We start from the raw sequence: 56,664 nt of genomic DNA, 5'->3' as shown, positions 1-56,664 counted from the left end.
CCGGCACGCCGCCGAGGACGAGGCCCTGCAGGGCGCGGATGACGAGCAGCAGGTGCCAATTCGAGGCGAAAGCCGTGGCAATTGTCAGTACTGCCGCGCCAACCAGCGATATCGACATCAGGCTGCGGCGGCCCAGCCCCTCCGCAACGGCGGCGGCACAGACAATGGCAAGCGCGAGAAAGCCGGTGGAAAGCGACAGCGACAGCGAGCTTTCGACCGGGCTGACGGAAAACTCCTGCGAGAAGACCGGCAGCAGCGGCTGCACACAGTAGAGCAGCGAGAAGGTGGAAAAACCGGAGAGAAAGAGCGCCAGGCTGGCGCGGCGATAAGCGCCTGTGCCGCGCGTCAGGTAATGCTTTTCTCGTGCGATCACGGTCTTCACGCTTTGCGCTGCCGGCGGCATATCTTCATCCTGGCGGGTCTTCGAACTCATGTGTTAACCCGCCGGATCCCAATAGGGCGGATCGCCGAAGCTCTTCCTCAAGTGATCGGCGATGGCGCGAAGCTTGGCGGATGGATTTCGACCTTCCGGATGGGCCATATAGATGAATTCGGCCTCCGGCCTGTGACCGACATCGATTTCGGCAAGCCGGCCCTCGCGGATGGCCGGGCCGGCGATGAAGGCCGGCAGCAGCGCGATGCCGAGACCGGCAATCGCGGCATCGCGCATCATGTCGCCATTGTTGATGCCGAGCGCCAGTTTGGCGCGGACGGCGACCGCCCCCTCCGGCGTCTGGAAGCGCCAATCGGCGACGCCGCGGTTGGTGTAGAAGACGCCGCGATGGCGGTTCAGGTCGGCAAGCGACGATGGCGTTCCCTCGCGGGCGAGATAATCCGGCGAAGCGCAGAGAAGACGGCGGCTGCGGGTGAGCTTCCAGGCGATCAGCCTGCTGTCGGCGATCGGGCCATTGCGGATGATGGCGTCGTAGCCGTCCGAGGCCGCATCGACGCGGCGGTCATCGATGTCGAGCGTCAACTCGATATCGGGATGATCGGCAAGAAAGGGGTAGAGCGCCGGGCCGAGATGCATGCGGCCGAACGTGACCGGGGCGGCGATGCGGATCGGGCCGGACAGCGTGCCGCGCCGCTCGGCCATATCGGCGGCGGCCTCGTCAATTTCACGCACGATGCGCGCGGCGCGCCGCAGAAATGCAGCTCCGTCCTCCGTCAAGGTGAGCTTGCGTGTCGTTCGGTGCAGCAGGACGCCGCCCAAGGACTTCTCCAATTCCGCCAATCTTTCGCTGACGACGGATTTGGAGAGCCGCAGCCGCCTGGCCGCCTCGCTGACCGAGCCTGCCTCCGTCACGGCGACGAAAGCCGCGATGCCTTCTATCCTGATCATCGTTCGGTATTTCCGAATTCCAGTTCCTCAATCTGGAGACTAATCCGAACGAAAAGAAAATGCCACCTTCTGATCAACGAAACGGACGGCAAGGGCCGCCTCGGATCAACCACAGGAGATGCAACCATGAACCGCTTGAATAACAAGGTCGCAATCGTTACCGGCGCAAGCTCCGGCATCGGCCGCGTCACGGCAAAGCTCTTTGCCGCCGAAGGTGCCAAGGTCGTCGTCGGCGCGCGCCGCGAGCGCGAACTCGACAGCCTCGTCGCAGAGATCGAGGCCGAGGGCGGCAAGGCTATTGCCGTTGCCGGCGACGTCCGCTCGGAAGATTATCATAAAGCGCTGGTGGCCGCCGCGATGACGAATTACGGCAAGCTCGACATCGCCTTCAACAACGCGGGCATCATCGGCGAAGCCGGTCCGAGCACCGGTGTCTCGGAAGCAGGCTTCAGCGAGGCGCTGGCCGTCAATCTCACAGCATCCTTTCTCGCTGCCAAACATCAGATCGGCGCGATGGCAGAAAATGGCGGCGGCTCGGTGATCTTCACCTCGACCTTCGTCGGCTACAGCTTCGCCTTTCCCGGCGTTGCCGCCTATGCCGCCAGCAAATCCGGCCTGATCGGGCTGATGCTGGCTCTCGCCGCCGAGTTCGGACCGCAGGGCGTGCGCGTCAACGCCATTCTGCCGGGCGCCGTCGATACCGACATGTACCGCGATGTGAACGATACAGCAGACAAGCAGGCTGCCATCACCGCTATGCATGCGCTGAAGCGCGTCGCGACACCTGATGAAGTCGCACGCTCGGTTCTCTACCTCGCCTCCGATGATGCGAGCTTCGTCACCGGCACGGCCTCGCTGGTCGACGGCGGCATTTCGATCACTCGCACCTGAGATGGTGGGGCGATTATTCGCTGCGGCTACACAGCGTTTGATTGCCGAGACCAGCCCCTCATCCGGCTGCCGCCACCTTCTCCCCGCTCGCGGGGCGAAGGGACATGCCGCACCCTCCCCGTTCCCACCTCGCTCTCACAGGGCACGTCCCCTCGCCCCGTTTACGGGGAGAGGGTTAGGGTGAGGGGCATCGGCGCAACCGGTCAGCGATGCGCAACCCGCGCGATTGCATGTTCTGCGCCAAAGGCTTAGGGTCAAGATCAATCAGAAAAAGGCGACGGGTAGAAGGCCATGGCTCTCAGCGGCAAACGCATCCTCCTCATCATCTCGGGCGGCATCGCCGCCTATAAGAGCCTGGATCTGATCCGCCGGCTGCGGGAGCGCGGCGCAAGCGTGCGTCCGATCATGACCAAAGGCGCGCAGGAATTCGTCACGCCGCTGGCCGTCGGGGCACTAGCGGCTGACCATGTCTTTGTCGATCTGTTTTCGCGCCAGGACGAACAGGATGTCGGCCATATCAGGCTGGCGCGCGACTGCGATCTCGTGCTGATTGCCCCCGCCAGCGCCGATCTTATGGCGAAAATGGCGAACGGTCTTGCCGACGATCTCGCCTCGACCGTGCTACTGGCGACGGACAGGCCGGTGCTGGCCGCGCCGGCGATGAACCCTCGCATGTGGGCGCATCCCGCGACGCGGCGCAATGCGGCGACGCTGAGAGCCGACGGCGTGCGTTTCATCGGGCCAATGGCCGGCGAGATGGCGGAGAGCCGCGAGGCCGGGCTCGGCCGGATGGCGGAGCCGCTGGAGATCGTCGCGGCCGCCGAAACCCTGCTCGACGACGGAGAAAAGCCGCTGAAAGGACACAAGGCGATCGTCACATCAGGACCGACCCATGAGCCGATCGACCCGGTGCGCTACATCGCCAACCGTTCCTCCGGCCGGCAGGGACACTCGATCGCCGCAGCGCTGGCGAGGCTCGGGGCCGACGTGACGCTCGTCTCCGGGCCGGTGACGATCGCCGATCCGGTCGGCGTCAATGTCGTCCATGTCGAGCGGGCGGAGGAAATGCGCGATGCGGTGCTGGCGGCGCTGCCGGCCGATATCGCCGTGATGGTGGCGGCGGTGGCGGACTGGCGCGTGGCGTCCGCCGCCGACCAGAAACTGAAGAAACATCCGGGCGAATCCATTCCGACGCTGGCGCTGACCGAGAACCCCGACATATTGAAAACGCTGGGACATCACACGATGCGGCCGAGGCTGGTGATCGGCTTTGCCGCCGAGACCCAGGACGTGGAAAGCAATGCCAAGGCGAAGCTCGAGCGAAAGGGCGCCGACCTGATCGTCGCCAATGACGTTTCTGCTGCGACGGGCATCATGGGCGGCAGCCGCAACAGGGTCAAACTCATTCGCCACGACGGTGTCGAGCAATGGCCAGACCTGACGAAGGAAGAGGTCGCCGAAAGGCTGGCGGCGCTGATCGCCCAACGCTTCCACGCATAGTCCCCTCGAAAATCGATCCCGTTTTTCGGAAGGGATTATGCCGAGATAGCCATGCGTTGCGATTTGGTCTTGCTCGGCTTTTCCGGCCGAAATTCCGCGACATTGATACCGTCTCTGCCGACGATGACGGCGCTGCCGTCGGGAATCTCCGCCCAGGCGTCGACGTCGTCGTTCAAGGGTTCCGAGACGAGGCAGTAGCCGGCACCGACGGGCGAGGCGTAGAGCGTCGGCGCCTTGCGATCCGTGGCATAGCGGATCGCATAGAGCGACTTGCCGTCGGAGAAGGCGGCGGTAAAGCGCAGCAGGATCGAGCCGGTGATGCTTTCGGCGAGATCTTCGACGAAGCCGATCATATCAGCCATCGCGGCGACCGGCGCCTCGCGCAGGCCGAACTGCAGCGCCAGCAGGAACATCAGCTCGGAATCGGTCGTGCCGCTGCGGGCATTGAACAGTTCGTCATCAAGCATCGCCTCCATCGGCCGACGCAGACGCTCGAAGCCCGATATCTGGCCGTTGTGCATGAATGACCAGGTCTCATGCGTGAAGGGATGGCAATTGTCGCGGCGGGTGCCGCCGCCGGTGGCGGCACGGACATGGGCGAGGAAGAGCGGCGAGCGGATCTGCCGCGCCAGGCTCTTCAGATTGCAATCCGACCAAGCCGGCAGGATGTCGCGGTAGCGGCCGGGCTCCGGCCTGTCGCCATACCAGGCGATGCCAAAGCCGTCGCCATTGGTCGCGGTCTTGGCACGAGTGGCGCAATGGGACTGCTCGATCAGCGAATGGGCCGGCGAGGATACCAGCTCCTCGAGGTAGAGAGGGTCTCCGCGATAGGCTGCCCAGCGACACATGGCTCTTTTGCTCCGGAACCCGCGGCATCGGCGGGCATGCTCTAAATTGTCGAACGCCACGGCTAATAACAGCTTAACGCGCGACTGATTTGCAGGCCGATCATGACGGTTTGGTGACCGAGTGGAACTTCAAATTCGGCGAAAACCTGTGTTCTTTTGTGAACGCGGGTCCGCCCCGAGTGGATGTCTCGAGTGCAATTTCTTCTTGCATCTGGCGCGAATCGTCCTACCTTTTCCCTATCAGCAACAGAAAGAAAGGAAGGTGATCCAATGTCTAATGAGATTTCGGACCTCGTATCGGGCATGGAAGAGGTGATGAAAGCGAGGCAGCCCTCGCTCTAAGACCCGCCTTCCTGGGGCTGCTTTGACAGTCCAGGCCAGTTCGAGGCCAAACTCATGGAAAGGGTCGCCGAGGCGGCCCTTTTTTATTGCCCGCCTCCCAACATTGACAAAAGACGGCAATTCTTCTACTCATAAAGTCATCTGATGACTTTATGAGTAGAAGATGCAGGCGCTCAGCAAGACCAATCTCGCCGATGGAGCGATCGAGGCAATTCGCAGCGACATTGTCGGCAAGCGCTGGGCGGTCGGCGACAAGCTGCCGAACGAGGCATCGCTGTCGGCCACGCTCTCCGTCAGCCGCGGCACGGTGCGCGAGGCGGTGCGGGTGCTTGTCTCCCAAGGTTATCTCGAAACGCGGCAGGGATCAGGCACCTATGTGCGCTCGACCAGCGACGCCGGCCGGCCGCTGACCATGGCGCGGCGCGCCAGCCTGCGCGATCAGTTCGAAGCGCGCTGCGCCCTCGATGTCGAGGCGGCACGACTGACGGCGATGCGCAAGACGCCGCAGGTGATAGCCGAGCTGCGCCGGCTGCTGAACGAACGCGGCAGTTACGCCGGCGGCGATGAAACCGCCTTCATCGAACGGGACCTCGCCTTTCACAAGGCGGTCATCGCTGCTTCCGGCAATTGGGCGATGATCGAAATCTACGATTTCTTCTCGGCCTCGATCGCCGACACCATTGCGGCGACGCTCGGCAAGGATATTCCCGAACCCGACATGCAGGCGCATGTCGATATTGTCGATGCGATCGAAACCGGCGATCCCGATCAGGCGGATGCGGCGGTGCGCCGCTTCATGGCCCCCGTTCTTGCCGCACTCGATCGAATGATCCTGTCATGAGCACGCCTGCTAACAATGCCGCCGTCACGCTTGACGTGGCCGACGAATTGCTGATCGATGCCGAGGCTGCCAGCCTTCCCGCCCTAGAGGCGACGCCGGTGCGGGATGGAGCAGCCAGTTTGCTGCTCGGCGCGAGCCTCGTGCTCATCGCTTTCAACCTGCGCCCAGTCTTTTCGAGCGCCTCGGCACTCCTGCCTGAGATCCGTACCGAGCTCGGCTTGAGCGCGCTCGGCGCCAGCCTGCTGACGACGCTGCCGGTCGTCTGCCTCGGCGTCTTCTCGCCGCTTGCGCCGCGTCTTGCCCAGCGCATCGGTTCGGAGCGCACACTGCTCGGCGTTCTCCTATTGCTCGCCCTCGGCACCGCCTTACGTGGGCTTTCCTCCTTGCCGCTGCTCTTCATCGGCACGGCCCTTGCCGGTGCCTGCATCGCCGTCGGCAACGTGCTGCTGCCGGGACTGGTGAAGCGGGACTTCCCCACGCGCGCCGCGCTGATGACCGGCTTTTATACGATGGCGCTCTGCGCAGGTGCTGCCAGTGCGGCGGGGCTGACGCTGCCGATCGAGCATGCGCTCGGCGGCTCTCTGAACGGCGCGCTCGCTGCCTGGGCGCTGCCGGCGCTCGCCGTCGGCCTGATCTGGCTGCCGCAGGTCCTTCGCGGCGGCGCCGGAGGAAGGCGAAACGGCTTTCGCGTCAAAGGCCTCTGGCGGGACCGGCTCGCCTGGCAGGTCACGCTGTTCATGGGGCTGCAATCGGCTCTGGCCTATTGCGTCTTCGGCTGGCTCGTTCCGATCCTGCGCGAACGCGGCCTCGACGGCGTCACGGCCGGAGCGATCGTTTCGCTCTCGGTCATGGTGCAGGCGGCGTCCTGCCTTGTCGTGCCGCATGTCGCCGTGCGCGGCCGGGATCAGCGATGGATCAATGCCGGCCTCTGCGGCGTCGCCGTCATCGCCCTGCTCGGGCTGCTCTTTGCCCCGCTTTCGAGCGTCTGGCTGTGGGCGGTGCTGCAAGGCATCGGCCAGGGCGGGCTGATCGCGGCCGCCATGACTACGATCGTGTTGCGCTCGCGCGATCCCGATGTTGCCGCCCATCTCTCCGGCATGGCGCAATGCGTCGGCTATCTCCTCGCCGCCATCGGGCCGCTGATCGTCGGCCTGATCCGCAGCTGGACCGGCAGCTTTTCCTGGTGTGCGGCTCTCTTCATCGCACTCGGGCTCGGGGCCTCGATCAACGGCTGGAAGGCCGGCCGGGCGCTGGAAGTGAATGTGCACGCGGTCGAGAAACTCTGAGCGGCCCTGCACCTCACCGGCCCATCACCATCTCTTGATGCCGGTCGTCAGACGCGGATGCTGCGCTATCTCAGCCTGCATTCGCGGGAGGACAAAACGTTGCGCCTACGAACCCTGATTCTGCTGACCGCCCTCGTGCCATCGCTCTGGCCTGCCCTTTCCCCGGCGCAGGAAAGCGGCGGGCGCCAGGCCAATGTCGAGCGCAGCGCGCGCGACGGCGTGCTGAAGCTGCTGCCGGCCGACTCCGTCACCGAGCACGAGCTGACGGTCGACGGCCGGAAGATCGCCTATACGGCGACCGCCGGCACGCTCGATCTGTTCGGTCAGGACGGAGCACAGACCGGCGCGATCTTCTACACCGCCTATGTTGCCAGGGGCGGCGGGCCGGATCGGCCGCTGACCTTTGTCTTCAACGGCGGGCCGGGCGCGGCCTCCGCCTTTCTGCATCTCGGGCTGGTCGGGCCCAAAGTGCTCGATTTCGGGCTTCAGGCACGCGACGGCGCCCATGCGAAACTCGTCGATAACGAGCATAGCTGGCTCGACTTTACCGATCTCGTGCTGATCGATCCGATCGGCACCGGCTGGAGCCGGACGGCGAAGGCCGACGATGCCGCCAACTATTACAACGTCAACTCGGATGCCCAGAGCATCGCCAAGGCGATCGCGCTCTATGTCGCGCATAACAACCGTTCCAACTCGCCGAAATATCTGCTCGGCGAAAGCTACGGCGGCTTTCGCGCCGCCAAGGTCGCCTCCACCCTGCAGGAAAGCCAGGGCATTGTCGTTGCCGGCGCCGTGATGCTCTCGCCGCTGCTGGAAGGGCAGCTGATGTTCGATGCCGACCAGTTCGCGCTCGGTGCGGCACTCGAGCTGCCGTCGTTGGCTGCGGCCGAACTCGACCGGCAAAATGGCTTTACCGAGGAGAAGCAGAGGGAAGCGGAGCGTTTCGCGCTTGGCGATTATTTGACGACGCTCGCCGGCCCGCCGCCGACCGGCGCCGATGCTGCAGCCTTCTATGGCAGGATCGCCGGGCTAACCGGCATTCCGCAGGATATCATCGCCCGCAACCGCGGCTTCCCAGGCAATTCCTTCGTCAAGCACTCGGACGACGGTGGTCAGGTGACAAGCCCCTACGATGCGTCCTTCGCGGCGCCCGATCCCTATCCGGAATCGGATTACGATCGCGGCGACGACGCCATCCTGGACGGCTTCACCCGCGCCTATGGCGGCGCCTTCGCCGATTATGCCCGCAACGAGCTCGGCTTCAAAACCGAAATGACCTATTCGCTGCTTGACAGCGACATCAGCCGGCGCTGGGAATGGGGCGGCGGCCGCGGCGGATCACGCTTCCAGGCAAGCGCCACCGACGACATCAGGCAACTGCTCGCCTCGAACGCGGCCTTCCATCTGCTGATCGCGCATGGCTACAGCGATCTGGTGACACCGTACAGCGTCAGCCGCTATGTGGTCGACCACCTGCCGCCGTCGCTCGCAGGTGGCCGCGTCGGGCTGAAGCTCTATCATGGCGGCCATATGTTCTACACGCAAGCCGATCAACGGGCCGCCTTCACGGCCGATGCCAAGGCCTTCTATGCCGCACGCCCGGCCGCACAGCCGGCGGATTGAGGAGTTGCCGATGCATATAACGGGAGGATGTCATTGCGGCGCAATCCGCTATCAGGCGGAGATCGATCCGGAACGCATCTCGATCTGCCACTGCACCGATTGCCAGCGATTGACGGGCTCGGCCTATCGCGTCACCGCGCCGGCGCAACCGGAAAGCTTCACGCTCATTTCCGGCGAGCCGCACATGTATACGAAACATGGCGACAGCGGCGCCCTCAGCCGGCAATTCTTCTGTCCGAATTGCGGATCGCCACTCTACCGCACGGATGGCGAAGGCCGCGCGATCGGCATCCGCGTCGGTAGCATCGACCAGCGGCGAGACCTGACGCCGAAGAAACAGATATGGTGCCGGTCGGCTCTGCCGTGGGTGGCGAATATCGAGCCGCTGCCGCGGTTCGACAGCGAGGCTAACGGAGCCAAGATCCTTAGGACCTGACTAATGGAGGGGGTTAGGCCGCATTCGGTCATCGGCCGCTTTGTCAGCGCGTTGAGTTGCCGGGCCGCCATGTTGATGGGCCGCCTGTGGCGACGGCGCAAGCCAAAGACCACCCCGGTCGAGCGCCGTCAATTGACTTCCACTGGGCATCCCAGAACTGGGTGGCGTCAATTCCAGTGTTGCGCGAACACCCAAAAAGAGAACCCGTCAATATTGCTGTGATCTTAGCTCGAACTGGCTAAGTGCATCTAAGATCAATTTATAGTATATGGAAGATGAGGGGATAATCGCGCATACGGCGCGGAAGGTTGCCACAGTACTCAGTGGATTTCCTCTGAATTTTACATCCTCGTATTGCATTTTTTTGGACGTAGGCTTCAGAGAAGCTATCATAGCAGCCTTAGATGCGGACTTTAGTCGTAACGCGTATAGGGACTTTAGTCTTAATACCCTCCAACTGTGAATGAGCTAGTTCTCTCGATCGACCACAATCGCAGTCGATCGAGAGCTCTAGGTTCAATACGCAAGAGGGTGGGTCCGGGGATGCAGTTCGGCATCCGGGCTCTGTGACCCTCTGCGAGCTAGAGCGGCTCATTGCTTATCGGAATCGGTTCTGGATTCCCAAATCAGCAGATTTGTGATTCATGATGGATGCTGGAATGGAGGCCAGCATCCATGACGCGACCCTATTCGAATGATCTTCGCGAGCGAGTCGTTGCAGCGGTTGTGGACGGTCAGAGCTGCCGGGTGGTGGCGGAGCGGTTCGACATAGCTGTCTCATCCGTGGTGAAGTGGTCACAGCGTTATCGGGCCACCGGCAGTGTGTCACCGGGCAAGATGGGCGGCCATCGCCGACGTGTGCTGGAGCCGCACCGCGCCTTCATCGTCGAGCAGATCGAGCAGACATCGCATCTGACGCTACATCGGCTGAAGGATGAGTTGGCCGCCCGTGGCGTGAGCGTCTCCCACAATGCCATCTGGCAGTTCATGCGCCGCGAGGGCTTGAGCTTTAAAAAAAACGCTGTTCGCCCTTGAGCAGGGCCGCGCCGACATTGCCCGGCGCAGAGCCCGCTGGAAAGCCTGGCAAGACCGCTTCGATCCGAAGCGGCTCGTCTTTATCGACGAGACCTGGATCCGCACCAACATGGCGCCGTTACGCGGGTGGGGGCCGAGGGGCAAAAGATTGCGCGGCTTTGCCCCGCATGGCCGCTGGCGCACCCTGACCTTCCTCGGCGCCCTACGCTGCGACAAGCTCACTGCGCCCTGCGTCTTTGACGGTCCCATCAATGGCGAATGCTTTCACGCCTATGTCCGCCAGCAGTTGATCCCGACCCTCAAACCTGGCGACATCGTCATCCTCGATAATCTCGGCTCTCACAAAGCCAAAGCCATCCGCGACGCCATCAGGGCCGTCGGCGCCAGGCTCTGGTTCCTGCCAAAATATTCCCCCGACCTTAATCCGATCGAACAAGCCTTCGCCAAGATCAAGCACTGGATGCGCCAGGCCCAAAAGCGAACCATCGAGGAAACCTGGCGCCATCTGGGCTTACTCGCCGACACCATCAAGCCAGAGGAATGCGCCAACTACTTCTCAAATGCGGGCTATGCTTCCGTCAAAACATGAAAGGCTCTAGCCGAGGGAGAAGCTCCATGGCACTCGATATCACAACTCAAGATCTCATCATCGACGAAACCGCTGGTTTGCAGGACGACGACGTCAACCCGGCACTTCCGCCACACGACAATGCGACGGTGCAATATCTATTGAGCCGCGACGCTGCCGGCGGGCTGACCACGCCGGAGGTCGCCTACCAGAGCAATTTCGTCGTGGCCTCGGCGAACGCCGGGGAAACCATCAGCGCGGTCGTTCTCACCCAGAACTCTTCCGGGACCCCATACTCCACCACGGTCGGGGTCAACAGCAACATTCGCACCGTCGATGGCAATTATGTCTGGCTGTTCCAGGATCCGAACCATGCAAACGTCGTAATCGGCGTCATCGGCACCACCAACCCCCTCACTGCGCCCGCCGCAACCGGGCCGCTCGCCTTCTCGCTGGCGCTCCTCAGCACCAGCGCCACCAATGCCGACCTCTACACGGTCCAGTACGTGCCGTTGCTCCATCCCGATGCGACCAATGCCGACGACCGCATCGATCTGACCAACAAGGTGTTTGCGTCGGTTACGGCAACCTCGGTGGTCAATTTCAGCCAGCTTGGCGACGCTCCGTCCGGGCATAACAACTGGTATATTCTCGACGCCGACGCAGCCAGCCCGCAGAAGATCCTCGTCACCGCTCACGACGGTGGCGTGCAGGCGGAAGTCAACGTCAGCACGCAGGGCCTCGGTGTCGCATCGCAGGACGTGCGGTTCGGCCGCGAGCTCCAGATCGACCTGATCACCGGCGGCACCCAGAGCGCGGGCAAGGATTTCACCAACACGCCAACCGCGCCCGACTACGGCTCTCACATCGAGAACGTCTTCAGCGCCGGCTTCTCGGTCTCGCAGTCGACGCCAACCGGCACCGTCGCCGACATCGAGATCCACGCTTATAACAATGACGACAATGTCGAAGGCGCTGCCTTCCCCACAGACGATAACGATACCGAGATCAACATCACCGGCGTGACATTCAAGCTGAACGGCGTCACAAAAACAGCCGCTGAGCTCGGTATCACGGTCAATCTCAGCGGAACCGGACTGATCCTCGAGAATGTCGGAGAGGGCGTGACGATCGATTTCACGACCGCGGGCGGAGCTGGCGGAACCTTCGACCGATTTACCATCAAGAATATCGACACCGAGAAAGACTTCTTCGATGTGAAGGAGGTGCACTTCAGCGGTGCTGTGGGCAACGCCTACAATGAAGAAGTCGGGTCGTTCATCAACTTCGACGATGATGGGCCCAGCATCACGGCAACCGGCACCCCGCCGCAACTGACAGTCGACGAGACCACCCTGGCGGATAATGCCAGCGCCGACTTCTCGACCTTCTTCACCTCGAATGCCGGGGCCGACGGGGGCGCCGCCACCGCCATCACTTATGCGCTCGGCATCAATCAGGGCAACAGCGGCCTCACCGATACCGCAACCGGTCAAGCCGTGCTGCTCTCCCTCGAAAGCGGCAACGTGGTCGGGCGCGCCGGTGTCGGTGGACCTGTCGTCTTCATCGTCAGCGTCAGCGCTGCCGGCATCGTCACCCTCGACCAGCAACGGGCAATCGTCCATACCAATACCAGCAATCCGGACGACAGCACCACCCTGGCGGCCGCTAACCTCGTCACCCTGACCGCCACCATCACCGACCGTGACGGCGATCACGTGCCGGCCACCCACAATATCGGCCAGAACCTCACCTTCAAGGATGACGGACCGACGATCACGGCAGCCGCCACTGCACCGCAAGTGACAGTCGACGAGACCGATCTGGGGACGAACGGCACCGGCAACTTCGCCACCGCCTTCACCTCGAGTGCCGGCGCCGACGGGGGTGCAATCGGCGGAGCCATCTCCTATACGCTCGACATCAACGTGAACAACAATGTCAGCGGCCTTACCGACACCGAAACCGGCGCGTCCGTGCTGCTCTTCAAGGACGGCAGCAATGTAGTCGGGCGCGCCGGTGTCGGCGGTCCTGTCGTCTTCACTGTCAGCGTCAGCGCTGCCGGCGTCGTCACCCTCGACCAGGACAGGGCGGTCATCCATGACAATGCTAGCAACCCGGACGACAGCCGAACCCTTGCGGCCGCCGATCTCGTCACCCTGACCGCCACCATCACCGACGGTGACGGCGATCACGCCCTGGCAACCCGCAATATCGGCCAGAACCTCAACTTCGAGGATGACGGGCCGACAATCACCAAGCCGTTCGACGGCAACCCAGCTCTGGCAGGCATTCAGCATGAGACCCTGGTCAACACGCTCAACGCATCGGCCAGCGGTGCCTTCGGCTACAATATCGGCGCGGATGTCCACCCGGCCGCGTTCTATGCAACCGGCTCCGACTTCGTCGACCAGGATAGCGTGACGAACGGCGTCCAGATCGGACTGACCGGCACCATCACCGGCGGCGGCGGCGGCAGCCTCCTCAGCTCGAATGTGACGCTCGCCTCGGAGAGCCTGACCTCCGCGACGTTCAACTTCACCTTCACCTATGACAAGGATCCGGCGGCCGGCAACCAGGTTGGCACGGCGGGCGGCACTCTCGTTTTCGACAAGGCGCTCGACACGTATACAATACAACTGACGGACCCGCTCGAAGGCTTCAGCTTCGACGTGCTCCACACCAGTGAGCTCCTGTCCAAGGAGCCAACGGGCAATACCGGCCACCCGCAGATCGTATTGGAACGGCTGCAGGCGGATGACGCGAACACGCCGGCTGACGAAGACTTCTACGTGCAGTTCACCGGCAACCTGATCGACAGGTCGCATCCGTTCAGCCTGACCACCAATGGCGAGGGGTCATCCAATGACTCCACCTTCACCCCCGACGCTCACGAGATGGTCAGCAACACCAACGAAACCTGGGTCTCAGCAACACAGAGCACCAACGGTGTTGCCGGCGACACGATCCAGAAAGACGAACTGCTCACCTTGCGGTTCTTCAACAGCAATGTGGGCATTGCCAACGAGGACCTCGCCCTCACCCCGACGGCGACCGCCGGCGCGATGGCCATCAAGTTTGACGGCATCGGCAACAGCGAAGACCTGATGTTGATCCTCAACCTGATCGACACGAACGGCGCCGACAATATCGCAGGCAACGGCGACGACAATGCGACGATCACCCGGGCCATGTATGTGTCGAACGCCGACATCTACAAGACCGGCCAGGTCCCAGCGCCCTATAATACCGAGTTCACGCTCGACAATAATGACGGCCTCGTGATCGTCGAGCAGAACGACTACAACGCCGCCGGTGAAGACTACGTGTTGCAGGGTGCGCAAATCATGCAGTCGGGCAATGGGATCACCGGCACCGCTGCGGCGATCGACCTCAACAGGGTGACTGGCGCCAATGGCGGCAGCAATGCGACGTCAAGTCTGGTCGACTTCGACGCCACCGATAACGACGTGCTGAAGATCACCGATATCGGCTTTACCTCGACCGTGACCCAGACACCGGATGCCAATCTCGACTTCGCCTTCAATGTGGTGGACGCCGATGGCGATCAGACAGCGATGCAGCACATCCTAGTCGACATCGCCTGATAACTGACGAGGAGGGGGCAGCCATGGCTGCCCCCCACTGTCTTTGCATGCTCATGGAATCTCGTAGGCCAGAGACATGATGATGAAAACAAATCAGCAGCCCCCTGCCCTGCAGGTGGTGATGAAAGAGGCCAGACGCGCCATTCGGCCGCTTCTCTGGTTCAGCGGGAGCATCAACGTGCTGATGCTGACCGGAGCGCTTTACATGCTCCAGGTCTACCACCGCGTGCTGTCCAGCCACAGCCTGGAGACATTGGCGATGCTTTCGTTGATGGCGGCCGGCGCGCTTGTGGCAATGGCGGGGCTGGAGGTGGTGCGCGGGCGTCTTCTGGCAAAGGTCGGATCCTGGATGAACGCACGCCTGGCGCCGGTGCTGCTGACCGCATCGGTGGAATATGCCGCCTCGGCGCCCGGCCAGGCCAACGCCCGACCGTTGCGTGACCTCGATCAGGTGCGCAACTTCTTCACCAGCCCAAGCATCTTCCCGATCCTCGACGCGCCTTGGGCGCCTTTGTTTTTCGCCGCTATCTTCTTCATGCACCCCTGGCTGGGCTGGCTGGCCCTCTGCGGCGGCGGAGTGCTGTTCGTGTTGGCCCTGCTCAACGAATGGCTCACACGCAAGCCGTTGACCGAGGCTGCCGGCGCGCAGTCGCGCGCCTATGTCCAGGCGGAGGCGGCGATCCGCAATGCGGAGGTCGTCCAGGCGATGGGCATGTTGAAACCCTTGCTCGAGGGCTGGAAGCTGCAGCAGGACGAAGCCAACAAAGGTCAGGTCGTTGCCGCCAACCGCGGCGGCATCATTTCCGCCATCGCCCGCTGTCACCGGCTGGCCCTGCAAATGGGCATATTGGGGCTTGGAGCCTATCTCGTTCTCCGCAACGAAGCTTCCCCCGGCATCATGGTCGCCGCCTCGATCCTGATGGGTCGTGCGTTGTCGCCGGTCGAACAGGCGATCGGCACATGGAAGGCGACGGTCGGCGCGCGGGCCGCTTACCGGCGCCTCACCGCCGTTGCAGGCCAGCACCCCGAGGCAACCCCGGTTCTGGCGCTGCCGCGGCCGACGGGGAGGTTCGAGGCCGACAATATCGTGCTTTCCCGGCAGGGTGGCGAACATATCCTGAAAGGGATCAGCTTCCATCTCGAGCCGGGTGAATCCATGGCCCTGATCGGCCAGAGTGCGGCCGGCAAGACCAGCCTGGCGCGCATTTTGGCCGGCGCCTGGCGCCCTTCCGGCGGGCGGGCGCTGCTTGACGGCATGGATGTCGCCCAATGGGCGGCGGAGGACCGTGGCCATCATGTCGGTTACCTCCCCCAGGATATCGAACTCTTCGCGGGGACGGTTTCCGAAAATATCTGCCGCTTCGCCAAACTCAGCCCGGTGATCTTCGACAAGGTCGTCAAGGCCGCGCAGCTGGCGGGCGTTCACGAACTGATCAAAGGACTGCCGAAAGGTTATCTCACCGAAATCGGCGAATCCGGCGCGGTGCTGTCCGGCGGGCAGCGCCAGCGCATCGGCTTGGCGCGGGCTCTCTACGGCGACCCGGCGCTCGTCATCCTGGACGAGCCCAATTCCAACCTGGACCGTGACGGTGAGGAGGCATTGATATCAGCCCTCGGCACGATCAAGGCGGCGGGCACGACCGTCATCCTGATCGCCCATCGACCGAACATCATGGAGACGGTCGACAAGATCCTTGTCCTCAATCGTGGCCAACAGGATCTCTTCGGCCCACGCGACTATGTCTTCAATGAACTCGCTGCGCGCGTGCGCAAGGTCGCTCAAATGCCGACGATCGTGGCGAAGTAGCAAGGGAACGAAACCGCCATGAAAAAGGATCTGAAGGTGGTTCCGTTACCCGTTTCGCCGTCCCCGGCACCGGTCCCGCTGCGTCTCACGGGCCTAACTTTCACCGGCTTTGCGATCATGTTCCTGTTCTTCGGCATGGCCGGAGGCTGGGCGACGCTGGCACCGTTGGACAGCGCCGCAGTGGCGCCCGGCCTTGTCAAGGTCGCCGGTGACCGCAAGCTCATCCAGCACCTCGAGGGCGGGATCATTGCAGGATTGACCGCCGCCAACGGCGACATCGTCAAGGCCGGCAAGGTCCTCCTCCAACTCGATGACACGCAGGCGAGGGCAAGGCTTGATCTGGTCCAGAACCGGATCGCAACGCGCGAGGCGCTGGCCGCTCGCCTGAGGGCAGAGCGCGACGGCAAAGCCGAGATCGAGTTCGACCCGGCGCTGCTTGCAAACCCCACCAAATCGGCAAGGGACGCGGTGGCCGCCCAACGTGACGTGTTTTCGGCCAAGCACCACAATCTGAAGGACGAGCGAGAAATTCTCAGCCAGCGCCGCCGCCAGACCGAGGAAGAGATAACGGGGCTGCAGGAGCTCATCGTTACCGAGGACAAGCAGATCGAGGTGTTCGAGGGCGAAACCAGAGATCTCGAGAGCCTCGTCAAGCGCGGCTTGGTCACCCGCGAGCGTTGGCTGCTGCTCAGACGGCAGCAGCGGGAAGTCGAAGGGGAGCGCGCGACCAATGTCGCAGCCATCGCTCGCGCCAGGAGCGCCATGGCCGAGATCGACATGCAGATCGTCAACCTCAATACCTTGCAGCTGAACCAGGCCGTCGAGGAGCTGAGCAAAGTTGAAGCGGAAATGTTTGACCTCAGGCAGGAAGAACGGTCCGCCAAAGACGTGCTCGCCCGCACCAACGTCGTCGCGCCGGTCGACGGCATCATCATGGACCTGAAGGTCCATACGACCGGGGGCGTGGTGAAACCAGGCGAGACCCTGATGACGATCGTGCCGATGGGACAGCAGCTCGTCATCGAGGCCATGGTCAGACCGGAAGATGTCGAGACGATCGCTCCCGGACAGCCGGCGCGTGTCAGTTTCCCGGCCTTTGCCCGCTACAACCTGCCGCCGCTCGACGGTGTCGTGGAGATCGTATCGGCCGACAGGATGGTGGAGGAACGCAGCGGCGCGCCTTATTTCGCCGCGACCGTTGTGATTGACCAGAGCGAGCTTGCCAAGCTGGAAGGCCGCAAGCTGCTGCCCGGCATGTCGAGCGAGACGATGATCCGGACGGGTGCCCGCACCGTGCTTTCTTACCTCGCCGAGCCGATCACACAGAACTTCCGCCGGGCGATGCGGGAAAAATAGCCGCAGCCCCCACTCTTCCCAAGAACCCCGCTCACGCCGCCTTGGCGGCGTGATATTCCTTGATCGCAACCATCTTGATCGCCGGATAACGCTCCGCCTCGTAACGCAGCGAGAAGGCATCCTGGGCGAGGAAAACCGGATCGCCGTCGAGATCGCGGGCGATATCGCCGCGCTTGACGGTGAGGAATTTGTCGAGATCAGCCGGCTGATCGGCCGAGATCCAGCGGCAGACGGAGAAACGCGACATTTCGAAGGAGACCGGCAGCCCGTATTCAGCCATCAGCCGCTCCTTCAGCACGTCGAGCTGCAGGGCGCCGACGACGCCGACGATCGCCGGGGAGCCGTCTTCCGGCGAGAACAGCTGGACGACGCCTTCCTCGGCCATCTGCTGCAGCGCTTCCTTGAGCTTCTTCGCCTTCATCGCATCTTCGAGCCGCACGCGGCGCAGAATTTCCGGCGAGAAGTTCGGCACGCCCTGGAAGACCAGCGCTTCGCCTTCGGTCAGCGTATCGCCGATCCTGAGAGTGCCGTGGTTGGGAATGCCGACGACGTCGCCGGCATAGGCGGTGTCGGCGAGCTGGCGCTGCGAGGCGAAGAAGAATTGCGGCGCCGTCAGGCCGAGCTGCTTGCCGGTGCGGGCGAGCCTCGCCTTCATGCCGCGCTCGAGCTTGCCCGAGCAGATGCGGGCAAAGGCGATGCGGTCGCGGTGGTTCGGATCCATGTTCGCCTGGATCTTGAAGACGAAGGCCGTCATCTTGTCGTCGGTCGCATGCACCGTCCTGGTGTCGGCGACCTGGTCACGCGGCGGGGGCGCGAATTCGCCGAGCGCGTTAATGAGGTCGCGAACGCCGTAATTGCGCAGTGCCGAGCCGAAGAAGACAGGCGTCATATGGCCCTCGAGGAAGGATTGCCGGTCGAAGGGACGGCAGGCCTCGATGGCAAGCTCCGTCTCGTCGATGAAGGCCTTGCGTTCGTTTTCCGGCAGCCTGTCGGCAACGGCCTGCGGGCCGTTGACCGGTGTCGTCTCGACTTCGGTGTCGGAACCGCGGGCGGTGCTGTTGGCGAGATGATAGGAGCCGCAGAAGGTCTTCGAACGGCCGATCGGCCAGGTGATCGGCGCCGTATCCAGCGCCAGCTTTTCTTCCACCTCGTCGAGGATCTCGAAGGGATCGCGGCTTTCCCTATCCATCTTGTTGATGAAGGTGATGATCGGGATATCGCGCATGCGGCAGACTTCGAAGAGCTTCAGCGTGCGCGGCTCGATGCCCTTGGCGGCATCGATGACCATAACGGCGGCGTCGACGGCCGTCAGCGTGCGATAGGTGTCATCGGCGAAATCCTCGTGGCCCGGCGTGTCGAGGATGTTGAAGACATTATCGTTATACTCGAAGGTCATCACCGAGGTGACGACCGAGATGCCGCGTTCGCGCTCGATCTTCATCCAGTCGGAGCGCGTCTGCATGCGGTCCTTCTTCGCCTTGACTTCGCCGGCAAGCTGGATGGCGCCGCCGAACAGCAGCAGCTTTTCGGTGAGTGTCGTCTTGCCCGCGTCTGGGTGGGCGATAATAGCGAATGTGCGGCGGCGGGAAACCGCCTCGGAGAGGCTTTCGGCCATGATGTGAATCCTGTGGAATTGCGGCTTAACTAGCGATTAAAGGCTGAGATTGCAATTGACCCCGGCCGCTCACGCGCAAAGTAATGGGTCATGACCATTCATCACGATCTCAGCCCGACGCTGAACCTCATCCGCCTGGCCAACGGCGAGGGCCTCGACCTGCCCGCCTATGAAAGCAAGGGGGCGGCCGGCATGGACCTGCGCGCCGCCGTCGCCGACGGCGAACCGCTGACGTTGCTACCTGGCAAGCGGGCGCTGGTGCCGACCGGCTTCATCTTTGAAATTCCGGAAGGCTTCGAGGGGCAGGTGCGGCCGCGCTCCGGCCTTGCCTTCAAACACGGCATCACCTGCCTTAATTCGCCCGGCACCGTCGACAGCGACTATCGCGGCGAGGTGAAAGTGCTGCTCGCCAATCTCGGCGAGGAAGCCTTTGTCATCGAGCGCGGCATGCGTATCGCCCAGATGGTGATCGCGTCGGTGACCCAGGCGCGGGTGACGGAACTGTCAGTGGCGAGTGAAACGGCGCGCGGCGCAGGCGGCTTCGGCTCCACCGGCGTTTGATGGCAAAGCGCCTCGACAGCACGGGCTTAACCTTCCGACAGGATTATTTCGGCGACCCCGCTGGTTGGGCAGCGCTGGTGCGCCTGCTTCAACATATTTTCGGCATTGACATCGGCCCGCTGCAGCATCTCGGCGGACCCGACCCTACCAGCATGCCCTTCGGCTGGTTCGATGCCACAGGCGAGCTTGCTGCCAATATCTCCGCCTTTGCGCTACCCTTCGTCATCAATGGCAGGGTCGTTCATGCCGCCGGCCTGCAATCCGGCGCGGTGCGGCCGCAGTGGCGCGGCTGCGGGCTCTATCGCGACCTGACGGTGAAAGCGCTCGACTGGTGCGAGCAGCAGGGTTTCGAGGCTGTCATCCTCTATACCGACAAACCATCGCTCTATGAACCCTACGGTTTCCGCTCGATACCGCTGCACCGGTACGAAGGGGCGGCCCCTGCTCCGTCGACACCCACAGCACCGGCCCTGCCGCTTTCGCCGGCGAATGCGGACGATCTTGCCCTGCTGCAAGCGCTGCTGAAAACGCGCAGCCCCATTTCGACGACGCTCTCGGTGACTACAAATGCGGCGATGTTTCTCATCAATACGCAGATCGATCCCGAGATCCGTGTCAGCTTCCTCGAAGATCAGCAAGCAGTCATCGCCTGGAAAATGGATGCGGCGGGTCGCTTCAGCCTTCTCGACGTCGTCGCGAGCGAGATCCCATCACTTGCCGCTATCCTCGGCGGACTCGACATCGCCTCCGCCGCCATTGACGTGTTTTTCCGTCCGGAGAAACTGGACTGGGTGGGTACTCCACAGCCTTTGGAAAGCACCACAACACTGATGCTGCGTGGGCTCGGCGATGTCACCCCGCATTTTCCGGCCATGCTTTCGCCACTGGCGGATTTCTGACCGTTTCAGCGATCCTGTTTCCCGCGTGAGAGCGGCGGCAGGCGACGTTTGACAGGCGACGATTTGATCATCGAGGTGTTGGTTTCCGCCCGTTCGGCGACCTTGTCCAGAATGCCGTCGAGCTCCGCCATCGAGCGCACGACCAGGCGAGCGATAAAACAATCCTCGCCCGTCACCTTGTCGCATTCGACGATTTCGGGAATGTCCTGGATGATGCGCTCGACAATGTGCAGCTGTCCCGGCAGTGGCCGCACGCGGACGAGCGCCTGCAGGGGATAACCGACGGCGGCCGGATCGAGATCGATGGTGAAGGCCTTGATGACGCCGCGCTCCTCCAGCCGCCGCAGGCGCTCGGCGGCACTCGGCGAGGAAAGCCCGACCTGCTGCGCCAGCTCCTTCAGCGAAATCCGGGCATTGCCGGCCAGCGCCTCCAGAATGGACTGATCGATATCGTCGAGCTCCAGCACACCATTAGGCATCGTAATTATTTTCCCTTCAATTATTAGGCAAAAGTCGTTTTGATCCTTCTTATTTCTATATGGAACCAGCTGCTGACGCAATATTATTGTCCGAGCAAAACGGAGGCTACCATGAGCGGCGATATCAAAAGAGGTTCGGTGGAAATGACGGCAGCGATGCTGATCTCGGGGACGATCGGCTGGTTCGTCGTCATGTCGGGCCAGCCGGTCAGCGGTGTGGTTTTCTGGCGCTGCCTGTTCGGCGCGCTGACCCTGCTCGTCATCTGCGGCGCCCTCGGACTGCTGCGGCCCGGCATCATCACGCTGCGCGCCTTTGGCATCGCCGTCATCGGCGGCGTCGCCATCGTCGTCAACTGGCTGCTGCTCTTCGCCTCCTATTCACATGCGACGATCTCGATCGCCACGACCGTCTACAACACTCAGCCCTTCATGCTGCTGGTGCTCGGGGCGCTGTTCCTCGGCGAAAAGATCACCGCGGCCAAGCTGTTCTGGCTGACGCTCGCCTTTGCCGGCATGGCAGCAATCGTCGAGGCAAAACCTCAGGCCGGCGGGGGAACGGATGGCTACGGCCTCGGCATTCTGATGGCGCTCGGCGCCGCCTTCTTCTATGCGCTGGCAGCCTTAGCCGCGAAATGGCTGAAAGGCACGCCGCCGCATCTGATCGCACTGATCCAGGTCACAACCGGCATGCTGATGCTGGCGCCGATGACGGAGTTTTCGCAACTGCCCGGCGATGCCGGCGGCTGGGCGATCCTGGTGACGATGGGCGTCGTCCATACCGGGCTGATGTATGTGCTGCTCTACGGTGCGATCCAGCGGCTGCCGACGCATCTGACCGGGGCGCTCTCCTTCCTCTATCCGATCGCCGCGATCCTCGTCGACCGGCTGGCCTTCGGCCATGCGCTGCAGCCGATGCAGATCGCGGGCGCCGCAATCATCCTGCTGGCCGCCGCCGGCATGAATCTCGGCTGGAGCCCAAGATGGCTGCGGCCGAGGGCGCTTCAGGGCTGAGGTATCGGCAGGCACGCGGCGGCAGGCATTCCTTCTGGTGATGCATCCATCAGCGCCGGCGGATTGATGGCACGGCCTGCCTGACATAAAACACCGGAAAGAGGGAGCCGCCACATGAGCCTTGCCGCCTTGCTCGCCTATGCCGGAGCGTTGTTTATCGCCGCAGCCATTCCCGGACCCGGCATAACCGCCATCGTCGCCCGTGCGCTCGGCTCGAATTTCCGCGAGACTTTCTTCATGGGTCTCGGCCTGGTGCTCGGCGATATGACCTATCTCACCGCGGTCATTCTGGGCCTGGCTTTCGTGGCGCAGACTTTCACGGAAGTCTTCCTCATCATCAAGATCGCCGGCGCCCTTTATCTCGGCTACATCGCCTGGAAACTGTGGACGGCAGGGCTGCTGCCGCAGGATATCGCCGCAAAAAAATCCGGCAATGTCGGCCTGTCCTTCCTCTCGGGCCTGCTGGTGACGCTGGGCAACCCGAAGACGATGCTGTTTTATGTCGCGCTGGCGCCGACGCTGATCGATATCGGCAATATCACCCTGCGCGACTATGCGCTTCTGCTCGCCGTCACCTTCGTGGTGCTGATCACCGTGCTGGTGCCCTATATGCTGCTTGCCGCTCGCGCCCGCACCATGCTGAAACAGCCGCGCGCCCTGCAGGCGCTGAACCGGGTTGCAGCCGGGATTCTCGCGGGCACGGCAGCCTTCATCGCCACGCGGGCTGCGTGAAATAAACATCCGTCAAGGAACGGTTTTTAAAGCTTATTTTCTCTCCGCCACCCCAGCCCGGGACGAACGGGCTCTGGTCTCATTCCGTCTTTGACCCTATTCTCCTCCTCGATTTCGAAGTCCAAAGGGAGAGCACCATGTCGCACAAACCCGGCCGCGGCCGCATTTATTCCTCGATCACCGAGACCATCGGCGACACGCCGCTGGTGCGCTTCGACAAACTGGCGCGGGAAAAGGGCGTGGCGGCAAACCTGATCGGCAAGCTCGAATTCTTCAATCCGATCGCTTCCGTCAAGGACCGCATCGGTGTGGCAATGATCGAAAGCCTGGAATCGCAGGGCAAGATCACATCCGGCAAGACGGTGCTGATCGAGCCGACCTCGGGCAACACAGGCATCGCACTCGCCTTTGCCGCCGCCGCCAAGGGGTATCGGCTGATCCTCACCATGCCGGAAACCATGTCGGTCGAACGGCGCAAGATGCTGGCGCTGCTCGGCGCCGAGCTGGTGCTGACCGAAGGCGCGAAAGGCATGAAGGGCGCGATCGCCAAGGCGGAGGAGCTGGCAGCGTCGCTTCCCGACGCCATCATTCCCCAGCAGTTCGAAAACCCGGCCAACCCCGAGATCCACCGCAAGACGACGGCCGAGGAAATCTGGAACGATACCGAGGGCAAGGTCGACATCGTCGTCTCGGGCATCGGCACCGGCGGCACGATCACCGGCGTCGGCCAGGTGCTGAAGAGCCACAAGCCCGAGATCCAGATCATCGCCGTCGAACCGGCCGATTCGCCGGTGCTCTCAGGCGGCAATCCCGGCCCGCACAAAATCCAGGGCATCGGCGCCGGCTTCGCGCCGAAGATCCTCGATACCGGCATCTATGACGAGGTCGTCACCGTGACCAATGACGAGGCCTTCGAACAGGCCCGCCTCATCGCCCGGCTCGAAGGCGTGCCGGTCGGCATCTCCTCGGGGGCGGCGCTGACCGCCGCGATCAAGGTCGGCAGCCGGCCGGAAAATGCCGGCAAGAACATCGTCATCATCATTCCGTCTTTTGCGGAGCGGTATCTCTCGACGGCGCTGTTTGAGGGGTTGGGGAGCTGAATAGCGAATAGGATGTAGCCTGGCTCATGAGGAGTAAGCCAATTAACTATTCGCTATCCTCCTATTCGCTTCTATCCGCGCGCCGCGCTGACTAGCGAGGCGCCGCAAGCTGCAATCTAGCTCAACAGCTGATGCATTAGGCGCTGCGAAAAAGAAGCATTTTCCAGGAGTGGCGTAAGGTCGCTGACCTGATCGAGCGAGCCGATAACCGGCAGCTTTCGAAGTTGTGGATCGGTGATCGCTGCGACGGCGCCCGCGATGGCATCATCGGCATTGATCGTCGTGAATGGCCGGTTGTGGTACGGGCCGACGACAGGCTTAAAACTGGCGATTTGCAGGGCGTTTTGCCGGTGCGCCAGCTCAAGATAGACGGAGGCGAGCGCATCGCCTCGCCCCTTCCACTCGCTCGCGAGAATTGCCCGCTCCAAGTGCGGCATGAGCCGATCTGAAATCGAGAGCTTGGCAAAGGCGCTTCCAAGCCATTTGGCATAGGGTGCATAACGGCGCTCAAGCAGGAAGCCCATTCTCATCACGTCGCGGATCAGCCGGCTGGCGATGACTCGCGAACCCAGATCGTCCCCCACTTGCCCTGCTCGGCCGACAAAGGCCTGTTCTTCAGCGATCCGTCGCCACTGACATGCGATCTTGTAGAGCCACACGTCGTGCGGAAAATAGGCAAGGCGCTCACGGGCGTTCTGCAATCGCCCGTCGTCATCGCGGAATATGGCCCCCGCCGTAAACGCGAGAAGCTTCTGTTCGGCAAATCCAAGCCACTGCACGGACGTCAGGTTTTCAATGGAGCGAACGGCGAAATGCTCCTCCAGCTTGGCCTCCAATGTATGGAATTCAAGCCCATGCTCGATGGTGCCAGCGGCCTCCGGGCCATCGGCAGGTGGATGCGGACGACTCCGCCACCCGATAGGCTCGCCGAGATAGCTATCGGGCGCCACCTTGGTAAACTCGCCGACCAACCGTCGGGCATGATCATTAAACTTCTCGATGCTCAGGAAGATATGAACTCTGGGACCCCAGTTGTGGTCCCTGGAGACTTCGTCATCCAAACCAAGCAGTTCCGATCCGTAGCCAATGAGCGCCGCCGAATGGGCAAGCTCCGGCGCGGTTTGAGCCAGCCAGGGCCTGACCACGTCTGCGTAAAAACGACGGGATAACTCGATCCCTTGCATGACTGCCCTCCGCCGGAGCCACTCATAATCCTCAGGAAAAGCTGCGGAGTCCAGCATCAGGACGGGGCTCCAGGTGTAAACCTTGTGTTCTCAGGCCGCCGCCGTCAGCCTCTCGCCGGCGATCCGATAAGAGATCGCTTCGGCGAGATGCAAACGGCCCACTGTCGGTTTGTCGTCGAGATCGGCCAGCGTGCGGGCAACCTTGAGGACGCGGTGGTAGCCGCGGGCGGAGAATTTCATTTTGTCGGCGGCGTCGCGCAGGAGCTGCAGGCCGGCGGAATCGGGTTCGGCGAGTTTTTCGATCATCGCGGTGGAGCAGCGGGCGTTGGTGCCGATATCCCCAGCGCCGGCGCGCTCGAAGCGCTCCTGCTGGATTTCGCGGGCGCGGGCGACGCGGCGGGCGACGTCGGCGCTGGCCTCGGCCGCCATCGGCCGGATGAGGTCGGCGGCGGAGACGGCCGGCACGTCGATGCGGATATCGATGCGGTCCATCAGCGGTCCGGAGATGCGGGCCTGATAATCGCTCATGCAGCGCGGGCCGCGGGCGCAGGTGTGACCGGGCTCACCGGCCATGCCGCACCGGCAGGGGTTCATCGCCGCGATCAGCTGGAATTTCGCCGGATAGGAGACGCGGTGATTGGCGCGGGCGATGATGCATTCGCCGCCTTCGAGCGGCTGGCGCAGCGCATCGAGCGCCTGCGGCGTGAACTCGGGAAACTCGTCGAGGAAAAGCACGCCGTGATGGGCAAGCGAGGCTTCGCCCGGACGGGCGCGCAGCCCGCCGCCGACAAGGGCGGCCATGGTGGCGGAATGATGCGGGGTACGGAAGGGCCGGCGGTCGGACAGCTTGCCGCCGGTGAGCTGGCCGGCGATCGAATGAACCATCGACACTTCAAGCAGTTCGGCCGGCGAAAGCGGCGGCAGGATCGACGGCAGGCGCGACGCCAGCATCGACTTGCCGGAGCCGGGAGGCCCGACCATCAGGAGATTGTGGCCGCCGGCAGCCGCCACCTCGAGCGCGCGTTTGGCGCTTTCCTGGCCCTTGATCTCGGCAAGGTCGGGCAAGTTGGCGGCATTGGCGCGGATCGACGGCTCCGGCCTAGACAGTACCTGCGTGCCGCGGAAATGATTGGCCAGGGCAATCAGGCTGCGCGGGGCGAGAATATCGACCTCGGCGCCGGCCCAGGCGGCCTCGGCGCCGCTTTCGGCCGGGCAGATCAGCCCCTTGCCGAGCGCATTGGCGCCGATGGCGGCCGGCAGCGCGCCAGCGATCGCGGCGATCGTGCCGTCGAGATTGAGTTCGCCGACGACGACATAATCGGTCAGCGCGTCGCCAGGAATGGCGCCGAGCGCCGCCATCAGCGCGAGTGCGATTGGCAGATCGAAGTGTGAGCCTTCCTTCGGCAGATCGGCGGGCGCCAGATTGACGGTCACCCGTTTGCCCGGCAGCGCCAGGCCGGAGGCATGAAGGGCGGCCTGCACGCGCTCACGGCTTTCGGCCACCGCCTTGTCGGGCAGGCCGACGATCTGCATGCCGACCTTGCCGGGCGCGATCATGACCTGAACCTCGACCGGCACGCCTTCGATGCCCTGGAATGCCACTGTACTGACACGCGCGACCATATGCCCACCCTTGTCCCGCAAACTCTTAGAGACCGCCCCTGTGGCCATTGAAAGCCAGCGGTTGCAATCTTGCACGGAAGCGGGACTAAAACAAGAACAACAAAAGAACGCAGGCAGATAATCGGTGGCGGACGCGGTTGTACCCGATCGCGGCCTCAGCCGCGCTTGCGCTCGATCGCGTCCCAGAGCAGGCTTGCTATATCGGCGCCGCCGAACTTCCTGACCTCGCGGATGCCTGTCGGCGAGGTTACGTTGATCTCGGTCATGTAATGTCCGATTACGTCAATTCCGACGAGCAGGAACCCGCGTTCCCTCAGCGCGGGGCCAATGCGGGCGCAGATTTCCTTCTCGCGCGGCGTCAATTCGGTCGCCTCGGCGCGGCCGCCGACATGCATGTTGGAGCGGCTGTCATGTTCGGCCGGCACGCGGTTGATCGCGCCGGCGAACTCGCCGTCGACCAAGATGATGCGCTTGTCGCCCTTGCGCACGTCGGGCAGATATTGCTGGGCGATGAAGGGCTCGCGGAAAAGCTGGCCGAACATTTCCAAGAGCGAGGAGAGATTGCGGTCGTCGCGGGTAGAATGGAAGACGCCGGCGCCGCCATTGCCATAGAGCGGCTTCAGGATGATGTCGCCCATCTCGTCACGGAAGCGGCGGATTTCGGCCGGATCCTTGGTGATCAGCGTCTTCGGCATCAGGTCGGAGAATTCGGTGACGAAGATCTTCTCCGGCGAATTGCGAACCCAGGCCGGATCGTTGACAACGAGCGTCTTCGGGTGGATGCGCTCGAGCAGATGCGTCGAGGTGATATAGGCCATGTCGAAGGGCGGATCCTGGCGCAGCAGCACCACATCCATGGTCGAAAGATCGACGCGCTCGGGTGCGCCAAGCTCGAAGTGATCACCCTTGACGTCGCGCAGCACCATGGGCTCGACGCTCGCAAAGAGCTTGCCGTCGCGAAAGCTCAGGCGCTCGGGGGTGTAATGGAAGAGCCTGTAGCCGCGCGCCTGCGCTTCCAGGCTCATGGCGAAGGTGGAGTCACCTGCGATATTGATGCCGGCGACATGATCCATCTGGACCGCTACATTGGTGATCTTGGCCATTTCCGTCCCTCGCTGAATGCCGGACAGATGTAGGTCGGCCCGGCATTAAACGCAACGGTCATCAAGGGCTTCGGGCGTTCGCAACTTTCAGGCGGCGATGCCCTGGCTGCCGCCATTGCGCAGCATGTTGCGCAGACGATAGGCGATCGCCAGAGGCTTCGGGAAAGGCTTGCGCAGGAAGGCGACCTTGCGAACATAGTTGTCGACCCGCCAGCTCGCCCAGGTTCCACCGGCGAAAAAGGCGACGTCGCCGGTGCGCAAGGTTCGTTCCGTGCCATCCTCGGCGGTGATATGGACCTCGCCTTCGAGGATCATCACGGTCTCGTCCCAGCCGAAATACCAGCGGAATTCGCCCGCCGTGCAGTCCCAGATTGCGGTCAGCGACGCCTCGTCATGGCCGCGCGAATGTTCGGCGGTCCGGGCTTCAGGATTGCCGCTGATGATCCAGTCGGGATTGATCGGCGTTGATTTCAGCGGCAGGTGGTCGCTCGCATGGGCGACGAAGGATTTCCCGGCCGGCTTCAGCGCAATATACGGCACCGAGCGCGCCGCCATGGCGACCGCGCTTGCGAGCATCATCTTCAAGGCCACGCAACAACCCCCAAATCTCAACCCCTATTGCGACGGTGGGTAGCAGAAAGTCGTAAGGAGCTCGTTCAACGGGGGACTAAAATTTTAACAATCCGGAAACTCGACCGGGCTGAAAGCGCTCAGAAGGCGTCGGGAAAGTGCCGTGGCAGCCGGCCGGGCATGACCGCGACGATATCGTAGCGCTGGGAAAGGCGGGCCTGATCCGCCTGGCGGGCGAGCCACAGATCGCTTGCCGCCCGGATGCGCTTCTGAGCGGCGACAGAGACGGCGTCGATCGCCGCAGCCTCGCCATGGCGGGCCTTGACCTCGACGAAGACGGCGAGATCGCCCTTGCGGGCGACGATATCGATCTCGCCGAGCCTGGTGCGGTGGCGCAGCGCCAGGATACGGTATCCCTTCAGCATCAGGAAGGCGGCGGCGACATATTCCGACATGCGGCCGCGGCGTAGCGCCTTCCGTTTGATGGCGGTAAGCTCCTTATCTCCCATTGCCGCCCTTCATCTCCAGCAGGCGCTGGTAGAGCGCCTTGCGCGGCAGGCCGGTGAGACGGGCGGCCTCGGTCGCAGCCTTTGCCGTCGGCATCGACATCGAGAGGTCGGCGAGCACGGCTTCGACATCGGCCTCGGAGGTTTCTACCGGCTGCGGCGGGCCGACGACGAGGACGATCTCGCCCCTGACGTTTTCCACCTGCTGGTAATGGGCGGCGAGTTCGGACAGCGTGCCGCGGCGGAATTCTTCATAGGTCTTGGTCAATTCGCGGCAGACGCAAGCCGGCCGGGCCGGGCCGAGCACATCGGCGGCAGCAAGAAGCGTGGCAGCGATGCGATGCGGTGACTCAAAGAAGATCAGCGTCGCCGGAGCTGCGGCAAATTCACTGAGACGATCGCGGCGGGCCTTGTCCTTGGCTGGCAGAAAGCCGGCAAAGAGGAAGGCGTCGTTCGGCAGGCCGGAACCAACAAGGGCGGCGAGCGGAGCCGAGGCGCCTGGAATGGGAATGACGCGGTAACCGGCGGCAATTGCCTGCCGAGCCAGCCGGTAGCCGGGATCGGAGACGAGCGGCGTGCCGGCATCGGACACCAGCGCCACCGAGCGGCCGGCTTCGAGCGCCTGGATGAGCCGCGGGCCGGCTTCGTCGGCATTGTGCTCGTGGTAAGCGAAAGGGCGGTTCTGGATGCCGTAGCGATCGAGCAGAACGCGGGTGACACGCGTATCCTCGCATGCAAGCACGTCGGCGCCGGCCAGCGTTTCCAATGCGCGCAGCGTGATGTCCCCGAGATTGCCGATGGGAGTTGCGACGAGATAGAGGGCCGGCTCCAGCGGCCGCGCTGGCACCGCCATGTTGTGCAGGCGGAAGCTTCGCCGGCTGGCGTCCTCGGCTGTGGTTTGCTCGTTCATGCCTTAACCTTCGTCCCGACGGCCTTCGCCCGTCATCGGGCCTTTATGGGCGAGCGGCGGCGCTTCGGCAAGGGTTGGGATTTCTGTGAGGATTGCGCCGGAAAACCTGAAATGCGGGGGCTCAGCCGTCCATGCCTCTTGCCATCCAATGCTGAAGTCTGCCATTTTGCCCCTCCACTCCCCCGACCTAAATCGGGAAAGCATTCTTCGGGCCTTCGATGCGCCCGGGCAGTCACGGTCGAAAGCGGTAGCATCCCATGCGTATTACTATTGAGCGGTCAAACCTTCTGAAATCGCTGAACCACGTCCACCGTGTGGTCGAGCGTCGCAACACGATCCCGATCCTGTCCAACGTACTTCTCAAGGCCGACGGCCAGAACCTCGACATGAAGGCGACCGACCTCGACCTCGAAATCACCGAGGCAACGCCGGCAAGCGTCGAACAAGCAGGCGCCACCACCGTTCCCGCCCATCTTCTTTACGATATCGTGCGCAAGCTTCCCGATGGCGCCGAAGTGCTGCTGGCGACCAGCACCGACGGCGGCTCCATGACCGTCCAGTCCGGCCGCTCGAAATTCTCGCTGCAGTGCCTGCCGGAATCCGATTTCCCGGATCTGACCGCCGGCACCTTCACGCACTCCTTCAAGCTGAAGGCGACCGATCTGAAGATGCTGATCGACCGCACCCAGTTTGCGATCTCGACGGAAGAGACACGTTATTATCTGAACGGCATCTTCTTCCACACGATCGAGAGCAATGGTGAGCTGAAGCTCAGGGCGGTCGCGACCGACGGCCATCGGCTGGCCCGCGCCGATGTCGACGCGCCGTCGGGCTCCGAGGGCATGCCCGGCATCATCATTCCACGCAAGACCGTCGGGGAACTGCAGAAGCTGGTCGACAATCCGGAAGCGATCGTCACCGTCGAAGTTTCCGACGCCAAGATCCGCATGACGATTGGCTCGATCGTCCTGACTTCGAAACTGATCGACGGCACCTTCCCGGATTACCAGCGTGTCATTCCCACCGGCAACGACAAGGAAATGCGCGTCGATTGCACGACCTTCGCCCAGGCCGTCGACCGCGTCTCGACGATCTCCTCCGAGCGCGGGCGCGCCGTGAAGCTGGCGCTGTCCGACGGTCAGCTGATGCTAACCGTCAACAACCCCGATTCCGGCAGCGCAACGGAAGAAGTCGCCGTCGGCTACGACACGGATGCGATGGAAATCGGCTTCAACGCCAAATATCTGCTCGACATCACCGCGCAGCTTTCCGGCGAGGAAGCGATCTTCCTGCTGGCCGACGCCGGCTCGCCGACACTGATCCGCGACACCGCCGGTGACGACGCGCTCTACGTCTTGATGCCGATGCGCGTCTGACGGGAACGAAGGCGACCGCTTTCGGTTTTCCTCCTGTCGAACAGGAGGATTCCAGAATGAATAAGACGGGAGCGGTGCGCATCGGCATTTCAGGCTGGACCTATGCGCCCTGGCGCGGGCAATTCTATCCGGAAGGACTGGCGCAGAAGCAGGAGCTTTCCTACGCTGCCCGTCACTTCCGTTCGATCGAGATCAACGGCACCTTCTATGGGCTGCAGAGACCCGACAGCTTCGGCCGCTGGCGGGACGAAACGCCAGATGATTTCGTCTTTGCGGTCAAGGGGCCGCGCTTCCTCACCCATGTGCGGCGCCTGAGGGAGATCGAAGCGCCGCTTGCCAATTTCTTCGCCTCGGGCCTGCTCAGGCTCGGCCCCAAGCTCGGGCCGATCCTCTGGCAATTTCCGGCCAACATGGTCTTCGATGCTGATCGTTTCGAAAATTTCCTGTCGCTACTGCCGCATGATCATGATGCGGCGATAACGCTTGCCAGGCGGCATGACGAGCGCCTCAAACAGGCATGGCTCAAAAGCGACGGACACCAGCCGATCCGCCATGCGTTCGAAATTCGCAACGACAGCTTCCGCTCAGCCGAGTTCATCGAAATGCTCCGGCGACACAAGGCCGCGCTGGTCTGCGCCGATACGGTGAAATGGCCGTTGCTGATGGATATCACCGCCGACTTCATCTATTGCCGTCTGCATGGGTCCGAACAGCTCTATGTCAGCGGCTATGAAGACGAAGCGCTCGATCTATGGGCGGAACGCATCCGCGCCTGGGCAACGGGCGGAGAACCAGAGAATGCGACGCGGATCCTTGCGCCGCTGCCGGCGAGAGCCAAGGGCCGCGACGTCTATCTTTATTTCGACAACACCGATAAGAAACTTCGCGCCCCTGTTGACGCCGGCCATTTGAGCGAAAGACTTGCCGACCTCATGCCTCGTTCCCAGCGAAAGGCCGCATGAGCTGTTGATGTCGATGTTCTCGTTGCGAAAATCCTTGTCCCGGGAGCGACAAGCGGCATATTAAGACAGTCGATCAACATGCGGATGGGTGGAGAATGCGCTTACGGGTCAAGGTGAAGGAACACCTCGGGAAGAGATTTGATGAGGAAATCCGTTTCTTCCGGGGCATGATGCAGGGGCCGAAGACGGTGGGCTCGATCGTGCCGACCTCTTCGATTACCGCCAAGCGCATGGCCAGCGTCATCGATATGCATTCGGGGCTGCCAGTGCTGGAACTCGGCCCGGGCACTGGTGCCATCACCAAGGCCATCCTCGGCCGGGGCGTGAAACCGGAAAATCTGGTCGCAATCGAATATTCGACGGACTTCCACCAGCATCTGCTGCGGACCTATCCCGGCGTGCACTTCATCAACGGCGATGCTTTCGATCTCCAAACCACGCTCGGCGACTACGGCGACCGGACGTTCGATTGCGTCATCTCCTGCATTCCGCTCTTGAATTTTCCGATGTCGATGCGCGTCTCTCTGCTCGAAAGCCTGCTCGACCGCCTGCCTGCCGGCCGGCCTGTGGTGCAGATCTCCTATGGCGCGATTTCGCCGATCGCCGCCAATCCCGATCGGTATCACATTCAGCACTTCGACTTCGTCATGCGCAACATCCCTCCGGCGCAGCTTTGGATCTACCGCCGCGGCTGAGATGTTCGGACTTTATATCACCCACCCGCAAGTCAAGATCGATGCGAATGTTCCCGTGCCGAAATGGGGCCTTTCCGATGTCGGGGCTGCGCGCGCCCGCAAAGCTGCCGAGAGCGGCTGGGCCAAACGGCTGACCCGCATCGTCTCCAGCGACGAGACGAAGGCGATCGAGACGGCCGAAATTCTGACGGCCGCCTCCGGTATCAGCATCGAGATCGTGCATGGCATGCACGAGAACGACCGGTCGGCGACCGGCTTCCTGCCGCCGCCGCAATTCGAAGAGGCGGCCAACTGGTTCTTTGCCCATCCGGAAAAAAGCTTCCAAGGCTGGGAACGCGCCGTTGACGCGCAGGCCCGCATCGTGGCGGCGGTCAAGGCCGTTCTCGCCACGCATGATCCGGCCGCACCGATCGCCTTTGTCGGTCATGGCGGCGTCGGCACGCTGCTCAAATGCCATCTGGCGGGGCGGCCGATTGCCCGCGACCGCGACCAGCCGGGGGGCGGCGGCAATCTCTATGCTTTCGGCCTTGCGGATCTCGGCCTAACATGCGACTGGACGCCCATCGAAGACTGGCGGGGGTGACTTCACATGGACGCACGCGAGCGGTTGATCGTCGGCTTGGATGTTCCAACGATCGGCGAGGCGGAAAGACTGGTTTCCACGCTCGGCGACGACATTCTCTTTTACAAGATCGGCTATCAGCTGGTCTTTGCCGGCGGGCTGGAATTCGCCCGCGACCTTGCCGCCAGCGGCAAGAAGATCTTTCTCGACATGAAGCTGCTCGACATCGACAACACGGTCGCGTCGGGCGTCGAGAATATCGCCAAGATGGGCATGTCGATGCTGACGCTGCATGCTTATCCGAAGGCGATGAGAGCGGCGGTGCAGGCCGCGGCCGGCTCCGGCCTCTGCCTGCTCGGCGTCACCGTGCTGACCTCGATGGATGCCGAGGATCTTGCCGAGGCCGGCTATAGCCAGGACCCGCACAGCCTGGTGCTCAGCCGCGCCGGACAGGCGCGCGCCGCCGGCATGGGCGGCGTCGTCTGCTCGGCGGCGGAGGCGGCCGAGGTGCGGGAGGTCGTCGGTCCCGACATGGCGATCGTCACGCCCGGCATTCGCCCGGCCGGCAGTGACAAGGGCGACCAGAAGCGGGTGATGACACCGTTCGATGCGCTGAAAGCGGGATCAACCCATCTCGTCGTCGGCCGGCCGATCGTCAAGGCGCCCGATCCGAAAGAGGCGGCCCGCGCTGTCCTCAACGAGATGGTGAGCGCGCTCTGGCCGGCAAACCGGTGAATTCAAAAAGCACAAGGGAGAAGATCATGGCCAAGGCATATTGGATCGCTCGCGTCGATGTTCGCGACGCCGAGCGCTACAAGGATTACGTGGCGGCGGCCAAACCGGCTTTCGAAAAATATGGCGCAAATTTCCTGGCGCGCGGCGGCGCCATCACCGAACTCGAAGGCAAGGCGCGCGCCCGCAACGTCGTAATCGAATTCCCTTCAATGCAGCATGCGGTGGATTGCTACAATTCGCCGGAGTACCAGATCGCCGCCAAGATCCGCCAGGAAGTGGCGGATGCGGAAATGGTCGTCGTCGAAGGCGTCTAAGCTGCGCGCATAGCCAAAAACCGACGGCGCGATAGGCCTTCCCGTCGCCTCGAGATTGGGCTAATACGGTGCCGACAAAGCATCCCCAAGCCTTTCGAGGAACCTGCCATGACCCTTGCCAATCTGCCGCCGCTCGTCACCGTGTTCGGAGGCTCCGGCTTTGTGGGCAGGCACGTGGTGCGGGCGCTCGCCAAGCGCGGCTATCGCATCCGCGTCGCCGTGCGCCGGCCCGATCTCGCCGGCTTCCTGCAGCCGCTCGGCAATGTCGGCCAGATTTCCTTCGTGCAGGCGAACCTGCGCTATCGCAACTCGATCGACCGTGCCGTCGAGGGCGCCAGCCACGTCGTCAACTGCGTCGGTATTCTGCATGAGACCGGCCGCAACACTTTCGACGCGGTGCAGGAATTCGGCGCCCGCGCGGTTGCCGAAGCGGCGCGCAATGCCGGCGCGACCCTCACCCATATTTCGGCCATCGGCGCCAATGCCAACTCCGATTCGGATTACGGCCGCACCAAAGGCCGCGCGGAAGCGGCCATCCTCTCCATCAAGCCTGATGCGGTGATCTTCCGTCCATCGATCGTCTTCGGGCCGGAGGACAGCTTTTTCAACAAGTTTGCCGACATGGCTCGCATGTCGCCCGTCCTGCCGCTGGTCGGCGGCGGCAAGACGAAATTCCAGCCTGTTTATGTCGAGGACGTCGCCGAGGCGGTTGCCCGCGCCGTCGATGGCAGGGTTGCCGGCGGCAAGATCTATGAGCTCGGCGGGCCCGAGGTGCTGAGCTTCCGCGAATGTCTCGAGACGATGCTGAAGGTGACGTGCCGCAAGAATCGGCTGGTGTCCCTGCCCTTCGGCCTGGCTTCGCTGATCGGCAGCATCGCCTCGCTGATCCCCTTCGTGACGCCGCCGATCACGCCCGACCAGGTGCGCCTGCTCAAGCGCGACAACGTCGTTTCCCCAGAAGCCGAGGCGGAAGGCCGCACGCTGAAGGGACTCGGCATCACACCAACAATGCCGGCATCGGTGCTCGGCTCCTATCTCGTGCAGTACCGTCCGCACGGCCAGTATACCGGCTCCGGCAAGGCCGCCTGACCATCTTTGCCGAGAAACGATAACGCCGTCCGCCGGTCCCGCGGGCGGCGTTTGCTTTGCCGCAGCACCTTAACCGTTATGGCGTCCTTTGGGCGTTTTGAAGGGGCGTGCGGCTCTGCCATGCCGGCGCAAGCTCGGCATGTTTTCCTGCCAGCCATATCGAGCAGCGTTGCATAAAAGGCGCAGCGGAAATTTTGTGGAATTAACGCCAAATTTAGCAGGAACGTTTATTGCTATTTGTCATTCCACTGACTACCAAACCCCGCGCCTTCCAACGGACTCAACGTCTGCGAAGGCGTGCGGCAATCACTGTGAAAGGCATTTCTCGATGGGCAAGTCAATCGCGCTCCTTTTTGCGTGTGCGGCGCTGATTATCATGGCAGGTTCCTTCGTTGCGCCCGGTTCGGTCGCGGCGGTCAAGGGCGACTGCTCGCCGGCTTACGGCGTCGATCCTTGCTCGACGGCTTCGATCAGCCATTGACGAAAAGGCCGGCGCCTTGCGCCGGCATCCAAAAGACAAGCAATCGGGAACGCCGAACAAGGCGTTCCGCAATGACGGCTCGATATTGCCTGCTTCAAAAGCGGCGACGAGCGTCCTTCCTCTCAAGATGTTCTGAAAACTCGACGCTTGCCGGCGAGCGGGTATCGTGCGCCAAATTCCGACAGGGCAATGCATTCGCGCCGGGAGTTGCGCGAATGCAGTCGCAGATGCCTCAGGCGATCAAGCCGGTCGCGGCCATGCCGAGCAGCAGGACGCCGAGAATGATGCGGTAGATGGCAAACAGCGTGAAACGGTTGCTCCTGATATAGGCGAGCAGCCATTTGACGGCGATGAAAGCGACGATCGTGGAGACCACGAAAGCGATGGCGAGCGCCGTCCAGTCTTCACCTGCCGCGCCGCCGTCCTTGAAGGTCTTCAGCAGTTCATAGCCGCTTGCGGCATACATTGTGGGAATGCCGACGAGAAAGGCAAATTCGGTCGCCGCGGCGCGATTGCCGGTGCCGGCCAGCAGGGCGACGAAAATCGTGGCGCCGGAGCGTGACGTGCCCGGAAAGACACCGGCAACGATCTGGGCGATGCCGACCAGGATGGCGACAAGCCAGGTGATCTTCTTATGCGGCGGCCGGCGCGCGGCGGCCCATTCGGCAAAGATCATCCAGATGCCGCCGATGATGAGCGCCCAGGCGATCGGCGTGGCGGTCTCGGGAAGTTCGAAGCCGAGCTTCTTGACGACGAGGCCTAGGATTGCGGTGATGAGAAATGCGACGATCAGTTTGGCGGCATAGTCCCGATTCTCAGGCTCGCGCCAGCCGAGCACCAGATCCAGCAGGCGGCGCCAGTAGATAATGGTGACGGCGAGGATGGCGCCCGCCTGAATGACGATATTGAACATGTCCGAGCGGTGTCCGAGCCACTGCTCGGCAATGATCAGGTGGCCGGTGCTCGAGATCGGCAGAAATTCGGTGATCCCCTCTATGACACCGAGAATTGCGGCATTGATATAATCCATACATTGTCTCCGGTTTAAAGTTCGGTCGGCCTGATCGCTTGGGTCGATCAGGCTGCCGTTTCCATTCGTTCGTTAGACCGTGTTTTGCCATCGTCAGATGGGGTAAAATCCGATTCGCTTGTATTGGCGGGGCCAAGCTCCTATAGCTTCAACCAATGAGTCACGACTAAGGCGCTATAAACGAGCTGCCACACAGTCCTGTAACAGCAATCACAAAGCCCGAGTATCGATGCCCACGCTTTATCATCATCCCATGTCATCCGCATCCCGCTTCGTCCGGCTGATCCTGGCGGAATACGGCTATCAGGCGGATCTGATCGAGGAGCAGACATGGGAGAAGCGCCGGGATTTCCTGGCGCTCAATCCGGCCGGCACGCTGCCGGTCTATGTCGACGACAGCATGCGCGCGCTCTGTGGCGCCAGCGTCATTTCCGAATATCTCGACGAGACGCACGGGGTGTTGAAACGCGACCGGCGGCTGCTCGCCGAGGATCCATTCCAGCGGGCGGAAATCCGCCGGCTGACCGAATGGTTCATGCAGAAGATGGAAAACGACGTGACAAAGCCGCTCGCACGTGAGCGTGTCTACAAGTTGCAGATGACCGCCGATCAGGGCGGCGGAGCGCCGGATTCGAAGATTTTGCGCACGGCCCGCGCGAATATCCGCCAGCATATGCGTTATCTCACCTGGCTTGCCGGCTCGCGCCAATGGCTGGCGGGAGAGCGGATGAGCTATGCCGATCTCGCCGCCGCCGCCTCGATCTCGATCCTCGATTATCTCGGCGAGATCGAGTGGGCCGAAGCCCCCGTCGTCAAGGAGTGGTATCAGCGGCTGAAATCGCGTCCCTCCTTCCGGCCGATGCTCACCGAGCGCGTGCGCGGCCTGACCCCCGTTTCACACTATGCCGATCTGGATTTCTGACGAGGGCTCTTCATGCCCGAAGCTTATAGAGACGACAAAGAGCGGCGGCGCCGCGACAATTTGACCGACTTCGTTCGGGCGGAATCGGTCGCGAAGGGCTTCGATCTCTGCCGCATCACGCGCCCTGACGCGATCCCCGAAGCCAAACGGCGTCTCGGTGAGTTCATCGATGCCGGCCGGCACGGGACGATGGAGTGGATGGCGGAGACGCGCGAGCGGCGCGGCGATCCGCTGACCCTCTGGAGCGAGGTGCGATCCGTCGTCGTCTTCGGCCTTAACTACGCCCCGGAAGAAGATCCGCGCGGCATCCTCGACAAGCCCGACAAAGCGGCGATCTCCGTCTATGCCCGCAATCGCGATTATCACGACCTCATCAAAGGCCGGTTGAAGGAGATCGCCACCCGCTTTGCGGCGCGGGCCGGCGCCGATGTGAAGGTGTTCGTCGATACCGCGCCGGTCATGGAAAAGCCGTTGGCGGCGGCGGCCGGTATCGGCTGGCAGGGCAAACACACCAATCTCGTCAGCCGCACGCATGGTTCGTGGCTGTTTCTCGGCACGATGTTCACCACCGCCGATCTTGCCGTCGATGCGCCGGAAATCGATCATTGCGGCTCCTGCCGCGCCTGTCTCGACATCTGTCCGACCGCCGCCTTTCCGGCGCCTTACCAGATCGACGCGCGGCGCTGCATCTCCTATCTCACCATCGAACACAAGGGGCCAATCGACCCCGAGCTGCGGGTGCTGATCGGCAACCGCATCTATGGCTGCGACGACTGTCTCGCCGCCTGCCCCTGGAACAAGTTCGCAAGCTCCGCCTCCGAAATGAAGCTGCAGGCGCGCGAAGAGCTGAAGGAGCCGTCGATCGCCTTTCTGCTGACGCTCGACGACGCCGCCTTCCGCTCCTTTTTCAGCGGCTCGCCGGTCAAGCGGATCGGCCGCGGCCGTTTCATCCGCAACGTGCTGATCGCCGCCGGGAATTCCCGCGAGAGGGCGCTCATCCCGCAATGCCGCCTACTCGCCGACGACGCCTCGCCGGTGGTGCGGGGGATGGCGGTCTGGGCGCTTTCAAGGCTGATGAAGGCTGACGAATTCTGGGCCTTTGCCGCAAAAAGGGCTGATGAGAGCGACGATAATGTCCTGAACGAATGGCGCCTGGCAGGAGTGGGCTGATGCATGTGATGATCTTCGGCTGCGGTTTTTCCGGTACGGCGATCGCCAAGGCCTTCGCCGGCGACGGCGTGCGCGTGTCCGGAACGACCCGTTCGGCAGAGAAGATGGAAGCGCTGCGCCGCGCCGGCATCGAGGCATTCCTGTTCGATGGCGAAACCTTGGAAGAGCAGCTCGTCCGGGCTTTGGCCGATGTCACCCATCTCGTGCAGTCGATCGCGCCCGGAAAGGCTGACCCGCTGCTGCGGCTGCTCGATAAGGACGGCGCGAGCCTGCTGCCGAGGCTTGAATGGATCGGCTATCTCTCCACCGTCGGCGTCTATGGCGATCACAAGGGCGCATGGGTCGACGAGGAAACACCTTGCGTGCCCGTCTCCGGACGGTCGAAGGAGCGGCTCGAGGCGGAAGAGGGCTGGCTGGCAATGGGCGCGAGGCGCGGCGTGCCGGCGGCCGTGCTGCGGCTTTCCGGGATTTACGGGCCGGGCCGCAATGCCTTCTGCAACCTAGAAAAAGGCACGGCGCGGCGGCTGATCAAGAAGGACCAGGTCTTCAACCGCATCCGCGTCGAGGATATCGGCGCGGCGGCGCGCTTCCTGTCGGAGCGCGGGCTCGGCGGCATCTATAATGTCACCGACGACCAGCCTGGGCCGCCGCAGGATGTGATCGTCGAGGCGGCACGGCTGATGGGCGTCGAGCCGCCTCCAGAACAGGCTTTCGAAACCGCCGAACTGACGCCGATGGCGCGTTCTTTCTACGGCGAGAACAAGCGGATTTCCAATGCGAAACTGAAGGCGGCCGGTTTCCGATTTTCCTTCCCGAACTATCCGATGTCGCTTGCTCAATTGTGGCAGGACGGGCGCTGGCGCGGGTAAGTCCGGGCCGCTTGAGGTGACCGGGGTTATCACCCAAATTGAGTAGGAAATTCCTACTTTGCACAGTTGGCAGAACAATTCTCGCCGCATATCATGGTTAACAGCCTTTGAATTTGCGCAAATGTGGCGGGAAATATGGCGAAGTCAGAAAAAATATTCCGTGATTTTTGTGAGGGCCGCGAAGTTTAGGGCTTCCCCGGAAAAATCATTTGAATTTTGGCTGATTTCATTGCGTTTTTTTCTTATATCGCCATGCGCGGCAAATTCTCATTTTTTATCAACGGCCTGGCAAATATTACAGACTGTAATATTCCGTGATCGCATGCGGCACTTTTTTGCCATTTTTCGGCGGATTTAAGCCCCGCCGCCTGCCAGGGCGTCGAGTTCAATAGTTGAGGGATACTCCGTTTTGAAGAAAATCAGCCGTTCTATTATCGCTGCCGCAACTATTGCAGCCTGCTCTTCCATGCTTCCGGCGGAAGGTTTTGCTGCAAATGGCTGTGGCGGTGCTTCGTGGTACGCTCTTCACTCCAAAACTGCTTCCGGAGAACGTATGAACCCCGCCGTCTTGACTGCCGCGCATCGTTCGCTCGCATTCGGCACCAAGGTCAAGGTCACCAACCGCAACAATGGCCGCACCGTCGTCGTCCGCATCAATGATCGCGGCCCGTTCATCCGCGGCCGTGTGCTCGATCTGTCGCGCGCCGCCGCACAGAATATCGGCATGGTGAGCTCCGGCACGGCGAAGGTCTGCTACCAAGTGATCAGCTAAGTCCGGAGCTTGCAACCGGCTGCACTGTCAGCGGCGCTTGCTCTTGCCGCCAATCGCGGTTACCACGCGATCGAAACCTGTAAACAATCCGCCCGACCTCTGGGTGCGGATCGTTCGCACGGTACGGCAACAGGAGATATGTGAATGCGTCTGGGCGGCCGCCTCGAAGGGGCGATTTCTGTGCTCGCGGACATCGATGCCCGCAAGCGACCCGTCGCCGACGCACTCAAGGACTGGGGCCTTGCCCATCGCTTCGCCGGTTCCGGCGATCGTGCCGCGATCGGCAACATCGTCTACGACGCCTTGCGCATGCGGCTTTCGCATGCCTGGCTGATGGATGACGACAGCGCTGCGGCCATTGCCCACGCCGTCATGTTCCGTCAATGGGGTTTCACGCCCGAAAGCCTTGCCGCCGAGCTGGCCGACGACAAATTCGCGCCGGCGCCACTTTCACCCGAAGCCCTTGCCGCCTTTAGCAGCCGCTCGCTCGAAGACGCGCCGCCGCATATCCGCGGCGATATTCCCGAATGGGTTCAATCCTCCTTCGAACAGTCTTTCGGCACGGGCTGGCTCGCCGAAGCACAGGCGCTCGCCGCCCGCCCGACGCTCGATCTGCGCGCCAACATTTTAAAGGCTTCGCGCGACAAGGCGGTCAAGGCGCTCGAAAGAGCCGGCGCGCATGCGGCGAAGATCGCCCGTTACGGCATCCGGATTGCCGCAGGCGAAGGCGCCTCGCGTCTTCCCAACGTGACAGCCGAGCTTTCGTTCCAGAAAGGCTGGTTCGAAGTTCAGGACGAGGGTTCGCAGATCGTCGCCGATCTGGTGCTGGCGCGCGATGGCGAACAGATCCTCGATTATTGCGCCGGCGGCGGCGGCAAGACGCTCGCCATGGCCGCCGCCATGCAAAACAAGGGCCAGGTTCACGCCTATGACGCCGATCGCAAACGGCTGGCGCCGATCATCGAGCGGCTGAAGCGGGCGGGCACGCGCAATGTCCAGGTGCATGACGACGCCAGAGGGCTTTCGGGCCTTGCCGGGCGCTGCGACAAGGTGCTGGTCGACGCGCCCTGCACCGGCACCGGCACATGGCGCCGCCGCCCCGATACGAAATGGCGGCTGACGGCGAAGAACCTCGACGAACGCACCGCCCAGCAGCAGGACGCGCTGGCGCAGGCAAGCGGCTTCGTCAAACCGGGCGGTGAGCTGATCTATGTCACCTGCTCGGTGCTGCCTCAGGAAAATGAGGAGCAGGTGCGCCGCTTTACGGCCAGGAATGCTGATTTTGAGATCGTCAGCGCCCTGCCCGCCTGGGACGCTCTCTTCGGCAAAGACGCGCCGCGTCCGCACTCCTCCGATGGTCTGACGGTGACGCTGACACCGGCTTCCACCGATACGGACGGCTTCTTCTTCTGCCGCATGCAGCGCAAGGGCTGAGACCCCCGCGAGAGCCGCAGATTGGGACCGCCATTTCGGGAAAGTGACGGTGGTGTTTTCAGGCCGATGCAGCTGAAAGAGTGGCTGTTCCGGCTCGCCCCCAGTTAAAATCATTCCAAACTAGAGCGTTTGACACCAGTTTACTTTTGCGCGAAGAGACGGAGCCCGATGGAAGATCCGTCACAGGAGAGGATTATGAAGCTCAACAGCAAATTCCGCGCAGCCGTGCTGGCGATTGCTCCCGCCGCTCTGCTCGCCCTTCCCGCGCAGGCCGAGACCGAAGCTAGCGCCGTGGTGAAACATTATGCCGAAGTGGCGCATGCCAAATACGAGGACTCGCTGACGACGGCCGAGGCGCTCGACGCCGCCATCGACGCCTTCCTGAAGGCGCCGACCGATGAGACGCTGAAGGCCGCCAGGGATGCCTGGGTCAGGGCGCGCGTGCCCTACCAGCAGACGGAAGTCTATCGTTTCGGCAATCCGATCGTCGACGACTGGGAAGGCAAGGTCAATGCGTGGCCTCTCGACGAGGGCCTAATCGATTATGTCGATGCCGCCTACGGGACCGAGAGCGACGAAAACTCGCTCTATGTGGCCAATGTCATCGCCAACAAGACGATCAAGATCGACGGCAAGGATGTCGACGCCTCGAAGCTGACGCCTGATTTCCTCTCCGGCACGCTCGCCGAAGCCGGCGGCATCGAAGCCAATGTGGCGACCGGTTACCACGCCATCGAATTCCTTCTCTGGGGTCAGGATCTGAACGGCACCGGTCCGGGCGCCGGCAACCGCCCGGCCACTGATTACGACCTCAAGAACTGCACGCACGGCAATTGCGACCGCCGCGCCGAATATCTGAAGTCCGCCTCCACCCTGCTTGTTTCCGACCTGCAGGAAATGACCGACAACTGGAAGCCGGACGGGGTGGCGACGAAGAACGTCGAAGCCGATCCGAAGGCCGGTCTCGTCGCCATCCTGACCGGCATGGGCTCGCTCTCCTACGGCGAACTTGCCGGCGAGCGCATGAAACTCGGCCTGCTGCTGCACGACCCGGAAGAAGAGCATGATTGCTTCTCCGACAATACCTACAATTCGCATCTCAACGACGCGATCGGCATCGCCGCCGCCTATACCGGCAACTATACCCGCGTCGACGGCACCAAGCTCAGTGGCCCGTCGCTGCACGACCTCGTCGCCGCCAAGGACAAGGCGCTCGATGCCGAGCTGGAAGGCAAGCTCAACAAGACGCTCGATGCGATGAACGCCATGGCCAAGCGTGGCGAGACGGTCGAGAAGTATGACCAGATGATCGCCGAGGGCAACAAGGAAGGCAATGCCGTCGTCCAAGCCGCCATCGACGGGCTGATCGACCAGACGAAGTCGATTCAGCGCGTTATTGCCGCACTCGATCTCGGCACGGTTCAGCTTGAAGGTTCCGACAGCTTGGATAATCCTAACGCCGTCTTCAAATAAGCAAAAAGGCGGGCCGCCTCGACAGCCGGAGCGGCCCGGACTCTTGAAATGTCGCATGCCCCGGCCCGCCGATTGATCGCCAGCGCAGCGCTCTGCGCCATGTTTGCCGGATTTTCCGCAGCCATCGCCGGCGGTTTCGACCTGCCAACCAAACGCACCGACCTCTCCGAGACCGATCTCAAACGCGTCGCCGACATCACGCGGCCGACGGCGGATTTTTCCAAGGCCGAGCAATATGAAGCGATGCAGGCGGGGGCCGCGACCTCGATCGATCCCGTCACTGAAGACAGCTTCTCGCATATTTCCGCCAACATCCCCTTCGAGGAAGAGCAGAATTTCAAGCTCGGCAATGCGCTCTTTCGCAAGCTCTGGGTTTCCGCTCCTTCCTCGACGCAGGCCTCTGATGGCCTCGGGCCGCTCTTCAACGCCCGCTCCTGCATGAGCTGCCATGTCAATGACGGCCGGGGCAGACCGCCGGAGGGGGCCACAAGCGCCACCTCGATGTTCCTGCGTCTGGCACGCGCGGCGACCACGCCGGAGGAAGAAAAGGCGATCGCCAATGCCGACGTCGTGAACTTTCCCGATCCGGTCTATGGCCATCAACTGCAGGACCTTGCGGTGCCCGGCCTTGCCGCAGAAGGCCGGATGGCGATCACTTATGATGTGGAGACGGTGACGCTCGGCGACGGTGAAAAAGCATCGCTTCGCCGGCCGCATTATACGGCGACGAACCTCGCTTACGGGCCGCTCGACACGGCGACGACCATTTCGGCGCGCGTGGCGCCGGCGATGATCGGCCTTGGGCTGATCGAAGCCATTCCGGAAACGGACATTCTTGCCCATGCCGATCCTAATGATGCAGACGGCGACGGCATTTCGGGCAAGGCGGCGATCGTGCGCGACCATCGCAGCGGCAAGATCGCACTCGGTCGTTTCGGCTGGAAGGCGCAAAACGCCACCGTGCGCGATCAGAGCGCCGATGCCTTCGCCAACGATATCGGCATCTCGACGCCCGACCAGCCGGATGCACATGGCGATTGCACCAAGCCGGAAGAAAAATGCCTTGAGATGCCGACCGGGGTGCAGAAACGGCTGGGTGCAGAAGAAGCCCCAGGCCCCGTTCTCGACCTCGTGACCTTGTATTCCGAAAATCTCGCCGTGCCGGCGCGGCGCAAGGCGAGCTTTCCCGAGACACTGCGGGGCAAGCGGATTTTTTACGAAACCGGCTGCATTTCCTGCCATGTGCCGAAATTCGTCACCCGCCGGGATGCAGCCGAAAAGGCGCAATCCTTCCAGCTGATCTGGCCCTATTCCGACTTTCTCCTGCACGACATGGGCGAGGGTCTGGCCGATGGGCAACAGGTCGGGCTTGCAAGCGGACGTGAATGGCGCACGCCGCCGCTATGGGGTATAGGACTGACCCGGACTATCAGCGGACACAGCTTTTTCCTGCATGACGGCCGTGCGCGAAACGTCACCGAGGCGATTCTCTGGCATGGCGGCGAAGCTGAAAAGGCCCGCAACGCTTTTTCCTTCCTGTCGAAAGACGACCGGGCGGCCCTGATTACATTCCTGGAGTCACTTTGATGCGCCTTTGGCACCCCCTGCTCTGCCTCACTCTGATCGGCCTCGCCACATCGGCGGCCGCTGAGACCGCCGCTCCGCCGGCAGGGCTGAATGAGGATGCCGTTCCCGCCGTCATGCAGCGCGCCGTCGATGAGGTGATCCGCCCCGGCTATCGCAACATGCAGCAATCGGCCGCCCGGCTGACGACGGCGATGAAGGATCTCTGTGACGGCGGAACGCAACAGACGCTCGACAAGGCGAAATCCGCCTTCGACGACACGATCCGCTACTGGTCGATCATCGAGATCGTCCAGACAGGGCCCGTCATCCAAGACAATCTCTTCGAGCATATCCTGTTCTATCCCGACCGCAAGGGTGTCGGCCTGAAGCAGGTGCAAGCGCTGATCGCCAAGGCTGATCCTAAGGACGCGACCGTCGATGCGATCGCCAGCAAGAGCGTCGCGCTGCAAGGCCTGACGGCGCTGGAATATGTGCTCTATGGCAACGGCTCCGACGATCTCCTCAAGCAGAAGGGCGGATTCCGCTGCCTTTACGGTGCCGCGGTCGCCGGCAATATCCAGCGTGAGGCAGGCGAAGTCGTCGCGGCCTGGGAAAAACCCGATGGCGTGCAGGCGAGCTGGAAACATCCGGGCCCGCAGAGCAATGATTTCATGGACAACAAGGAAGCCGTGACTGCGCTCCTCGGCATTCTCGTCCACGGCGCAGAGAATGTCCGCGACCAGCGGCTGGAGCAGTTCTACAAGGGCAAGGACACCACGCCGCGCCCGCGCATGGCCATCTACTGGCGTTCGAAGAACACCTGGAAATCGATGGCTGCCAATCTGGAAGGCCTGCGCACGCTCTGGCAGAAGGCCGGCATGGCCGAGCTTCTGCCGACGGACAAGCGGTCGGTCGCCGCCTCGATCGACGCGGATTTCAAATCGCTGCTCGACAGCGTGCCGAAGCTCAATCCCGACATTGACGTCGCCGTGAGCGATGCCGAGAAGGCCAAACTCGAAGCGTTGCTCGCCGACAGCCGCCAGCTGATTACCAGAATCAGCGACGAATATGGCTCGGCCATCGGCCTTTCGGCCGGCTTTTCCTTTTCGGACGGAGACTGAAGCGATGATACGAAGCACCACGATCGATCGACGCGGCTTCGTCAAGGCGGCAGGGATCGGCTTCCTTGCGGCCTTGACGCCAAGATCGCTGATGGCGTTGGAGCGGTCGGACGCCGTCTATGCCTCGGGCATTCGCGCCGCCGACGGCTCCTTTGCCATCGCGACGGTGACGGAGCGCGGCGAGATCGTCGATCAGGTGGCGCTTCCCGCCCGAGCTCACGGCATGGCCTTCAGCGCCGCCACCGGCAAGACCGCCGCCTTTGCGCGCCGGCCCGGCACCTATGCGATGATCTTCGATCCACGGGATAAGGGTCAGCCGATCGTCATCAGCTCCCGGGAAGACCGGCATTTCTACGGCCACGGCGTCTTCTCGCCCGATGGCCGCATTCTCTACGCCAGCGAGAACGATTTCGACGGCAATCGCGGCATGATCGGCATCTACGATGCGACCGACCGCTTCACCCGCATCGGCGAATTCGAGACCTATGGCATCGGCCCGCACGACATGACCGTGTCCGATGACGGACGCCTTCTCATTGTCGCCAATGGCGGCATCGAGACCCATCCCGACTTCGGCCGCACCAAGCTCAATCTCCGGGCGATGCAGCCGTCGCTGGTCCTGATCGATGCGGCGACGGGCGCGTTGATCGAAAAACATGTGCTGCCGGCCGAATGGTCGCAGCTGTCGACCCGCCACGTCGACCTCGACGGCGACGGCCGCATCTGGTTCGCCTGCCAGTACGAGGGCCACCGCAAGGATCTGCCGCCGCTCGTCGGCCATTTCGCCAAGGGCGAGGATCTTTCCTTCGTCGAACTGCCGGAGGAGACGACGCGCAGGCTTGCCAATTACGTCGGGGCGATCGCCGTCAATCGCAGCGAAGGCCTCGTCGGCATCACCTCCCCGAAAGGCGGCGCCTCGGTGACGATCGACGCGAGGACGGGCAAGGTGCTGGCCGAGACGGCAATTGCGGATGCCGCGGGTATCGCGCCGGCAAAAGAGGGCTTTGCCGTCTCCTCCTATGATGGCGACTTCCTGTCGACCCGCAGCGACGTCGCCTGGGATCAGCACATCGTTCGGATCTCTCAGCCGACGCGCGCATAGGCCTTCTGCTCGGCACTGATCGCCGACGCCGCAGCCCTTGCCGCTTGATGCAGCCATTCGCTCCCGCGCACCCGTAGGTCCTCCAGGATCGCCGCGGCCGCCGCTGGATCGTCGGAATGGCAGTTGGCGATCTCGAAGCCCATCAGCTCGAGCATCGTCGGCGCAAGCAGGATTTCCGGGTGCTTGTCGATCTCGATCTTGCGGCTGTTCGGCGAGAGCCGGCGTACGAGGATACGCCCGGAGACTTGATAGTGGGGATCGGCCGAGCGCATCCGCCCTCCGGCAATCTTGCCTGCATCGATCGTCCCATGCTGCGGCCCGTGGCAAAGCGACCAGGCCGAGGGCACCAGCGCCTTCGCCTCGCGCAGAACCGGCCCGCCTTGCGATTCGCTATAGGCGACAAAACGCGGCCGACCGAGACTGCCGGTGCCGGCGCGATGCGGCTTGGCCACGACGCGACCTGTGCCGGATGGCAATGCACCGGTAAGCGCCTCGATATAGGCGGGAGGCACCGGTTTCTTGCCGGGACGCAGCGTGTCGTATTTCTCCCAAAATTCCTGGCGGTCGGCATTCGGCAGCACCAATGCCTTGCGCAGCCATTTATAATCGCGCTCGAGGATGACAGGCAGCGGATTTTCAAGGCCCCTGCGATAGCCGGCGAGGATCAGTTCGCCGATTCTGCGGACGGACGGACGATTGTCGCCACGCGCCAGGATGGCGCTTGCCGCCAGACGAACGAGGTCGAGCGCATAAGGCATGAGCGCCGCGTCGTCGAAATCATTGACGCCCCAGACGAGCCGGCCCTCGACATCGCGCCAGGTGCCGAAATTTTCCAGATGCGTGTCGCCGATCGCCAGCACTTCAGGTGCGCCTGCAAGTTCCTGGCAGATGCCGAGGATGGTTTCGCACCAGCGCCAATAGGTGGCGCGCAGGAAGACGAACGCGTTGCTGCGCATCTTCTTATGTTTCTCCCTGAGATCCTTCTTGACGAGATCGTCGCCGAGTTCGCCGCTCAGCCAGTTCTCGAAATTCCGGACTGATTGCGATATCGTCGTCATGCCGCTGATGCATCCATCCTTTCGAGTGTGGATGCGAGAATACGCGCTCCGCGCGAAGCTGCAATCGCCATTGCACGAGGCTGGCGGCGCTGACGAAGCGGGTTGGTACAACAACGCATGGCGAAAGGTTGCCCCGGCGACACGGTTTGCGGTTTCCGGTGTCGGCCGGGCGGATTTCGGCAAGGTCCAGCTTGTCGAATCCGGCCCGCCATGCCACTTTCCCGGCTTCGAGAGGGGTAGCCATGAGCGAGACTGACAGGGGCGATTTCCGCGCGCGAATCCGCCGCAATTTTGCGCGCCAGGCGGCGATGCAGACGATCGGCGCGGAGCTGACGCGCGTCGAGCACGGCGTCGTCGAGATCGAGCTTCCCTTCGACGTCAAACTGACACAGCAGCACGGCATCCTGCATGCGGGCATCATTTCGGCGGCGCTGGATTCGGCCTGCGGCTTTGCCGCCTACAGCGTCATCGACCCTGAAGCCTCGATCCTGACAATCGAGTTCAAGGTCAATCTCATGTCGCCGGGGCGTGGCGAGCGCTTCCTGTTTCGCGGGGAAATCACCAAACCCGGCTCCACCATTATCGTCGCCGACGGGCGAGGCTACGCGATCAGCGACGGGCCGGCGAAACTCATCGCCTCCATGACCGGAACGATGATGGTCATCCGCGGGAGAGAAGGAATTACAGGATGAAGTTCGAGCTGAAGTCGGTCGCAGGCAAATCCATGCTTTTCGTCATGGCGGCGGAGGCCGAATACGGCTCCTTCCTGCGTTCGCGCATCGAACCCTTGATGACGGGCGTCGGCCCGGTCGAGGCGGCAGTCGCGCTGACCAAAACCCTGGCACGGCTGGATGCGGCCGACGACCTGCCGGATCTCGTGGTATCGCTCGGGTCGGCCGGTTCGGCGAAACTGGAGCAGACCGAAGTCTATCAGGTGAGCTCGGTCTCCTATCGCGATATGGACGCCTCGCCGCTCGGTTTCGAAAAGGGTAGGACGCCGTTTCTCGACCTGCCCGCTGCTCTCGAGCTGCCGCTACGCATCCCCGGCATTCCCGAGGCAAGCCTTTCCACCGGCGGCAACGTCATCTCGGGTACCGCCTATAGCGACATCGACGCCGACATGGTCGACATGGAAACCTATGCGGTGCTGCGCGCCTGCCAGGGCTACAAGCTGCCGCTGATCGGCCTGCGCGGCATTTCCGACGGTGCGGTCGAACTGCAGCATATCTCCGGCTGGACGGAATATCTGCACATCGTCGATCGTAAGCTTTCCTACGGCGTCGACAGTCTGTTCACGGCGCTGGAGGACGGGGTTTTCTGGTTTTAGAGTTCTGCGCCGCGCGTCTTCTCCGGCGCGGGGACAATCGGAACAATAAAAACCCGACACCGTCGATTTCCCGGATTGCCAGGCGAAGCGCTTTTCTTTAAAGCCTCGCCATGACCCAGACAGCACATCCCGACTCCGTTCTCATCGTCGATTTCGGCAGCCAGGTGACCCAGCTCATCGCACGGCGCGTGCGCGAGGCCGGCGTCTATTGCGAGATCGTCCCCTTTCAATCCGCCGAAGAAGGCTTCAAGCGCCTGCAGCCGAAGGCCGTGATCCTCTCCGGCAGCCCGGCTTCCACCGTGGACGAGGGATCGCCGCGAGCGCCCCAGATCATCTTCGATAGCGGCCTGCCGGTCTTCGGCATCTGCTACGGTCAGCAGACGATGTGCATGCAGCTCGGCGGCAAGGTCGAAAGCGGCCATCACCGTGAATTCGGCCGCGCCTTTCTGGATGTCGACAAGGATTGCCAGCTGTTCGAAGGCCTCTGGTCCTCCGGCTCGCGCCATCAGGTCTGGATGAGCCATGGCGACCGTGTCACGGCACTGCCTGATGGTTTCGAGGTGGTCGCCACCTCTTGCAATGCGCCCTTCGCCTTCATCGCCGACGAGAAGCGCAAATATTACGGCGTGCAGTTTCACCCCGAGGTGGTGCATACGCCCGACGGCGCCAAGCTGATCGGCAACTTCATCCACAATGTCGCCGGCATCAAGGGCGACTGGTCGATGTCGGCCTATCGCCAAAAAGCGGTCGACGAAATCCGCAAGCAGGTCGGTGACAAGCGCGTCATCTGCGCGCTTTCAGGTGGCGTCGACAGCTCCGTCGCGGCACTCCTGATCCACGAGGCCGTCGGCGACCAGCTGACCTGCATCCTCGTCGACCACGGGCTGATGCGCAAGGACGAGGCGGCCAATGTCGTCGCCATGTTCCGCGAGCACTACAATCTGCATCTGCTGCACGTCGATGCCTCAGACCGTTTCATCGGCGAACTCGAGGGCGTCAGCGACCCGGAGACCAAGCGCAAGATCATTGGCCGGCTCTTCATCGAAACCTTCGAGGAAGAGGCGAAGAAACTCGGCGGCGCCGATTTCCTGGGCCAGGGCACGCTCTATCCCGACGTTATCGAGAGCGTTTCCTTCACCGGCGGCCCGTCGGTGACGATCAAGTCGCACCACAATGTCGGCGGCCTGCCGGAGCGGATGAACATGCAGCTCGTCGAGCCGCTGCGCGAACTGTTCAAGGACGAGGTGCGCGCGCTCGGCCGCGAGCTCGGCCTGCCCGACAGCTTCATCGGCCGCCACCCCTTCCCCGGCCCTGGCCTTGCCATCCGCTGCCCCGGCGGCATCACACGCGAGAAGCTCGAGATCCTGCGCGAGGCCGATGCGATCTATCTCGACGAAATCCGCAAGGCCGGCCTCTACGACGCGATCTGGCAGGCCTTCGCCGTGCTGCTTCCCGTCCAGACTGTTGGTGTGATGGGCGACGGGCGCACGTATGAATTCGTCTGTGCGCTGCGCGCCGTCACCTCGGTCGACGGCATGACGGCGGATTTCTACCACTACGACATGGAATTCCTCGGCCGCGCCGCCACCCGCATCATCAACGAGGTGCGCGGCATCAACCGGGTGGTCTACGACGTCACGTCGAAGCCGCCCGGCACGATCGAGTGGGAGTGAGGGCAGAAGCCGCCCTCCGAGGTAGCTATTTGAGCGGCAGAAGCACCTCCGCCAGCGCCTCATGCTGCGGCACTTCAAGAAGCTAAGCCGCTGGCAAATATTTGGAAGTCGCGCGTCGCCGCGCAGCGTCCGCCAGCGACTCGCCGGCCTTGATAGCTTCGCCATTTGCCTCGATCGATCGGTCGACCAACACAAGGTCGCAAAAGGCGAGACGAGGTGGGGCTGAGACTGCCGGTGCATCGCTGATGTAAGCGGATCGATGCCCAATGAAGCGCCTGCCCCGATCAGTTCGGACGCGTTCGAGTTCAGCCAGAAACCAATTGCAATGTAAAATCAGTTGGCCTAACCTACTCCCGTCGCTACGCAGCCGAATTCACGCACATACTCTCTTCAAGAAGGAAGTTGGCATGGCTAAGCTCGTCTTCGGGATGAACCAGTCGCTGGACGGTTACGTCGACCACACGGCCTTCGGGCCAAGTCCCACCCTCTTCCGCCACTTCGTCGAGCAGGCTCAGAGGCAGGCGGGCAGCGTCTATGGCCGCCGGATGTATGAGGTCATGCGTTATTGGGATGAGGATCATGCCGAGTGGAATGCAGAGGAACAGGCTTTTGCAGCGGCGTGGCGGAAGCAGCCGAAATGGGTGGTCTCGCGCTCGTTGACGTCGGTCGGCCCCAACGCCAGCCTTGTCGGGGATGATCTCGGGGGCGCGATGCGCGCGCTGAAGGCCGAGCGTGACGGGGAGATCGAAGTTGCCGGGCCGGACTTGGCGCACTGCCTTACCGGACTCGGGCTAATCGATGAATATCACATCTACCTGCATCCCGTCGTGCTTGGCCACGGCAAACCCTATTTCGCCGGGCCCCGGCCGCCGCTTCGTCTTGTGAGCCATGATCTGATCGACGAGAATGTGATCAAGCTGACCTATGTTCCTGCCTAGTCCAAGGAGCCGCAAGTAAACTTGTCCGATCGTGGGCGGCGCGCACTCTCGCGCCTGCAGTTATGAGCGCGGCCTCCTCCAACCTCCCTCATGCTAAGGTCCGAAGCCCATAGGCGTAGCCTCGAAGCACGCCGCAACATTGCTTCTTGCATCCCTCTGATGCCGCCTGCGCTTGCCTCAGCGCACAGACCGGCCGAGGTTTAGTCACCACGGCCGGTCTTTGGTATGCAAGGATGTTGCGGCTCCAAGCCGCCTCAGCGGCCGTAAGTGACCTCGATCGAGGCCTTGTCGAGCGTGTTGGCCCTGACATAGAAGCCGACCATGGCGCCCGGCGCCGTCTCGGGAAGCGGGAGCTTGTCCACCTTGAGCGCGTAGACGGTGAACTGGTAGCGGTGCGGCTTATCGCCGGCCGGAGGGCATGCGCCGCCATATCCGGAGGTGCCGAAATCTGTGTGGCCTTCCACGGCGCCTGCGGGAAGTTTTTTGTCACCGCTTGCACCCGTGGCAATCCCCGAAGTCTTTGCCGGGATGTTGAACACCGACCAATGCCACCAGCCGGAACCCGTGGGCGCATCCGGATCGTACGCCATGACGGCGAAGCTCTTGGTTCCCTCGGGTGCGCCCGACCAGGCCAGTTCCGGCGAGATGTTCTTGCCCGAGCAGCCGAAGCCGTTGAAGACCTGCGCATCGGCCATGGCCTTGCCGGCGGTCAGATCCTTCGAGGTAAGCTTCATTTCGGCATGGGCGGCCGTGGCGCCGATGACGGAGGCGGCCATAAGTGCTGCTGTGATCAATCGCATTGCTATTCTCCTGTGGTTGACGATGTTGGGAAACTATCGTCACCGCGCCAGCGCATCTGCCCCGCTCTGCTCAATTTCTGCCCCGATCCGCTCAAATTGTTCGGGTCCGCTGCGTACATGGCGTGGGCTGACGCCAAACCGCTCCTTGAAGCGCGCGGAAAATTGCGAAGGCGAATCGTAACCGACCTCCAGCGCAACCTGCGCCATCGGCAATGTCGTGGTCTGAATGAGCGCCAGAGCACGGTTCATCCGGGTATCGCTCAAGATCTCGCTGAAGGCTGTATTCTCGGCGGAGAGCCTGCGCCGCAGCGTCGCCTCGCTCATGTTGAACAAGCCCGCAGCATGCGCCAGCGTCCAGGTGCCGGCCGGATCAGCTTCGATCATCTGCCTCAGCCGGTCCTCAAGCCGGGGGCTTTCGCATCGGCCGAGCACCGCCCCGCAGAGCGCGAACCAGGTGACGAGTTCCATCAGACGGGCCTTGGCGATGGCGCCCGGAAGCCGCGCCAGATTGCCCGGCTGACTGCAATATTCGAACAATGCAGCAGCTTCCTCCGGCAGCCTCGAGGTGCTGGCCGGAAGAGGCCGTGATGGCACGGCGACTGATCCCATCCTATCATAAGCATCCTCGAAAAGCTGTCGCGGAATTGGAAGCGCCAGGGTCTGATATTTCTGCGGCGCCTTGGGAATGTTCTCCATCGTCAACGGCCGGTAGTCGGGCAACAGACCGTAGTCGCCCGCCTCGAGGCGCAAAGGCTTGTCATCCGACATGACGATCTTCGTTCCAGACTGGACCTGGATCAGCAGCGGGCTGGTAGTGACGAGGCGATGGAAGCAGGCTCGACCACCCTGGCGGATCACTGCCCTGGTCGGAATGGGAAAGACGTCGTCGAGCATATGTTCTCCGCCAGCGGGATGGTCAGAACGGCGACCGGAGCAGCCAGCACGACGTCGCCCGCTTCGCCATCCAACTGAAGGCTCGAAATACCAAAACCACATGCTCGCAGCAACCATGCCGGCGGCACGGCACTCGAGTAGGTCTAACGACCGGCCGACCGGCGCACATAGTCGACCAGCGCGCGCAGTTTCACTGGCTGCCTCTGGCGCCTGGGATAGTAGAGATAGAAACCAGGAAAGGGCGGGCAGAAATCCTCCAGCAGCGGGATGAGCTCGCCGCGACCGACATAGGGCGCGAAGGTTTCCACCATGCCGAAGGTGATCCCGGCCCCGGCGCAGGCCATGCGGATCATCATTCCCATGTCATTGGTCGTGACCACGGGATCGACGGCCACGTCGAAGTCGCGGTCGTTCTCCGTGAACTCCCAGCGATAGGGCGCGGTATCCGGGCGCGGCCGCCATCCGATGCAGGCGTGGTTCTGCAGGTCGCGGGGATGGCGAGGCGAACCGTGATGCTCGAGATAGCTTGGCGATGCGGCGGCGCACTGTCTCTGTTGAGACGAGACCGGTACCGCGATCATGTCCCGCTCGATCACTTCGCCCAGTCTCACACCAGCATCGAAGCCGGCTTCGACGATGTCGAATTCGTCATCGGTGATGGTGATATCGAGCTTGATGCCGGGGCAGGCCTGCATGAAGCCGGCGAGCAAAGTGCCGGATAGGAAGCGCTCGGCGATGGAGGAAACAGTGACCCGCAGCAGGCCGCTCGGGCGCGCTTGCATGTCGCGCACCGTCTGCATCGCATCGCTGACCTGGCGCATCGAGGGACGAACCGCCTCAAGGAAGACTTCGCCGGCCTCGGTCAGGCTGACGCTGCGCGTCGTGCGCTGAACCAGGGGCGCACCAAGCCGGTCCTCAAGGCGTTGCAAGGCCTGGCTGACGGCGGAGCGGGTCACGCCGAGGCGCTCGCCGGCGAGCCGGAAATTCCGCGCCTCCGCTATTGCGAGAAAGACTGAAATGCCTTCGAGATCATCGGCCATTGGTTAGCTATGCTAACCAAGCCATTCGGCATTGGCAACTTAATCGCGCGGCTCGCCAAGATTATCTTCTGTCGAGGGCAAGGCATGAGCTAGCCCCGAGTGCTGCCCGCGTCGAAAGGAAGAGCGATGCCAAAGTTTTACAGCAGCCCAGTTCTGCATCTCTTCACCGCAATCATTCTAACCGGCACGGCGCTCCCCACGTGGCCCGCCGACGCCTCGAACGAGCGAAAATCCAAGTTCCAACAGCCAAGCGAGAACACCATGCAGCAGCATCCCTATGTCGGAATGTGGGTCACCGACGACGGCCGAGTCCGACACGAACTCCTGCCCGACAATCGTTACGACGAGGCCCGCGGACGCCGGGAGAGCGCCTATCGCGGACGCTACGAAGTCACCGGAACACATATCGAGTATTGGGACGATACCGGCTTCACCGCCGATGGCGATTTCGTCGACGACAACACGCTCCATCATGGCGGCATGGTGCTTCGCCGCAAATGACCCCCGCACACCGAAAAGGCCGCATAGGCCGGAAAGGATGACGACATGTCTTCCACCACACCCATCTGGTTCATTACCGGCGCATCATCCGGCCTCGGCCGGGCACTCGCCGAAGCGGTTCTGGCGCGCGGCTGGCGCGCTGCCATTACGGCGCGCAAACCCGATGCACTCGGCGACCTCACGGCAGCACATGGCGAGCGGGCGTTGGCCCTCGCCCTCGACGTAACCGACGGCCGCTCTATCGCTGCTGCGGTCCGTGAAGCCGAGGTGCAGTTCGGCGCCATCGATGTCCTCGTCAACAATGCCGGCTATGGCTATCTCTCGGCAATCGAAGAGGGCGAGGATGCCGAGATCCGCGCCCAATTCGAGACCAATGTCTTCGGCTTGATCGCCGTGACCAAACAAGTTCTGCCTGGCATGCGCTCACGGCGGCGGGGGCATATCTTCAACGTCTCCTCGCTCGGCGGGCTCGTCGCGTTCGCTGCAACCGGCTACTACCATGCTACCAAGTTTGCGGTGGAAGCCCTGTCGGAGTCGCTGGCCCATGAGGTCGGTCCGCTTGGCATTCGTGTGACGATCCTGGAGCCCGGCGGCTTCCGCACCGATTGGGCCGGCCGCTCGATGGTCGAATCCAGCACGATCCTCGAAGACTATGCCGAGACCGCGGGCAAGCGGCGCCAGGCCATCCGCTCGATTTCCGGCAAGCAGCCGGGCGATCCCGCACGCGCGGCAAGCGCAATCATATCGGCCTTCGAGGCGGGCAAGCCGCCGCTGCGGCTGCTGCTCGGGGCAGCTTCCCTGAAGATCGCCCGCGAACGGCTCGACACGCTGCGCGCCAATTTCGATGCCTGGGCTGACACGACGCTCAGCGCCGATTTCCCCAACTGATCGCCACAACAACCCTCAACCTGCACATGGAGTGTGAAATGTCTGACATCGAAGGAAAGGTCATCGCCATCACCGGAGCCAGCAGCGGCATTG

At 62.7% G+C, this 56,664-nt stretch carries 54 protein-coding genes (2 of these 54 cut by a window edge); 38 read left to right on the top strand and 16 right to left on the bottom strand.

Going from position 1 to position 56,664, the window contains the following annotated elements:
- Nucleotides 1-403 carry the 5' end (the start) of an MFS transporter gene (locus tag NMA58_RS21960; protein WP_434713465.1) on the bottom strand. It extends 836 nt beyond the left edge of the window, so 403 of the gene's 1,239 nt are visible here — the first part of the coding sequence; its start codon is at nt 401-403; its stop codon lies beyond the left edge, outside the window.
- Nucleotides 404-436: 33 nt separating this feature from the next.
- Complete coding sequence (locus tag NMA58_RS21955; protein WP_183700567.1) at nt 437-1,342, bottom strand: LysR family transcriptional regulator; 906 nt, start codon at nt 1,340-1,342, stop codon at nt 437-439.
- Between the two features lie 126 nt (nt 1,343-1,468).
- Here NMA58_RS21955 and NMA58_RS21950 point away from each other — a divergent pair, with 126 nt between their 5' ends.
- Nucleotides 1,469-2,233, top strand: coding sequence for an SDR family oxidoreductase (locus NMA58_RS21950; RefSeq protein ID WP_430958212.1), 765 nt, complete (start codon nt 1,469-1,471; stop codon nt 2,231-2,233).
- Between the two features lie 291 nt (nt 2,234-2,524).
- Nucleotides 2,525-3,733 (top strand): bifunctional phosphopantothenoylcysteine decarboxylase/phosphopantothenate--cysteine ligase CoaBC, encoded by a 1,209-nt coding sequence (coaBC, locus tag NMA58_RS21945; RefSeq protein WP_430958211.1) that lies wholly within the window; start codon nt 2,525-2,527, stop codon nt 3,731-3,733.
- Nucleotides 3,734-3,768: 35 nt separating this feature from the next.
- Here coaBC and NMA58_RS21940 read toward each other — a convergent pair whose 3' ends face one another.
- Nucleotides 3,769-4,581 (bottom strand): class II glutamine amidotransferase, encoded by an 813-nt coding sequence (locus tag NMA58_RS21940; protein ID WP_430958210.1) that lies wholly within the window; start codon nt 4,579-4,581, stop codon nt 3,769-3,771.
- 505 nt (nt 4,582-5,086) lie between these two features.
- On the opposite strand from NMA58_RS21940, the gene NMA58_RS21935 reads away from it, so the two are divergent.
- From NMA58_RS21935 to NMA58_RS21900, 8 genes are all read left to right on the top strand, one after another.
- Nucleotides 5,087-5,764: a FadR/GntR family transcriptional regulator gene (locus NMA58_RS21935; protein ID WP_434711909.1), complete on the top strand. Its 678-nt coding sequence runs from the start codon at nt 5,087-5,089 to the stop codon at nt 5,762-5,764.
- A complete protein-coding gene (locus tag NMA58_RS21930) occupies nt 5,761-7,050 on the top strand; it encodes a CynX/NimT family MFS transporter (protein WP_430958208.1) in 1,290 nt (429 codons plus the stop codon). The genes NMA58_RS21935 and NMA58_RS21930 overlap by 4 nt, the downstream gene beginning before the upstream one ends.
- 99 nt (nt 7,051-7,149) lie before the next feature.
- The gene (locus NMA58_RS21925) at nt 7,150-8,676 is read left to right on the top strand and encodes a S10 family peptidase (protein WP_434711908.1); all 1,527 of its coding nucleotides are present in this window, start codon (nt 7,150-7,152) and stop codon (nt 8,674-8,676) included.
- Between the two features lie 10 nt (nt 8,677-8,686).
- On the top strand, nt 8,687-9,112 hold the full coding sequence (locus NMA58_RS21920) for a GFA family protein (RefSeq protein WP_434711907.1): 426 nt from the start codon (nt 8,687-8,689) through the stop codon (nt 9,110-9,112).
- 675 nt (nt 9,113-9,787) lie between these two features.
- Nucleotides 9,788-10,736 (top strand): IS630-like element ISRel6 family transposase gene (locus NMA58_RS21915; protein ID WP_434710177.1). Its coding sequence is split into 2 segments (ribosomal slippage): nt 9,788-10,123 and nt 10,125-10,736, totalling 948 coding nucleotides; the frame shifts between segments, so codons are not numbered across the junction.
- A 26-nt stretch (nt 10,737-10,762) separates the two neighbouring features.
- The gene (locus tag NMA58_RS21910) at nt 10,763-14,323 is read left to right on the top strand and encodes a DUF5801 repeats-in-toxin domain-containing protein (RefSeq protein WP_434711906.1); all 3,561 of its coding nucleotides are present in this window, start codon (nt 10,763-10,765) and stop codon (nt 14,321-14,323) included.
- 82 nt (nt 14,324-14,405) lie between these two features.
- Nucleotides 14,406-16,130 (top strand): type I secretion system permease/ATPase, encoded by a 1,725-nt coding sequence (locus NMA58_RS21905; protein ID WP_430958278.1) that lies wholly within the window; start codon nt 14,406-14,408, stop codon nt 16,128-16,130.
- A 135-nt stretch (nt 16,131-16,265) separates the two neighbouring features.
- Entirely contained in the window at nt 16,266-17,486 is a 1,221-nt protein-coding gene (locus NMA58_RS21900; RefSeq protein WP_245421335.1) for an HlyD family type I secretion periplasmic adaptor subunit, read from the top strand.
- A gap of 31 nt (nt 17,487-17,517) precedes the next feature.
- Here NMA58_RS21900 and NMA58_RS21895 read toward each other — a convergent pair whose 3' ends face one another.
- Nucleotides 17,518-19,101 (bottom strand): peptide chain release factor 3, encoded by a 1,584-nt coding sequence (locus tag NMA58_RS21895; RefSeq protein WP_434711905.1) that lies wholly within the window; start codon nt 19,099-19,101, stop codon nt 17,518-17,520.
- A gap of 90 nt (nt 19,102-19,191) precedes the next feature.
- Here NMA58_RS21895 and dut point away from each other — a divergent pair, with 90 nt between their 5' ends.
- On the top strand, nt 19,192-19,662 hold the full coding sequence (gene dut, locus NMA58_RS21890; protein ID WP_183700585.1) for a dUTP diphosphatase: 471 nt from the start codon (nt 19,192-19,194) through the stop codon (nt 19,660-19,662).
- Nucleotides 19,662-20,561 (top strand): GNAT family N-acetyltransferase, encoded by a 900-nt coding sequence (locus NMA58_RS21885; RefSeq protein ID WP_221113138.1) that lies wholly within the window; start codon nt 19,662-19,664, stop codon nt 20,559-20,561. Before dut ends, NMA58_RS21885 begins: the two co-directional genes overlap by 1 nt.
- Before the next feature lie 5 nt (nt 20,562-20,566).
- Here the strand turns inward: NMA58_RS21885 and NMA58_RS21880 are convergent, their stop codons facing one another.
- Nucleotides 20,567-21,040: an Lrp/AsnC family transcriptional regulator gene (locus tag NMA58_RS21880; RefSeq protein ID WP_183700589.1), complete on the bottom strand. Its 474-nt coding sequence runs from the start codon at nt 21,038-21,040 to the stop codon at nt 20,567-20,569.
- 111 nt (nt 21,041-21,151) lie between these two features.
- Between NMA58_RS21880 and NMA58_RS21875 the strand changes: the two genes are divergently transcribed.
- The 3 genes from NMA58_RS21875 to cysK all read left to right on the top strand — a co-directional run bounded on the left by NMA58_RS21875 (nt 21,152) and on the right by cysK (nt 23,883).
- Nucleotides 21,152-22,051, top strand: a complete 900-nt coding sequence (locus NMA58_RS21875) for a DMT family transporter (RefSeq protein ID WP_434711904.1) — start codon at nt 21,152-21,154, stop codon at nt 22,049-22,051.
- A 114-nt stretch (nt 22,052-22,165) separates the two neighbouring features.
- The gene (locus NMA58_RS21870) at nt 22,166-22,783 is read left to right on the top strand and encodes a LysE family translocator (protein WP_085776678.1); all 618 of its coding nucleotides are present in this window, start codon (nt 22,166-22,168) and stop codon (nt 22,781-22,783) included.
- Between the two features lie 137 nt (nt 22,784-22,920).
- A complete protein-coding gene (gene cysK / locus NMA58_RS21865; RefSeq protein ID WP_097599487.1) occupies nt 22,921-23,883 on the top strand; it encodes a cysteine synthase A in 963 nt (320 codons plus the stop codon).
- A 116-nt stretch (nt 23,884-23,999) separates the two neighbouring features.
- Here cysK and NMA58_RS21860 read toward each other — a convergent pair whose 3' ends face one another.
- The 6 genes from NMA58_RS21860 to rsmI all read right to left on the bottom strand — a co-directional run bounded on the left by NMA58_RS21860 (nt 24,000) and on the right by rsmI (nt 29,779).
- On the bottom strand, nt 24,000-25,067 hold the full coding sequence (locus NMA58_RS21860) for a DUF4037 domain-containing protein (protein WP_434711903.1): 1,068 nt from the start codon (nt 25,065-25,067) through the stop codon (nt 24,000-24,002).
- 90 nt (nt 25,068-25,157) lie between these two features.
- Nucleotides 25,158-26,690, bottom strand: coding sequence for a YifB family Mg chelatase-like AAA ATPase (locus NMA58_RS21855; protein WP_434711902.1), 1,533 nt, complete (start codon nt 26,688-26,690; stop codon nt 25,158-25,160).
- A 155-nt stretch (nt 26,691-26,845) separates the two neighbouring features.
- Nucleotides 26,846-27,793, bottom strand: a complete 948-nt coding sequence (gshB, locus tag NMA58_RS21850; RefSeq protein WP_434711901.1) for a glutathione synthase — start codon at nt 27,791-27,793, stop codon at nt 26,846-26,848.
- An 87-nt stretch (nt 27,794-27,880) separates the two neighbouring features.
- Entirely contained in the window at nt 27,881-28,384 is a 504-nt protein-coding gene (locus tag NMA58_RS21845) for a cupin domain-containing protein (RefSeq protein ID WP_434711900.1), read from the bottom strand.
- Between the two features lie 119 nt (nt 28,385-28,503).
- The gene (locus NMA58_RS21840; protein WP_097599490.1) at nt 28,504-28,872 is read right to left on the bottom strand and encodes a YraN family protein; all 369 of its coding nucleotides are present in this window, start codon (nt 28,870-28,872) and stop codon (nt 28,504-28,506) included.
- Nucleotides 28,862-29,779, bottom strand: a complete 918-nt coding sequence (gene rsmI, locus NMA58_RS21835; RefSeq protein WP_434711899.1) for a 16S rRNA (cytidine(1402)-2'-O)-methyltransferase — start codon at nt 29,777-29,779, stop codon at nt 28,862-28,864. The genes NMA58_RS21840 and rsmI overlap by 11 nt, the downstream gene beginning before the upstream one ends.
- A gap of 257 nt (nt 29,780-30,036) precedes the next feature.
- Here rsmI and dnaN point away from each other — a divergent pair, with 257 nt between their 5' ends.
- The 7 genes from dnaN to NMA58_RS21800 all read left to right on the top strand — a co-directional run bounded on the left by dnaN (nt 30,037) and on the right by NMA58_RS21800 (nt 35,512).
- Nucleotides 30,037-31,155, top strand: a complete 1,119-nt coding sequence (gene dnaN / locus NMA58_RS21830) for a DNA polymerase III subunit beta (RefSeq protein WP_183700602.1) — start codon at nt 30,037-30,039, stop codon at nt 31,153-31,155.
- Nucleotides 31,156-31,211: 56 nt separating this feature from the next.
- A complete protein-coding gene (locus tag NMA58_RS21825; RefSeq protein ID WP_434711898.1) occupies nt 31,212-32,117 on the top strand; it encodes a DUF72 domain-containing protein in 906 nt (301 codons plus the stop codon).
- A 95-nt stretch (nt 32,118-32,212) separates the two neighbouring features.
- A complete protein-coding gene (pmtA, locus tag NMA58_RS21820; RefSeq protein ID WP_434711897.1) occupies nt 32,213-32,812 on the top strand; it encodes a phospholipid N-methyltransferase PmtA in 600 nt (199 codons plus the stop codon).
- Nucleotide 32,813: 1 nt separating this feature from the next.
- The gene (locus NMA58_RS21815; RefSeq protein ID WP_434711896.1) at nt 32,814-33,395 is read left to right on the top strand and encodes a histidine phosphatase family protein; all 582 of its coding nucleotides are present in this window, start codon (nt 32,814-32,816) and stop codon (nt 33,393-33,395) included.
- A gap of 6 nt (nt 33,396-33,401) precedes the next feature.
- Nucleotides 33,402-34,109, top strand: a complete 708-nt coding sequence (gene pyrF, locus NMA58_RS21810; RefSeq protein ID WP_434711895.1) for an orotidine-5'-phosphate decarboxylase — start codon at nt 33,402-33,404, stop codon at nt 34,107-34,109.
- A gap of 26 nt (nt 34,110-34,135) precedes the next feature.
- Entirely contained in the window at nt 34,136-34,423 is a 288-nt protein-coding gene (locus NMA58_RS21805; protein WP_064800384.1) for a DUF1330 domain-containing protein, read from the top strand.
- A gap of 108 nt (nt 34,424-34,531) precedes the next feature.
- Nucleotides 34,532-35,512, top strand: a complete 981-nt coding sequence (locus NMA58_RS21800; protein ID WP_434711894.1) for a complex I NDUFA9 subunit family protein — start codon at nt 34,532-34,534, stop codon at nt 35,510-35,512.
- Between the two features lie 713 nt (nt 35,513-36,225).
- Here NMA58_RS21800 and NMA58_RS21795 read toward each other — a convergent pair.
- Nucleotides 36,226-37,023: an undecaprenyl-diphosphate phosphatase gene (locus NMA58_RS21795; protein ID WP_434711893.1), complete on the bottom strand. Its 798-nt coding sequence runs from the start codon at nt 37,021-37,023 to the stop codon at nt 36,226-36,228.
- A gap of 229 nt (nt 37,024-37,252) precedes the next feature.
- Here NMA58_RS21795 and NMA58_RS21790 point away from each other — a divergent pair, with 229 nt between their 5' ends.
- From NMA58_RS21790 to NMA58_RS21750, 9 genes are all read left to right on the top strand, one after another.
- Nucleotides 37,253-37,945, top strand: a complete 693-nt coding sequence (locus tag NMA58_RS21790) for a glutathione S-transferase family protein (protein WP_430958189.1) — start codon at nt 37,253-37,255, stop codon at nt 37,943-37,945.
- A 12-nt stretch (nt 37,946-37,957) separates the two neighbouring features.
- On the top strand, nt 37,958-39,115 hold the full coding sequence (gene queG, locus NMA58_RS21785) for a tRNA epoxyqueuosine(34) reductase QueG (protein WP_434711892.1): 1,158 nt from the start codon (nt 37,958-37,960) through the stop codon (nt 39,113-39,115).
- Nucleotides 39,115-39,984, top strand: coding sequence for an SDR family oxidoreductase (locus tag NMA58_RS21780; protein ID WP_221113139.1), 870 nt, complete (start codon nt 39,115-39,117; stop codon nt 39,982-39,984). The genes queG and NMA58_RS21780 overlap by 1 nt, the downstream gene beginning before the upstream one ends.
- A gap of 409 nt (nt 39,985-40,393) precedes the next feature.
- Nucleotides 40,394-40,756 carry a septal ring lytic transglycosylase RlpA family protein gene (locus NMA58_RS21775; protein WP_085776661.1) on the top strand — a complete coding sequence of 121 codons (363 nt, stop codon included), beginning with the start codon at nt 40,394-40,396 and terminating at the stop codon, nt 40,754-40,756.
- 144 nt (nt 40,757-40,900) lie between these two features.
- Nucleotides 40,901-42,190, top strand: a complete 1,290-nt coding sequence (locus tag NMA58_RS21770; RefSeq protein ID WP_434711891.1) for an RsmB/NOP family class I SAM-dependent RNA methyltransferase — start codon at nt 40,901-40,903, stop codon at nt 42,188-42,190.
- Between the two features lie 195 nt (nt 42,191-42,385).
- Nucleotides 42,386-43,663: an imelysin family protein gene (locus NMA58_RS21765; protein ID WP_434711890.1), complete on the top strand. Its 1,278-nt coding sequence runs from the start codon at nt 42,386-42,388 to the stop codon at nt 43,661-43,663.
- A gap of 48 nt (nt 43,664-43,711) precedes the next feature.
- Nucleotides 43,712-45,250 (top strand): di-heme oxidoredictase family protein, encoded by a 1,539-nt coding sequence (locus NMA58_RS21760; RefSeq protein WP_434711889.1) that lies wholly within the window; start codon nt 43,712-43,714, stop codon nt 45,248-45,250.
- On the top strand, nt 45,250-46,350 hold the full coding sequence (locus NMA58_RS21755) for an imelysin family protein (protein ID WP_434711888.1): 1,101 nt from the start codon (nt 45,250-45,252) through the stop codon (nt 46,348-46,350). The genes NMA58_RS21760 and NMA58_RS21755 overlap by 1 nt, the downstream gene beginning before the upstream one ends.
- A 4-nt stretch (nt 46,351-46,354) precedes the next feature.
- Nucleotides 46,355-47,452, top strand: a complete 1,098-nt coding sequence (locus NMA58_RS21750) for a DUF1513 domain-containing protein (protein WP_434711887.1) — start codon at nt 46,355-46,357, stop codon at nt 47,450-47,452.
- Here NMA58_RS21750 and NMA58_RS21745 read toward each other — a convergent pair.
- Nucleotides 47,434-48,510 carry a DUF2252 family protein gene (locus NMA58_RS21745; RefSeq protein WP_434711886.1) on the bottom strand — a complete coding sequence of 359 codons (1,077 nt, stop codon included), beginning with the start codon at nt 48,508-48,510 and terminating at the stop codon, nt 47,434-47,436. The genes NMA58_RS21750 and NMA58_RS21745 overlap by 19 nt on opposite strands.
- Nucleotides 48,511-48,752: 242 nt before the next feature.
- Between NMA58_RS21745 and NMA58_RS21740 the strand changes: the two genes are divergently transcribed.
- The 4 genes from NMA58_RS21740 to NMA58_RS21725 all read left to right on the top strand — a co-directional run bounded on the left by NMA58_RS21740 (nt 48,753) and on the right by NMA58_RS21725 (nt 52,448).
- The gene (locus tag NMA58_RS21740) at nt 48,753-49,202 is read left to right on the top strand and encodes a PaaI family thioesterase (RefSeq protein ID WP_085776653.1); all 450 of its coding nucleotides are present in this window, start codon (nt 48,753-48,755) and stop codon (nt 49,200-49,202) included.
- Entirely contained in the window at nt 49,199-49,837 is a 639-nt protein-coding gene (locus tag NMA58_RS21735) for a 5'-methylthioadenosine/S-adenosylhomocysteine nucleosidase (RefSeq protein WP_285191959.1), read from the top strand. The genes NMA58_RS21740 and NMA58_RS21735 overlap by 4 nt, the downstream gene beginning before the upstream one ends.
- A 110-nt stretch (nt 49,838-49,947) precedes the next feature.
- Nucleotides 49,948-51,510 carry a glutamine-hydrolyzing GMP synthase gene (guaA, locus tag NMA58_RS21730; protein ID WP_434711885.1) on the top strand — a complete coding sequence of 521 codons (1,563 nt, stop codon included), beginning with the start codon at nt 49,948-49,950 and terminating at the stop codon, nt 51,508-51,510.
- A gap of 407 nt (nt 51,511-51,917) precedes the next feature.
- Nucleotides 51,918-52,448 carry a dihydrofolate reductase family protein gene (locus tag NMA58_RS21725; RefSeq protein WP_434711884.1) on the top strand — a complete coding sequence of 177 codons (531 nt, stop codon included), beginning with the start codon at nt 51,918-51,920 and terminating at the stop codon, nt 52,446-52,448.
- A gap of 254 nt (nt 52,449-52,702) precedes the next feature.
- On the opposite strand, the gene NMA58_RS21720 is transcribed toward NMA58_RS21725, so the two are convergent.
- The 3 genes from NMA58_RS21720 to NMA58_RS21710 all read right to left on the bottom strand — a co-directional run bounded on the left by NMA58_RS21720 (nt 52,703) and on the right by NMA58_RS21710 (nt 55,182).
- Nucleotides 52,703-53,248: a YbhB/YbcL family Raf kinase inhibitor-like protein gene (locus NMA58_RS21720; protein ID WP_434711883.1), complete on the bottom strand. Its 546-nt coding sequence runs from the start codon at nt 53,246-53,248 to the stop codon at nt 52,703-52,705.
- Between the two features lie 39 nt (nt 53,249-53,287).
- Nucleotides 53,288-54,142 carry a helix-turn-helix transcriptional regulator gene (locus NMA58_RS21715; RefSeq protein ID WP_434711882.1) on the bottom strand — a complete coding sequence of 285 codons (855 nt, stop codon included), beginning with the start codon at nt 54,140-54,142 and terminating at the stop codon, nt 53,288-53,290.
- Nucleotides 54,143-54,285: 143 nt separating this feature from the next.
- Nucleotides 54,286-55,182, bottom strand: a complete 897-nt coding sequence (locus NMA58_RS21710) for a LysR substrate-binding domain-containing protein (RefSeq protein WP_434711881.1) — start codon at nt 55,180-55,182, stop codon at nt 54,286-54,288.
- Between the two features lie 126 nt (nt 55,183-55,308).
- On the opposite strand from NMA58_RS21710, the gene NMA58_RS21705 reads away from it, so the two are divergent.
- The 3 genes in view from NMA58_RS21705 to NMA58_RS21695 are tightly spaced (at most 45 nt apart) and all read left to right on the top strand, a layout consistent with a single transcriptional unit that may run on beyond the window.
- Nucleotides 55,309-55,683 (top strand): Atu4866 domain-containing protein, encoded by a 375-nt coding sequence (locus NMA58_RS21705; protein WP_097599513.1) that lies wholly within the window; start codon nt 55,309-55,311, stop codon nt 55,681-55,683.
- Between the two features lie 45 nt (nt 55,684-55,728).
- Nucleotides 55,729-56,571, top strand: coding sequence for an oxidoreductase (locus NMA58_RS21700; protein ID WP_434711880.1), 843 nt, complete (start codon nt 55,729-55,731; stop codon nt 56,569-56,571).
- A 38-nt stretch (nt 56,572-56,609) separates the two neighbouring features.
- A protein-coding gene (locus NMA58_RS21695) for an SDR family oxidoreductase (RefSeq protein ID WP_430958175.1) crosses the window boundary here: on the top strand, nt 56,610-56,664 show its 5' end (the start). It continues 680 nt past the right edge of the window; 55 of the gene's 735 nt are visible here — the first part of the coding sequence; it begins with the start codon at nt 56,610-56,612; its stop codon lies beyond the right edge, outside the window.

It is taken from the genome of Rhizobium sp. YTUHZ045, from assembly GCF_051124255.1.
In the GTDB taxonomy this organism is placed as follows: Bacteria; Pseudomonadota; Alphaproteobacteria; order Rhizobiales; family Rhizobiaceae; genus Rhizobium.
This window is presented reverse-complemented; position numbering and strand designations above follow the sequence as displayed.

Coding starts and splice junctions, on each gene's coding strand:
- NMA58_RS21955 (WP_183700567.1), bottom strand. CDS start 1,342: ATGATCAGGATAGAAGGCATCGCGGCTTTCGTCGCCGTGACGGAGGCA.
- NMA58_RS21950 (WP_430958212.1), top strand. CDS start 1,469: ATGAACCGCTTGAATAACAAGGTCGCAATCGTTACCGGCGCAAGCTCC.
- coaBC (WP_430958211.1), top strand. CDS start 2,525: ATGGCTCTCAGCGGCAAACGCATCCTCCTCATCATCTCGGGCGGCATC.
- NMA58_RS21940 (WP_430958210.1), bottom strand. CDS start 4,581: ATGTGTCGCTGGGCAGCCTATCGCGGAGACCCTCTCTACCTCGAGGAG.
- NMA58_RS21935 (WP_434711909.1), top strand. CDS start 5,087: ATGCAGGCGCTCAGCAAGACCAATCTCGCCGATGGAGCGATCGAGGCA.
- NMA58_RS21930 (WP_430958208.1), top strand. CDS start 5,761: ATGAGCACGCCTGCTAACAATGCCGCCGTCACGCTTGACGTGGCCGAC.
- NMA58_RS21920 (WP_434711907.1), top strand. CDS start 8,687: ATGCATATAACGGGAGGATGTCATTGCGGCGCAATCCGCTATCAGGCG.
- NMA58_RS21910 (WP_434711906.1), top strand. CDS start 10,763: ATGGCACTCGATATCACAACTCAAGATCTCATCATCGACGAAACCGCT.
- NMA58_RS21905 (WP_430958278.1), top strand. CDS start 14,406: ATGAAAACAAATCAGCAGCCCCCTGCCCTGCAGGTGGTGATGAAAGAG.
- NMA58_RS21900 (WP_245421335.1), top strand. CDS start 16,266: ATGGCCGGAGGCTGGGCGACGCTGGCACCGTTGGACAGCGCCGCAGTG.
- NMA58_RS21895 (WP_434711905.1), bottom strand. CDS start 19,101: ATGGCCGAAAGCCTCTCCGAGGCGGTTTCCCGCCGCCGCACATTCGCT.
- dut (WP_183700585.1), top strand. CDS start 19,192: ATGACCATTCATCACGATCTCAGCCCGACGCTGAACCTCATCCGCCTG.
- NMA58_RS21885 (WP_221113138.1), top strand. CDS start 19,662: ATGGCAAAGCGCCTCGACAGCACGGGCTTAACCTTCCGACAGGATTAT.
- NMA58_RS21880 (WP_183700589.1), bottom strand. CDS start 21,040: ATGCCTAATGGTGTGCTGGAGCTCGACGATATCGATCAGTCCATTCTG.
- NMA58_RS21875 (WP_434711904.1), top strand. CDS start 21,152: ATGAGCGGCGATATCAAAAGAGGTTCGGTGGAAATGACGGCAGCGATG.
- NMA58_RS21870 (WP_085776678.1), top strand. CDS start 22,166: ATGAGCCTTGCCGCCTTGCTCGCCTATGCCGGAGCGTTGTTTATCGCC.
- cysK (WP_097599487.1), top strand. CDS start 22,921: ATGTCGCACAAACCCGGCCGCGGCCGCATTTATTCCTCGATCACCGAG.
- NMA58_RS21860 (WP_434711903.1), bottom strand. CDS start 25,067: ATGCAAGGGATCGAGTTATCCCGTCGTTTTTACGCAGACGTGGTCAGG.
- NMA58_RS21855 (WP_434711902.1), bottom strand. CDS start 26,690: ATGGTCGCGCGTGTCAGTACAGTGGCATTCCAGGGCATCGAAGGCGTG.
- gshB (WP_434711901.1), bottom strand. CDS start 27,793: ATGGCCAAGATCACCAATGTAGCGGTCCAGATGGATCATGTCGCCGGC.
- NMA58_RS21840 (WP_097599490.1), bottom strand. CDS start 28,872: ATGGGAGATAAGGAGCTTACCGCCATCAAACGGAAGGCGCTACGCCGC.
- rsmI (WP_434711899.1), bottom strand. CDS start 29,779: ATGAACGAGCAAACCACAGCCGAGGACGCCAGCCGGCGAAGCTTCCGC.
- dnaN (WP_183700602.1), top strand. CDS start 30,037: ATGCGTATTACTATTGAGCGGTCAAACCTTCTGAAATCGCTGAACCAC.
- NMA58_RS21825 (WP_434711898.1), top strand. CDS start 31,212: ATGAATAAGACGGGAGCGGTGCGCATCGGCATTTCAGGCTGGACCTAT.
- pmtA (WP_434711897.1), top strand. CDS start 32,213: ATGCGCTTACGGGTCAAGGTGAAGGAACACCTCGGGAAGAGATTTGAT.
- NMA58_RS21815 (WP_434711896.1), top strand. CDS start 32,814: ATGTTCGGACTTTATATCACCCACCCGCAAGTCAAGATCGATGCGAAT.
- pyrF (WP_434711895.1), top strand. CDS start 33,402: ATGGACGCACGCGAGCGGTTGATCGTCGGCTTGGATGTTCCAACGATC.
- NMA58_RS21805 (WP_064800384.1), top strand. CDS start 34,136: ATGGCCAAGGCATATTGGATCGCTCGCGTCGATGTTCGCGACGCCGAG.
- NMA58_RS21800 (WP_434711894.1), top strand. CDS start 34,532: ATGACCCTTGCCAATCTGCCGCCGCTCGTCACCGTGTTCGGAGGCTCC.
- NMA58_RS21795 (WP_434711893.1), bottom strand. CDS start 37,023: ATGGATTATATCAATGCCGCAATTCTCGGTGTCATAGAGGGGATCACC.
- NMA58_RS21790 (WP_430958189.1), top strand. CDS start 37,253: ATGCCCACGCTTTATCATCATCCCATGTCATCCGCATCCCGCTTCGTC.
- queG (WP_434711892.1), top strand. CDS start 37,958: ATGCCCGAAGCTTATAGAGACGACAAAGAGCGGCGGCGCCGCGACAAT.
- NMA58_RS21780 (WP_221113139.1), top strand. CDS start 39,115: ATGCATGTGATGATCTTCGGCTGCGGTTTTTCCGGTACGGCGATCGCC.
- NMA58_RS21770 (WP_434711891.1), top strand. CDS start 40,901: ATGCGTCTGGGCGGCCGCCTCGAAGGGGCGATTTCTGTGCTCGCGGAC.
- NMA58_RS21765 (WP_434711890.1), top strand. CDS start 42,386: ATGAAGCTCAACAGCAAATTCCGCGCAGCCGTGCTGGCGATTGCTCCC.
- NMA58_RS21760 (WP_434711889.1), top strand. CDS start 43,712: ATGTCGCATGCCCCGGCCCGCCGATTGATCGCCAGCGCAGCGCTCTGC.
- NMA58_RS21755 (WP_434711888.1), top strand. CDS start 45,250: ATGCGCCTTTGGCACCCCCTGCTCTGCCTCACTCTGATCGGCCTCGCC.
- NMA58_RS21750 (WP_434711887.1), top strand. CDS start 46,355: ATGATACGAAGCACCACGATCGATCGACGCGGCTTCGTCAAGGCGGCA.
- NMA58_RS21745 (WP_434711886.1), bottom strand. CDS start 48,510: ATGACGACGATATCGCAATCAGTCCGGAATTTCGAGAACTGGCTGAGC.
- NMA58_RS21740 (WP_085776653.1), top strand. CDS start 48,753: ATGAGCGAGACTGACAGGGGCGATTTCCGCGCGCGAATCCGCCGCAAT.
- NMA58_RS21735 (WP_285191959.1), top strand. CDS start 49,199: ATGAAGTTCGAGCTGAAGTCGGTCGCAGGCAAATCCATGCTTTTCGTC.
- guaA (WP_434711885.1), top strand. CDS start 49,948: ATGACCCAGACAGCACATCCCGACTCCGTTCTCATCGTCGATTTCGGC.
- NMA58_RS21725 (WP_434711884.1), top strand. CDS start 51,918: ATGGCTAAGCTCGTCTTCGGGATGAACCAGTCGCTGGACGGTTACGTC.
- NMA58_RS21720 (WP_434711883.1), bottom strand. CDS start 53,248: ATGCGATTGATCACAGCAGCACTTATGGCCGCCTCCGTCATCGGCGCC.
- NMA58_RS21715 (WP_434711882.1), bottom strand. CDS start 54,142: ATGCTCGACGACGTCTTTCCCATTCCGACCAGGGCAGTGATCCGCCAG.
- NMA58_RS21710 (WP_434711881.1), bottom strand. CDS start 55,182: ATGGCCGATGATCTCGAAGGCATTTCAGTCTTTCTCGCAATAGCGGAG.
- NMA58_RS21705 (WP_097599513.1), top strand. CDS start 55,309: ATGCCAAAGTTTTACAGCAGCCCAGTTCTGCATCTCTTCACCGCAATC.
- NMA58_RS21700 (WP_434711880.1), top strand. CDS start 55,729: ATGTCTTCCACCACACCCATCTGGTTCATTACCGGCGCATCATCCGGC.